49 protein-coding genes and 2 pseudogenes (1 of these 51 running past the window's edge) are annotated in these 57,671 nt (G+C 39.3%); 35 read left to right on the forward strand and 16 right to left on the reverse strand.

Annotated elements, in window-relative coordinates; genetic code table 11:
• Positions 1 to 121 precede the first annotated feature (121 nt).
• Both I6E78_RS10470 and I6E78_RS10475 read right to left on the reverse strand, forming a co-directional pair.
• Positions 122 to 427 (reverse strand): annotated as a pseudogene (locus I6E78_RS10470) (YchJ family protein); the annotation flags it as partial.
• A gap of 40 nt (positions 428 to 467) precedes the next feature.
• The gene (locus I6E78_RS10475) at positions 468 to 902 is read right to left on the reverse strand and encodes a SulA-like leucine-rich domain-containing protein (protein WP_011327844.1); all 435 of its coding nucleotides are present in this window, start codon (positions 900 to 902) and stop codon (positions 468 to 470) included.
• Between the two features lie 436 nt (positions 903 to 1,338).
• On the opposite strand from I6E78_RS10475, the gene I6E78_RS10480 reads away from it, so the two are divergent.
• Positions 1,339 to 2,631, forward strand: coding sequence for an NCS2 family permease (locus tag I6E78_RS10480; protein WP_050754470.1), 1,293 nt, complete (start codon positions 1,339 to 1,341; stop codon positions 2,629 to 2,631).
• Between the two features lie 75 nt (positions 2,632 to 2,706).
• On the opposite strand, the gene I6E78_RS10485 is transcribed toward I6E78_RS10480, so the two are convergent.
• Positions 2,707 to 3,465: a hypothetical protein gene (locus I6E78_RS10485; protein WP_182683239.1), complete on the reverse strand. Its 759-nt coding sequence runs from the start codon at positions 3,463 to 3,465 to the stop codon at positions 2,707 to 2,709.
• Between the two features lie 286 nt (positions 3,466 to 3,751).
• Here I6E78_RS10485 and cysB point away from each other — a divergent pair, with 286 nt between their 5' ends.
• Positions 3,752 to 4,729: an HTH-type transcriptional regulator CysB gene (gene cysB / locus I6E78_RS10490; protein ID WP_011327847.1), complete on the forward strand. Its 978-nt coding sequence runs from the start codon at positions 3,752 to 3,754 to the stop codon at positions 4,727 to 4,729.
• 101 nt (positions 4,730 to 4,830) lie between these two features.
• Here the strand turns inward: cysB and I6E78_RS10495 are convergent, their stop codons facing one another.
• From I6E78_RS10495 to pabB, 3 genes are all read right to left on the reverse strand, one after another.
• A complete protein-coding gene (locus I6E78_RS10495; protein WP_011327848.1) occupies positions 4,831 to 6,207 on the reverse strand; it encodes an L-serine ammonia-lyase in 1,377 nt (458 codons plus the stop codon).
• Positions 6,208 to 6,307: 100 nt separating this feature from the next.
• Positions 6,308 to 6,883, reverse strand: a complete 576-nt coding sequence (locus I6E78_RS10500; protein WP_011327849.1) for an NUDIX hydrolase — start codon at positions 6,881 to 6,883, stop codon at positions 6,308 to 6,310.
• 16 nt (positions 6,884 to 6,899) lie between these two features.
• On the reverse strand, positions 6,900 to 8,240 hold the full coding sequence (gene pabB, locus I6E78_RS10505; protein WP_089368018.1) for an aminodeoxychorismate synthase component I: 1,341 nt from the start codon (positions 8,238 to 8,240) through the stop codon (positions 6,900 to 6,902).
• A gap of 165 nt (positions 8,241 to 8,405) precedes the next feature.
• On the opposite strand from pabB, the gene I6E78_RS10510 reads away from it, so the two are divergent.
• The 6 genes and pseudogenes from I6E78_RS10510 to I6E78_RS10535 all read left to right on the forward strand — a co-directional run bounded on the left by I6E78_RS10510 (position 8,406) and on the right by I6E78_RS10535 (position 19,539).
• On the forward strand, positions 8,406 to 9,932 hold the full coding sequence (locus I6E78_RS10510) for a fumarate hydratase (protein ID WP_011327851.1): 1,527 nt from the start codon (positions 8,406 to 8,408) through the stop codon (positions 9,930 to 9,932).
• A 613-nt stretch (positions 9,933 to 10,545) separates the two neighbouring features.
• Entirely contained in the window at positions 10,546 to 11,586 is a 1,041-nt protein-coding gene (locus tag I6E78_RS10515; RefSeq protein WP_089368020.1) for a Leu/Phe/Val dehydrogenase, read from the forward strand.
• A gap of 123 nt (positions 11,587 to 11,709) precedes the next feature.
• Complete coding sequence (locus I6E78_RS10520; protein ID WP_197182500.1) at positions 11,710 to 12,348, forward strand: chloramphenicol acetyltransferase; 639 nt, start codon at positions 11,710 to 11,712, stop codon at positions 12,346 to 12,348.
• Positions 12,349 to 12,484: 136 nt separating this feature from the next.
• On the forward strand, positions 12,485 to 15,373 hold the full coding sequence (locus tag I6E78_RS10525) for a ligand-binding sensor domain-containing diguanylate cyclase (RefSeq protein ID WP_197182437.1): 2,889 nt from the start codon (positions 12,485 to 12,487) through the stop codon (positions 15,371 to 15,373).
• A 58-nt stretch (positions 15,374 to 15,431) separates the two neighbouring features.
• Positions 15,432 to 16,256 carry a M90 family metallopeptidase gene (locus I6E78_RS10530; protein WP_197182438.1) on the forward strand — a complete coding sequence of 275 codons (825 nt, stop codon included), beginning with the start codon at positions 15,432 to 15,434 and terminating at the stop codon, positions 16,254 to 16,256.
• Between the two features lie 99 nt (positions 16,257 to 16,355).
• Positions 16,356 to 19,539, forward strand: a pseudogene (locus I6E78_RS10535) (amidohydrolase family protein).
• Positions 19,540 to 19,668: 129 nt separating this feature from the next.
• On the opposite strand, the gene I6E78_RS10540 reads toward I6E78_RS10535, so the two are convergent.
• Complete coding sequence (locus I6E78_RS10540; RefSeq protein ID WP_011327857.1) at positions 19,669 to 20,010, reverse strand: hypothetical protein; 342 nt, start codon at positions 20,008 to 20,010, stop codon at positions 19,669 to 19,671.
• 150 nt (positions 20,011 to 20,160) lie between these two features.
• On the opposite strand from I6E78_RS10540, the gene I6E78_RS10545 reads away from it, so the two are divergent.
• The 4 genes from I6E78_RS10545 to I6E78_RS10560 all read left to right on the forward strand — a co-directional run bounded on the left by I6E78_RS10545 (position 20,161) and on the right by I6E78_RS10560 (position 24,268).
• On the forward strand, positions 20,161 to 20,913 hold the full coding sequence (locus tag I6E78_RS10545) for a Nif3-like dinuclear metal center hexameric protein (RefSeq protein WP_197182439.1): 753 nt from the start codon (positions 20,161 to 20,163) through the stop codon (positions 20,911 to 20,913).
• A 362-nt stretch (positions 20,914 to 21,275) separates the two neighbouring features.
• On the forward strand, positions 21,276 to 21,608 hold the full coding sequence (locus tag I6E78_RS10550) for a YnfA family protein (protein ID WP_197182440.1): 333 nt from the start codon (positions 21,276 to 21,278) through the stop codon (positions 21,606 to 21,608).
• 525 nt (positions 21,609 to 22,133) lie between these two features.
• The gene (locus I6E78_RS10555; protein WP_197182441.1) at positions 22,134 to 23,321 is read left to right on the forward strand and encodes an MFS transporter; all 1,188 of its coding nucleotides are present in this window, start codon (positions 22,134 to 22,136) and stop codon (positions 23,319 to 23,321) included.
• A 506-nt stretch (positions 23,322 to 23,827) separates the two neighbouring features.
• Positions 23,828 to 24,268, forward strand: a complete 441-nt coding sequence (locus I6E78_RS10560; protein ID WP_197182442.1) for a hypothetical protein — start codon at positions 23,828 to 23,830, stop codon at positions 24,266 to 24,268.
• 139 nt (positions 24,269 to 24,407) lie between these two features.
• On the opposite strand, the gene I6E78_RS10565 is transcribed toward I6E78_RS10560, so the two are convergent.
• Positions 24,408 to 25,172, reverse strand: coding sequence for a YdcF family protein (locus tag I6E78_RS10565; RefSeq protein ID WP_197182443.1), 765 nt, complete (start codon positions 25,170 to 25,172; stop codon positions 24,408 to 24,410).
• 53 nt (positions 25,173 to 25,225) lie between these two features.
• Positions 25,226 to 26,113: a LysR family transcriptional regulator gene (locus I6E78_RS10570; RefSeq protein ID WP_197182444.1), complete on the reverse strand. Its 888-nt coding sequence runs from the start codon at positions 26,111 to 26,113 to the stop codon at positions 25,226 to 25,228.
• A 402-nt stretch (positions 26,114 to 26,515) separates the two neighbouring features.
• On the opposite strand from I6E78_RS10570, the gene I6E78_RS18670 reads away from it, so the two are divergent.
• The gene (locus I6E78_RS18670) at positions 26,516 to 26,611 is read left to right on the forward strand and encodes a hypothetical protein (protein ID WP_331459144.1); all 96 of its coding nucleotides are present in this window, start codon (positions 26,516 to 26,518) and stop codon (positions 26,609 to 26,611) included.
• Positions 26,612 to 26,763: 152 nt separating this feature from the next.
• Here the strand turns inward: I6E78_RS18670 and I6E78_RS10580 are convergent, their stop codons facing one another.
• On the reverse strand, positions 26,764 to 29,133 hold the full coding sequence (locus tag I6E78_RS10580; RefSeq protein WP_197182445.1) for a GGDEF domain-containing protein: 2,370 nt from the start codon (positions 29,131 to 29,133) through the stop codon (positions 26,764 to 26,766).
• A 206-nt stretch (positions 29,134 to 29,339) separates the two neighbouring features.
• Here I6E78_RS10580 and pyrC point away from each other — a divergent pair, with 206 nt between their 5' ends.
• The 9 genes from pyrC to I6E78_RS10625 all read left to right on the forward strand — a co-directional run bounded on the left by pyrC (position 29,340) and on the right by I6E78_RS10625 (position 38,606).
• Positions 29,340 to 30,392, forward strand: a complete 1,053-nt coding sequence (gene pyrC / locus I6E78_RS10585) for a dihydroorotase (protein ID WP_197182446.1) — start codon at positions 29,340 to 29,342, stop codon at positions 30,390 to 30,392.
• 442 nt (positions 30,393 to 30,834) lie between these two features.
• A complete protein-coding gene (locus I6E78_RS10590) occupies positions 30,835 to 31,038 on the forward strand; it encodes a cold-shock protein (protein ID WP_002961702.1) in 204 nt (67 codons plus the stop codon).
• Positions 31,039 to 32,527: 1,489 nt separating this feature from the next.
• On the forward strand, positions 32,528 to 33,298 hold the full coding sequence (locus I6E78_RS10595; protein ID WP_058373057.1) for a DUF3450 domain-containing protein: 771 nt from the start codon (positions 32,528 to 32,530) through the stop codon (positions 33,296 to 33,298).
• 6 nt (positions 33,299 to 33,304) lie between these two features.
• Positions 33,305 to 34,669: a MotA/TolQ/ExbB proton channel family protein gene (locus tag I6E78_RS10600; protein ID WP_058373058.1), complete on the forward strand. Its 1,365-nt coding sequence runs from the start codon at positions 33,305 to 33,307 to the stop codon at positions 34,667 to 34,669.
• Positions 34,669 to 35,193 carry a MotA/TolQ/ExbB proton channel family protein gene (locus tag I6E78_RS10605; RefSeq protein ID WP_011327873.1) on the forward strand — a complete coding sequence of 175 codons (525 nt, stop codon included), beginning with the start codon at positions 34,669 to 34,671 and terminating at the stop codon, positions 35,191 to 35,193. The genes I6E78_RS10600 and I6E78_RS10605 overlap by 1 nt, the downstream gene beginning before the upstream one ends.
• A 14-nt stretch (positions 35,194 to 35,207) precedes the next feature.
• Positions 35,208 to 35,612, forward strand: coding sequence for an ExbD/TolR family protein (locus I6E78_RS10610; protein ID WP_007583867.1), 405 nt, complete (start codon positions 35,208 to 35,210; stop codon positions 35,610 to 35,612).
• Complete coding sequence (locus tag I6E78_RS10615; RefSeq protein ID WP_011327875.1) at positions 35,612 to 36,229, forward strand: energy transducer TonB; 618 nt, start codon at positions 35,612 to 35,614, stop codon at positions 36,227 to 36,229. The genes I6E78_RS10610 and I6E78_RS10615 overlap by 1 nt, the downstream gene beginning before the upstream one ends.
• A gap of 11 nt (positions 36,230 to 36,240) precedes the next feature.
• Positions 36,241 to 37,500 carry a tetratricopeptide repeat protein gene (locus I6E78_RS10620; protein ID WP_197182447.1) on the forward strand — a complete coding sequence of 420 codons (1,260 nt, stop codon included), beginning with the start codon at positions 36,241 to 36,243 and terminating at the stop codon, positions 37,498 to 37,500.
• Between the two features lie 62 nt (positions 37,501 to 37,562).
• The gene (locus I6E78_RS10625; protein WP_197182448.1) at positions 37,563 to 38,606 is read left to right on the forward strand and encodes a hypothetical protein; all 1,044 of its coding nucleotides are present in this window, start codon (positions 37,563 to 37,565) and stop codon (positions 38,604 to 38,606) included.
• A gap of 34 nt (positions 38,607 to 38,640) precedes the next feature.
• Here the strand turns inward: I6E78_RS10625 and I6E78_RS10630 are convergent, their stop codons facing one another.
• Complete coding sequence (locus I6E78_RS10630; protein ID WP_058373060.1) at positions 38,641 to 38,967, reverse strand: hypothetical protein; 327 nt, start codon at positions 38,965 to 38,967, stop codon at positions 38,641 to 38,643.
• 60 nt (positions 38,968 to 39,027) lie between these two features.
• Positions 39,028 to 40,008 (reverse strand): tRNA-dihydrouridine synthase, encoded by a 981-nt coding sequence (locus tag I6E78_RS10635; RefSeq protein ID WP_058373061.1) that lies wholly within the window; start codon positions 40,006 to 40,008, stop codon positions 39,028 to 39,030.
• A 217-nt stretch (positions 40,009 to 40,225) separates the two neighbouring features.
• On the opposite strand from I6E78_RS10635, the gene I6E78_RS10640 reads away from it, so the two are divergent.
• From I6E78_RS10640 to adk, 11 genes are all read left to right on the forward strand, one after another.
• Complete coding sequence (locus tag I6E78_RS10640) at positions 40,226 to 40,696, forward strand: HvfA family oxazolone/thioamide-modified RiPP metallophore (protein WP_197182449.1); 471 nt, start codon at positions 40,226 to 40,228, stop codon at positions 40,694 to 40,696.
• A 93-nt stretch (positions 40,697 to 40,789) separates the two neighbouring features.
• On the forward strand, positions 40,790 to 41,647 hold the full coding sequence (locus I6E78_RS10645; protein ID WP_442960315.1) for an HvfB family MNIO-type RiPP peptide maturase: 858 nt from the start codon (positions 40,790 to 40,792) through the stop codon (positions 41,645 to 41,647).
• 43 nt (positions 41,648 to 41,690) lie between these two features.
• Positions 41,691 to 42,443: an HvfC family RiPP maturation protein gene (locus tag I6E78_RS10650; protein ID WP_197182450.1), complete on the forward strand. Its 753-nt coding sequence runs from the start codon at positions 41,691 to 41,693 to the stop codon at positions 42,441 to 42,443.
• Positions 42,444 to 42,515: 72 nt separating this feature from the next.
• A complete protein-coding gene (locus I6E78_RS18845; RefSeq protein WP_011327883.1) occupies positions 42,516 to 42,638 on the forward strand; it encodes a hypothetical protein in 123 nt (40 codons plus the stop codon).
• A 163-nt stretch (positions 42,639 to 42,801) separates the two neighbouring features.
• On the forward strand, positions 42,802 to 43,347 hold the full coding sequence (gene apt / locus I6E78_RS10655; protein ID WP_197182451.1) for an adenine phosphoribosyltransferase: 546 nt from the start codon (positions 42,802 to 42,804) through the stop codon (positions 43,345 to 43,347).
• Positions 43,348 to 43,350: 3 nt separating this feature from the next.
• A complete protein-coding gene (dnaX, locus tag I6E78_RS10660; RefSeq protein ID WP_197182452.1) occupies positions 43,351 to 45,873 on the forward strand; it encodes a DNA polymerase III subunit gamma/tau in 2,523 nt (840 codons plus the stop codon).
• 63 nt (positions 45,874 to 45,936) lie between these two features.
• Positions 45,937 to 46,263 (forward strand): YbaB/EbfC family nucleoid-associated protein, encoded by a 327-nt coding sequence (locus I6E78_RS10665; protein WP_011327886.1) that lies wholly within the window; start codon positions 45,937 to 45,939, stop codon positions 46,261 to 46,263.
• Positions 46,264 to 46,269: 6 nt separating this feature from the next.
• Positions 46,270 to 46,878 carry a recombination mediator RecR gene (gene recR / locus I6E78_RS10670; RefSeq protein WP_058373067.1) on the forward strand — a complete coding sequence of 203 codons (609 nt, stop codon included), beginning with the start codon at positions 46,270 to 46,272 and terminating at the stop codon, positions 46,876 to 46,878.
• 350 nt (positions 46,879 to 47,228) lie between these two features.
• Positions 47,229 to 47,948, forward strand: a complete 720-nt coding sequence (locus I6E78_RS10675; RefSeq protein WP_197182453.1) for an RluA family pseudouridine synthase — start codon at positions 47,229 to 47,231, stop codon at positions 47,946 to 47,948.
• Positions 47,949 to 48,052: 104 nt separating this feature from the next.
• A complete protein-coding gene (htpG, locus tag I6E78_RS10680; RefSeq protein ID WP_197182454.1) occupies positions 48,053 to 49,966 on the forward strand; it encodes a molecular chaperone HtpG in 1,914 nt (637 codons plus the stop codon).
• 164 nt (positions 49,967 to 50,130) lie between these two features.
• Positions 50,131 to 50,775, forward strand: a complete 645-nt coding sequence (gene adk, locus I6E78_RS10685; RefSeq protein WP_197182455.1) for an adenylate kinase — start codon at positions 50,131 to 50,133, stop codon at positions 50,773 to 50,775.
• 74 nt (positions 50,776 to 50,849) lie between these two features.
• Here the strand turns inward: adk and tpx are convergent, their stop codons facing one another.
• On the reverse strand, positions 50,850 to 51,431 hold the full coding sequence (gene tpx / locus I6E78_RS10690) for a thiol peroxidase (RefSeq protein WP_197182456.1): 582 nt from the start codon (positions 51,429 to 51,431) through the stop codon (positions 50,850 to 50,852).
• Between the two features lie 225 nt (positions 51,432 to 51,656).
• Between tpx and I6E78_RS10695 the strand changes: the two genes are divergently transcribed.
• Both I6E78_RS10695 and I6E78_RS10700 read left to right on the forward strand, forming a co-directional pair.
• Positions 51,657 to 52,661, forward strand: a complete 1,005-nt coding sequence (locus I6E78_RS10695) for a response regulator (RefSeq protein WP_058373130.1) — start codon at positions 51,657 to 51,659, stop codon at positions 52,659 to 52,661.
• Positions 52,662 to 52,666: 5 nt separating this feature from the next.
• Positions 52,667 to 53,638 (forward strand): sensor domain-containing diguanylate cyclase, encoded by a 972-nt coding sequence (locus tag I6E78_RS10700; RefSeq protein ID WP_058373131.1) that lies wholly within the window; start codon positions 52,667 to 52,669, stop codon positions 53,636 to 53,638.
• Between the two features lie 78 nt (positions 53,639 to 53,716).
• Here the strand turns inward: I6E78_RS10700 and I6E78_RS10705 are convergent, their stop codons facing one another.
• The 3 genes in view from I6E78_RS10705 to I6E78_RS10715 are tightly spaced (at most 30 nt apart) and all read right to left on the reverse strand, a layout consistent with a single transcriptional unit that may run on beyond the window.
• Positions 53,717 to 55,231 (reverse strand): SpoVR family protein, encoded by a 1,515-nt coding sequence (locus I6E78_RS10705; RefSeq protein ID WP_058373132.1) that lies wholly within the window; start codon positions 55,229 to 55,231, stop codon positions 53,717 to 53,719.
• 19 nt (positions 55,232 to 55,250) lie between these two features.
• Entirely contained in the window at positions 55,251 to 56,534 is a 1,284-nt protein-coding gene (locus I6E78_RS10710; protein WP_197182457.1) for a YeaH/YhbH family protein, read from the reverse strand.
• Between the two features lie 30 nt (positions 56,535 to 56,564).
• Positions 56,565 to 57,671 carry the 3' portion of a PrkA family serine protein kinase gene (locus tag I6E78_RS10715; RefSeq protein WP_197182458.1) on the reverse strand. It continues 816 nt past the right edge of the window, so 1,107 of the gene's 1,923 nt are visible here — the last part of the coding sequence; its start codon lies off the right edge, out of view; the stop codon is at positions 56,565 to 56,567.

The following is a 57,671-nucleotide window of genomic DNA, read 5'->3' on the forward strand; positions in this document are numbered from 1 at the left end:
CTGTTTAAATTCATTAAAGCTAGAGCGATAGGGTAATAGCTCTAGCTTGGCATACTGGCAGGATCAGTCAATAGCTAAAAAAGATCCTTAGAAAATAATTTGTCTTGGTGAATAGTTACAAGTAATTTACTTTAAATGTTACAAAGCCTTCGCTTGCATCGTGCTCAGTGTCGATGAGGGTTAGCTTTATAAAGCGGCAGCTATCAGCAAAGTCTTTAATCTCTTTTACAGGGTTTTCTGCCTGTTTTTCACTTGCATAAGTTTGATAAACATAAGTTGCATTTTTAAGTACATATGCACTGTAGCGAGCACGCATAAGTTGCTCAGGTGTTTCAGCTATTTTTGATGCTAAATGAAGTGGTTCACAGCAGTCAGCATAATTTTGCTGGCTGCCACAAAAGCAAGGAGAAGTCGTTAATGAGGTCATAATATTAATATAAAGTGTTTAAAACACGAGTTTAACAAGCTTATTGAGTTAGTGGTATCTCAAGGTTGTGAGTATTTTTAGTAAAACAGTAAAGCTTAGTATTTGTAGTGCTTAAATTTAATGATAGCTGTGTCAGCTGTTGATCATTAATAATATCAGTCCAGGTAATAACCGCAGCAAAGTTTCCGTTGTGCAGCGCCGAGCTAAGTACATACTCTAAGTTTACTAAATGTTTTTGCCTGATCACCAGTAATTTGCTGGTGTCAATGGAGCATGAATCAAGCAAGGCTTTACTCGGTACATGGTCAGGGGCAATCAGCAGTGTCCATGCATTTAAGCTGTTGTATTGGTGTAATACTTTAAGCAATTCAAAGGTTGCTGAAATTTCATCTTCAATTTGAATTAAATTTACACAATCACTTTTATCGTCTTGCTGATAACTTTTAACGGTTCTTACGGTAATAGGCTGTAACATAAATTTCTCACTCACTGGGTTTTTATACAGTACCCATATACAGTAGTTTATACAGTGTTATGGTGCAAGTGTTTTTTTGCTAATTATTTGTACAGTCATTCAGTTTTAAATTTTTACACGGATAAAAAAACAAAAATAACTATTAAAAACAGGGCGTTAATATTTTAGGTATATATTTATATTTTTTATTAAAGTTATGCGGCGAATAGCACCTATACAGTACTTTATGCTCTATTATTTACGTTAAAGTAAAGCTGATTGCTCAGCATATAAGCACGGTAATTATTATTTTTAAAACCTGAAGTACATACGTATTACCGTGTCATATTTATTATTTCAGCTACTTCAATAACTTAATGCATAACAAGGTAAAATGTCCGGTATTTCGCTATTTTTATGCTAAAATCTCGCCACTTTTTACTACCTTAAGTTTGTTATGCTCGAAGCCTTATTTAAAATCCGCGCAAATGATTCCTCAGTACAACGTGAATGTGTTGCCGGTATGACTACTTTTATTACTATGGTTTATATTGTTTTTGTTAATCCAGCAATGCTTGCTCAAGCAGGAATGGATCAAGGCGCTGCGTTTGTAGCTACATGTATTGCAGCTGCAATAGGCTGTTTTATTATGGGCCTATGGGCCAATTATCCGTTAGCGTTAGCGCCGGGTATGGGATTAAATGCTTTTTTTACCTATGGCGTTGTTTTAGGAATGGGTTATACCTGGGAAGCGGCATTAGGTGCTGTGTTTATGTCGGGTTGTATATTTTTATTTTTAAGTTTATTTAAAGTACGAGAGTGGATTATTAATGCCATTCCACTGGTGCTAAAACAAGCAATAGCGACCGGTATTGGTGCTTTTTTGGCGCTAATTGCGCTTAAAAGTGCAGGGATCATAGTATCTAGCCCTGCAACCTTAGTGCAGCTAGGTGATATTACTGCACCTGGGCCATTACTTGCTATTTTAAGTTTTTTTGTGATTGCGGCATTGTTATATCGCGATTTTAAAAGTGGTGTGTTAATTAGTATTTTACTGGTAACAGGTATTGCTTTGGCTTTTGGTTTGGTTGAATATCAGGGGGTTATGTCTATGCCGCCGTCAATTTTACCAACCTTTATGCAACTTGATTTTAGTGCGGCATTTGAGCTTTCAATGTTGAGTGTTATTTTTGCATTTTTATTTGTAGATTTATTTGATACCTCAGGCACCTTGGTTGCAGTCACGCAAAAAGCAGGGCTTGCAGATGAAAAAGGCAATATGCCACGTTTAGGGCGCGCTCTTAGCGCTGATAGCACTGCCACTATTGCTGGTGCAATGCTTGGTACATCTACTACTACATCTTACATAGAGTCGGTGGCTGGCGTTTCTGTAGGCGGACGCACAGGCTTAACAGCCGTTGTTGTGGGTATTTGTTTTTTATTGATGATGTTTTTTGCGCCACTAGCGCAAATGGTGCCAGCGTATGCCACTGCCGGTGCTATTTTATATGTTTCGGTACTTATGCTACAAAACTTAAAGTTTGTAAACTGGGACGACATGACAGATGCCATTCCTGTTAGTGTGGTGTTATTAATGACCCCGCTGACATTTTCTATTGCTCACGGTATAGCGCTTGGGTTTATTTCATACACTGCGGTTAAGGTATTATGCGGTAAAAAGGATCAAGTAAGTATTAGTGTGTGGATTTTAACGGCATTGTTTATTGTTAAGTTTGCATTTTTATCTTAAAAAACTTATTTATCTATCAATAAAAAAAGCCCATACAATTTTGTATGGGCTTTTTTTATAAATTATAGTACTAATTTACCATTTCTTTTTCGGAGCAAACAATATGTCTAGGTCATCTTGCTCTTGTTCAGTTTTCTTTTTAAGTGCATCGGCATTCGATGCTCTTAACTCAACACTAATAGCTTCTAAGTAGCCTTCTACTTCTTGATATTTAGCAGTTACATATGGATCGCTATACGATACCGCACTGAGTGAAGCATGGGCTTTTTCAAAATATTGTCTAGCTGAACCTACCATGCCTGCAGAGCGCGCCGATAAACCACGTTTAATTTGGCTTTCAATATTTATTTGTAACTGCAGTTTTTCCATTCGTTTGTCTTCAATTACAAATAGTTGGCTATCGAGGTTACCTTTATTGTGCTCAGAGCGTAGAATAATACGTAATTTTTTTATGCCCTGTATTAGCGATACCAATTGCTTATCGTTACTTGGCAGTGAAAGCGATTCGCTATTGCTTCCTTGAACTGGGTTATTCAAACGCTCTTTCGCTTCATTTAAACGGTTTTTTAATATTTTAGAACCAGGTGAAAGCGATACCATGGTACTAAGCGCATCATGATTACGACGCTGTAAAACACGAAGTGTGTTATCTGAAAACGGGATATTAGCGTTATTCATTAACGCTTCCTCGGTTTCCTCAATGATAGCTTTTTGTTTGGTTAGTTCTTTACGGCGATCAGCTTCTTGTTTTTCTTTATGCTGTTGCACCGCACTTACCCAAAGCGCAATCACAATAAGAGCAACAATGAGTATAATTATAATAGAGACGATCATGTTACAGTTCTCGGGTTCTAAACCTAATTGCTCAATCTTACATTAAATATATAAGAACAGGAAAACTTTGCGCTAATTAACTATAAAAGCAGGCTAAGAAAGCGTTTAAATCTTAATGCTTTATATGATAATCATTGCTATCTGAAGTATATTTATTGTGCTAGCCTAAGCCTATATTTATTAAATACGATATTATCAATTAAAACCTACCATTTGTCGGGTGGTCAGTTTTTAAAGATAAAGTATTTACCCCCTCAAAAACGAATAATAACGAAAATACATAGCTATGAAATTACAACAACTTAGATATATTGTAGAAGTTCAAAATCATAAATTAAATGTCTCAGCAACAGCTGAAAGTTTATTTACCTCACAACCAGGTATTTCTAAGCAAGTGCGCATGCTTGAAGATGAGTTAGGTATTCAAATTTTTGGTCGCAGTGGTAAACATTTAACGCATGTAACGAGTGCCGGTGAAGAAGTCATTAATATATCGCGCGAAATCCTCTCAAAAGTGGAAGGTATTAAAGCGGTTGCTCATGAGCATACTTTACCTGATCAAGGTAAGCTTAATATTGCCACTACTCATACCCAAGCACGTTACGCATTGCCGAATGTTATTAAAGGGTTTATGAAAAAATATCCCGCAGTGTCACTTCATATGCACCAAGGTACACCGCAGCAAATATCAGATGCAGCTGCACGTGGCGATGCTGACTTTGCTATTGCAACAGAAGCGCTACACTTATATTCAGACCTTGTTATGCTGCCTTGTTATCATTGGAACCGTAGTATTGTGGTGGCAAAAGACCACCCATTAGCTAAAAAAGCCAATAGTATAACCGTGGCTGATATTGCAAAATATCCGCTTATTACTTATGTATTTGGCTTTACTGGCCGCTCAGAACTAGATAAAGCATTTAGTGCTCATGGGCTTGAGCCGCACATAGTATTTACCGCCACCGATGCCGACGTTATTAAAACGTATGTACGCTTAGGGTTAGGTGTTGGAGTGGTTGCGTCAATGGCGATTGACCAGGTCAGTGATACTGATTTAGTGTGTATTGATGCCAGCCATTTATTTGAAGCGAGTACCACTAAAATTGGTTTTAGAAAAGGCAGTTTTTTACGCACTTATATGTATGACTTTATTGAACGCTTTGCACCACACTTAACAAAAGAGCGAGTAGAGCGTGCTAACTTATTACGCAACCAAGAAGATGTTGATAAGTTATTTGCTGATATAGAATTGCCAGTTAAATAATTGTTTCGGTATCTAATACTTAACTGTTAACTGTTAAAAGTAGCTAATAAAAAAGGCGCCTGTTTTTAAACAGGCGCCTTTTTTAATTATAATTAAGTGTGTTAACACTCAATTATATTAACGGCTAAACCACCACGAGCGGTTTCTTTATATTTAGTTTTCATATCGTTACCGGTTTCGAGCATAGTTTTAATCACTTTATCGAGTGATACTTTTTGCTCGCCGCTACCACGAATTGCAAGGCGTGACGCATTAATTGCTTTAATCGCGCCCATGGCGTTGCGTTCAATACACGGTACTTGCACTAAGCCACCAACTGGGTCACACGTAAGCCCTAAGTTATGCTCCATGCCAATTTCGGCGGCATTTTCTACTTGCACTACATTACCACCTACAATTTCGGTAAGTGCGCCTGCAGCCATTGAGCAAGCCACGCCCACTTCACCTTGGCAACCTACTTCGGCACCCGAAATAGAGGCGTTCTTTTTATATAAAATACCGATAGCGGCGGCGGTTAATAAATAACGCGTAACTATGTCGCGATCAACTTCTTTTATAAAAGTATGATAATACATAAGTACTGCTGGTAAAATACCCGCTGCGCCATTGGTAGGCGCGGTTACAACACGCCCGCCTGCGGCGTTTTCTTCATTTACAGCTAAAGCAAATAAGTCGACCCAATCCATAGCACGTAGGGGGTCGTTACTTACTTCAACATTAAGTTTTAAATGTAAATTAGGAGCACGACGTTTTACTTTTAAACCGCCTGGTAAAATCCCTTCGGTACGCATACCACGCTCAATACAGGCTTTCATTACCTGCCAAATATTAAATAACTCGTCTTTAATGTCGTTTTCGCTGCGTAGTGTTTTTTCGTTATGCATCATTAAAGTAGATACACTGAAACCCGACTCTTTACACATTTCCAGTAATTCTTGTGCGCTACCAAACGGAAAAGGTGCAGGGTTTTCTTCACGAATATCAAGCGCTGCTTGTTTTTCGTTTTCAAAATCTTGGTCAGTAACAATAAAGCCACCGCCAATTGAGTAATAAATTTGGCTATAAACCTTCTCGCCATTATTAGAGGCAATAATTTCCATTGCATTAGAGTGCTTAGGTAGCGTTTTACGACGGTGAAAAACAATAGCCCCTTGCTTTGGGAATTTAGCCTTATGCGTTTGATTTAAATAAATAACTTGTTCTTTTTCAATTGTGGCTAAAATAGTATCAACCAAATCGGCGTCGATGGTTTCAGGATCATACCCAGCAAGGCCAAGTATTACAGCTTTACCCGAGCCGTGGCCAATACCAGTTTGACCTAACGAGCCATATAGCTCTACTTTAATGTCGGTAACGTTTGCTAATAATTGTTTTTCTTGTAGGTCATTAACAAATAAACGAGATGCGCGCATTGGGCCAACGGTATGTGACGAAGAAGGGCCAATACCAATACTAAACATATCAAATGCACTTATCATAATGTGTCTCTTCTGTGTTTACTCAGCACTAGGCTGCTTTTTTGAACGGTCGTGTATAGTAACGCTAAATTGTGACTATGTAACCATTAATCAAGAACATTTAAACTGGTAAGGCGAGTTGTTTTGTAAAGTTTTTAATGATGCTTGCAGTTGCACCCCAAAGTAAACCATGTGGGGTATTGTAACCATATAAAATAATGGTTTTACCAAAACGCTGAAAAGGCAGGGGCTGCCAATTAGCCTCGTTAGTTAAATCACGCAGTGGTAATAAAAAACTAGCTTGTACCTCATTATGATCGTTCTCCCAAATAGTGTGTTTATTAAGCATGCCAACAAAAGGGCTAATGTTAAAGCCGGTGAGTGTTGAGTACAAAGGTAATTGGCCAAATACTTTAACATTACTGGGCGTAATATTTAGCTCTTCATGTAGTTCACGCAGGGCAGTAGTGCGAAGCGTAATATCACTTGCTTCAAACTTACCACCGGGCAAGCAAATTTCACCGGGATGATGGTGCAAATAAATAGGGCGCTTACACAGTAAAATATGCGCATGATCGTCTACATCAATAAGCGGCAACATGACTGCGCTGGCACGCTTTTTAGGGGTATCTATTCCTTGATCTGGCGCTGCCGTAGGGCTTAACTGAAACCGCGCTATAATGTGTTCACTATTCAAAGCGACCTACTGTTATTTATAATAATGGAAGTATTTTATTTACTTTATCGTATGTTTCTTGATATTCCAATGCAACTTTAGAATCAGCTACTATGCCACCACCGGCCCAGCAGTGTATTTGTTGAGCGTGGCATACTAAAGTGCGAATAGTAATGCTGGTATCCATGTTACCACAAGCACTTAAATAGCCTATTGAACCACAATAAATACTGCGACGATGCGGTTCAAGTTCTTCAATAATCTCCATTGCTCTCACTTTAGGCGCGCCAGTAATCGAGCCCCCAGGAAATGCTGCAGCGAGTTGATCAACCGCCGTTTTACCCTCTGCCAATGTGGCAGTAACTGTACTAACTAAATGATGCACCGCCGGAAAGCTCTCAATAGCAAATAATGAGGGCACCTGTACCGATCCTGGTTTGGCTACTTTACCTAAATCGTTTCGTAATAAATCAACAATCATTACATTTTCGGCGCGATCTTTGGCAGAGTTTGCCAATAATTGTGCTTGCTGGGCGTCTTGCTGCGGATCCGCTTTTCGCGGTAGCGTGCCTTTAATCGGCTTAGTTTGCACTTGATTATCGCTTACTAATATAAAACGCTCCGGAGAAATAGACAAAATTGCGCCTTGCGGATGGTTTATAAAGCTAGAAAACGGCGCTTTATTCGCTGCTGTTAATTTAACGTAGGCAGCCCAAGGCGAGCCTTCATATTGGGCACTAAAACGCTGTGCTAAATTTATTTGATAGCAATCGCCTGTTTTTAAATAATCTTCAATTACGGCAAATTTTTGCGCATAATCAGCGCGGCTCATATTAGATTGCCACGCAGTTTTAAGTGCAAAGCTAGGCATAATGGCAGGTTGTGCTAAATACTGCTGATAAAGTGCTAAGCGATTAACCTTAGGCTGGGCAATATAAAACCAACTGTTTTGTTGTTTATCGTATATGAGTGCATCTAAGTACAAGCCAACGGCCATTTGTGGCAAGTCTATATCGTTTATAGCGCTACTTGGGAGGTTTTCAAGTGTGCGGCCTAAGTCATAACCCAAATAACCCAGCCAGCCACCACTAAAGGGTAGGTTGTTGGCCGCTTTGTTGTTATTAAGTTTTAGCAGTTCGCTGTTCATTATTTCAAAGCAGCTTCTTGCATCGGGTTGGTTATTTAAAATACTCAGGTTGTTTTGTACTTCCAGTGTGCTTTTGGGCTCGATGGCAATAATATCAAAACGACTGTCTACATGCTCACTATTAGCCGAATCGAGTAAAATAGCGTAAGGCAAGTGGGCAAAATGCGCAAATACATCAATACAGCTTTGTGTTATGGCTAATTTTATACAATTATTTTTATTGTTTAGCATTTACTACCCCTTTAAGAACTGGCTCGAAACGGGCGAGGAGGGTATCATAAGTCAAATTTTTTTGGCAGCGTTTAGTTGCTTCCCAAATTAAAAACAGTGCAAACCACCGTCACCGGTTTGATATAGCTTACGCGACACCGCGTAACGGTAACTTAAGGAACCACTATGAGTACAATCCGTCAGCAAGACTTTATAGATAGCATTGAAGATGCTTTGCAGTATATTTCCTTCTATCATCCCCTTGATTTTGTTCAAGCGCTTGAAAAAGCCTATAACAAAGAACAAAGTAAAGCAGCAAAAGATGCCATCGCACAAATTCTAATTAACTCGCGTATGTCGGCTGAGGGCAAGCGTCCGCTTTGCCAAGACACAGGTATTATTACCTGTTTTGTTAAAGTGGGTATGGATGTTAACTGGGATAAAACCGATTTAACCGTTCAACAAATGGTTGATGAAGGCACACGCCGTGCATACTTAAATCCAGACAACCCGCTGCGCGCCTCTATTGTTGCAGACCCTGCAGGTACTCGTAAAAACACCAAAGACAATACCCCTTCAGTTGTACATATAGATTTAGTAGCGGGCGGTAAGGTTGAAGTAATGGTAGCGGCTAAAGGCGGCGGCTCTGAAAACAAAAGTAAAATGGTTATGTTAAACCCATCTGACGATGTGGCAGAATGGGTAGAAAAAACGCTACCTACAATGGGCGCAGGCTGGTGTCCGCCTGGCATGCTAGGTATAGGTATTGGTGGTACGGCTGAAAAAGCGGCAGTAATGGCTAAAGAGTCGTTAATGGATCCGGTAGATATTCATGAATTAATGGAACGCGGTGCAGAAACCACAGAAGAAAAGCTACGTTTAGAAATATTTGAACGTGCTAATAAATTAGGTATTGGCGCACAAGGCTTAGGCGGTTTAACAACGGTTGTTGATGTTAAAATTAAAACAGCACCAACGCATGCAGCGTCAAAACCGGTCGTGATGATCCCTAACTGTGCGGCTACTCGCCACGTACACTTTACCCTTGATGGTTCAGGCCCAGCAAACCTAAAAGCACCTAAGTTAGAAGATTGGCCACAAGTAACCTTTGAAGTGGGCGAAGGCACACGTCGTGTTGATTTAAATACCTTGACCAAAAAAGATGTGCAAGAATGGAAAATGGGTGAAACTGTTTTACTTTCGGGTACTATTTTAACGGGTCGAGATGCCGCGCATAAGCGTTTGCAAGACATGATCAACTCAGGCGAAGGTTTACCTAAAGGCGTAGATTTTGATAATAAATTTATTTATTACGTAGGCCCAGTAGATGCTGTACGTGACGAAGCAGTTGGCCCAGCGGGTCCGACAACGGCTACGCGTATGGATAAATTTACCGATATGATGCTAGAAAAAACCGGTATTGTAGGCATGATAGGTAAAGCAGAGCGTGGCCCTGCTACGGTTGAGTCTATTAAGCAGCATAAGTCAGTGTACTTAATGGCAGTTGGCGGCGCGGCGTATTTAGTATCTAAAGCAATTAAAAAAGCACGTGTTGTTGCTTTCGAAGATTTAGGTATGGAAGCCATCTACGAGTTTGAAGTAGAAGATATGCCGGTAACAGTCGCTGTTGATAGCGAAGGTGCTAATGCGCATACGCAAGGCCCTGCAATTTGGAAAGCTAAAATTGAAGAGCTAGATAGCAAGCTAAAGTAATCTAACTTACTAATATACAAAGCGAGCCCTGTGCTCGCTTTTTGTTTAACTTAAACTAAGTAACCTGACCTCTGGATAATAAACCTATCTCAAGCAGCTATTTTCAGCGCTAACTGCGTTGAATTCACTGAAAATCTCTGGCTAGAGAAAATAAAGATAAATATAACTATGATTCAATACGTTAGTAAATTTCTTAACCAGAGTTCAGGTTAAATAACCTGTTCTATTGCCCGTAATTTAATTTGCTTAGCAAAAGAGTGAACAGCTCTGACCAGTTCTCTTAAACCACCCCCTTTTTAAGGCAAACCTATGTAGCATAAGCGTTTGCATATTATGCTTGCGTGTAATTTAAACTTTACAGTTATTAGTTGCATTACGTTCACGTAAGCGTAAACCTTGCGGTGTTTGTTATTTTTAGCTTTTAATACTTGATTGCTTTACCTTTGTGGAATTTTTATGTGCACTTACCATTAAAGCTGGCTATTTAATTCAATGCTGTTTTGCGCTTGGGTTTATCCTCTCGTGGTATAGCGAAGCGTTATCCGAAGTGATAAAGTCTCGGCAATTTCATGCATGCATACCCTTTAGGGTTAACTATTTCGGAGTATTTAAAGTGGTTGTGTTTAATCAAGTTGAATTTGATAACCATGAACAAGTGGTTTTTTGTACTGATAAAGAGTCGGGTTTAAAAGCAATAATTGCGGTACATAATACTAACCTAGGTCCGGCAGTGGGCGGATGTAGAATGTGGGATTATGCAAATGATGAAGATGCAGTTTACGACGTGCTGCGTTTATCCAAAGGCATGACCTATAAAAATGCAGTTGCGCGCTTGCCATTTGGTGGCGGTAAATCTGTGATTATTGGTAATGCTAAAGAAATTAAATCTGAGCAATTATTCCGTGCTTTTGGTCGTCAATTAGAGCGATTAAACGGCAGCTACTATTCTGCTGAAGATGTAAATATCAACTGCGACGATGTTGCAATGATGAACAAAGAAACCAGTTATGTACTTGGCCTTGAAGGCAAAAGTGGTAACCCATCACCATTTACAGCATACGGTACGTTTTTAGGTATAAAAGCGGCATTAAACCATCAGCGTGGTCATCAAAACTTTGCTGGTATTAAAGTAGCAGTACAAGGGTTAGGGACTGTTGCTTATACTTTATGTAAGCATTTGTCAGAGGCGGGCGCTGAGCTATATGTTACTGATATTAACCAAGCAGCAATTGACCGTGTTGTTAATGAGTTTGGTGCTACAGCCGTTGGCATTGACGAAATTTACGATTTAGACGTAGACGTGTACGCACCTTGTGCACTAGGTGCAACTATAAACGATGCAACTATACCGCGCCTTAAAGCTACTATAATTGCAGGCTGTGCCAATAACCAGTTGGCACAATCGCGCCATGGTGAAATTATTCGTGAGAAAGGTATTTTATATGCACCAGATTACGTAATTAACGCCGGTGGTATTATTAATGTTTATTATGAAACGCTACCAGAAGGGTACAGTGCTGCTGCGTCAAATAAACATGTTGAAGGTATTTTTGATACCCTAACTGAAATTTTTGCGCGTAGTGAAAAAGAGCAAAAATCTACGCATTTAATTGCTGATGAGCTTGCACAAGAGATCCTTAAAAACGGTCTTTAATCGGCTAAATAAGTTAACCGTAAATATTAGGGCGTGCAATTGCACGCCTTTTTTTTGTTTATACGTTAAACTTAATTTTTTATTTTATGTGTTTATTTATCTATGTCTTCTTCGCCTGTTTCTATGCAGCCTATTGATTTTGATAGCTGGCCCCGTAAACAACATTTTGAGTTGTTTAAACACTTTTCTCAACCTTACTTTAATGTGTGTGTACAGCTAAACGCGAAGGCCTTATATAATTACTGTAAAGCGCATCAGCTGTCTTTTTTTCAGGCCTATACTTATGCCACACTTAAAGCGTGCCATGCGTACCCGCCAATTATGCTGCGTATTATTAATGATAAGCCATGGCTACTAAGTAACACCCGCGCTAGTGTGGTTGAGCTGGCAGCAGATGACTCGTTCAGGTTTAGTTACTTTAGTGATAAGGCCAACTTTACTGAGTTTGCCGTGCATGCCAGCGCAGTTAGTTTTAATGCTAAATCGCAGCCTTTATTTTCTGACGCCTTTGCACAAACCGAAGGGCAGGCCGACTTAATTCATATTTCGGTATTACCTTGGCTAAATTTTAGTGCTTTTTCGCATGCGTTTAGTGAAGGGAAATGTTTAGGGATCCCTAAATTTGTATTTGGTCAGTTTAATAAACAGCTGCAAACTATGCCTTTAGTTATTGATGTACATCACTCTTTAATGGATGGTTTACACGTGGCAAAGTTTATAAACATTTTACAGGATACATTTGATAACTTTTGTAAAGATTAGTTAATGAAATGCTACTGCAGGCTGTGGTAGTATTTTCTTAGTTTAGCTAGTTTTAGTTGGTTTTTAATCACTTAAGATTGCGTTACATTTAGTGAGTAATACTAATTAATCAATAATAATTATAAAGGTCGCAGTGATGAAGCATTTAGGGATTGTATGTGTATTTTTCGTCATGTTCACGTGTCAGGTGCAGTCACAAACTCGCTTACCTTTAAATGATTATTTTTTTGAAACATGGAATACCCGCTCAGGCCTGCCTCACAATAGTATTAATAGCTTAGCGCAAACTCAAGACGGTTACTTATGGATAGCAACATGGGAGGGTTTAGCGCGCTTTAATGGCCAAGAATTTAAGCTATTTACTCGCGCTGAAATCAATAACCTGCCTGACTCAGGGCTTCGTGCACTTACTCCTACCAATGACGGCGGCTTATTAATAGCCGGTTCAAGAGGCGGTATTAGCTTATATCAATATAGGCAATGGAATACTCAGCCGAGTGCCTCAGCTATGGTTAATCATATAATTAAAAGTAACGATGACGGGTTTTGGCTGGCATTAGAAAATGACGGTGTGTTTTACCGTGGGGCTAATAGTAAACACGATCAGGCTATTATTCATAATGTTAGCGCCTACCGTGTACTTGAAGATGCCAACGGTGTTATTTGGGCTGCTACTAGTGATGGTTTATATAAAATTGTTGATCAGCAAGCAAGCTTAATAACAGCCGATGACGGGCTACCCAATGCAGCCGTTTATACTCTACTACTTACCCGCCAAGGGAAATTAATTATTGGCAGCGAGCGCGGTGCTTATATTCTCAAAGACGCAGTATTTACTGCCATTCATCCACAGCTTAGTGCTGAGTCTATTTCTAGTTTATTAGAAGATAACCATGGTGATTTATGGTTTGGCACTATTAATAAAGGTGTTTTTCGACTCAGTGTGGCTGGACTAGAGCAATTAGACGCGAAAGGCGGGCTCCCTGCCAATAGAATATTGTCTTTATTACAAGATAGAGAAAACAGTATTTGGGTGGGCACTAATGCGGGGCTTTTTAGATTAAGAGAAGCGCCATTTACCGCCTGGACTATTAAGCGGGGTTTAGCTGGGGATTATGTGCGAACAGTATTATCGCACTCCGATGGTAGTTTATGGGTAGGGAGTAGTGCTGGCCTTAACAAAATTAAAAATAATAATGTAATTCAAATAGAAGGCACTAAAGAAGGTTCTCCCTATTCGGTATTGAGCTTACTAGAAGACAAGGATGGTGATGTATGGATTGGCACTTATACATCGGGTGTACTAAAGGTCAGTAATAATAAAATAACACCTTATTTAAATCGTAGTAATGGCCTTGGGAGTAACGAAGTAAGAGGGCTATTACTCGACTCTAAACAGCGGTTATGGATTGGCTCTGCTATGGGGTTAACGCGAGTTGAAAAAGATGGCTCATTAGTGCAATTTACCAATAAAAAAGAGCTGCCTAGCGGTTTTATTTTAGCACTCAGTGAAGACAAAAAAGGCAATGTTTGGATTGGCACCGGCAATGGTGTTGTGCTGTTTAATATGCTAACTGAGCAATTTAGTGCCATAAGCTTTCCGGTGCAATTTGCTGCCGAGTATGGGTTTGGTTTTTATTTTGATGACGACTATACATGGATGACTACAGATCGTGGGTTAGTGCGTTATGAGCACAGTACAGGAAAAATGGCTATTTTAGGGCGGGAGCAAGGACTGCCAGTCGATAAGTTATTTCAAATTGTGGCCCACAAAAATTCATTCTGGTTATCGAGTAACCGCGGGGTTATTCAGGTTGATCGCCAGCACGTTAATCATGTTCTAGATGCAAAACAAAAAAATATAAATATTCCACTTGTATTCCAACTTTATGACGAGGGCGATGGCATGCTCAGTGCACAAGTTAATGGCGGCTCGACCCCATCAGCAACAGTGCATAAAGATGGCACAATTTGGTTTGCTACTGCAAAAGGAGTAAGCGCGCTAAAACCTGAGTTATTGCAAGCATCAACTAAAGTAAACTTGCCTACTATGATCGAGAGCTTTAGCGTTAACGGCAGAGCAACAGCGCTCCCATTAGATGGTGAAACAGTATTATTGCCGCCTAATGTTTCTAGGTTATCTTTTCAGTATGCGGGTTTGAGTTTTATTATGCCGCAGCGTTTAAGTTTTCAAACACAGTTAGAAGGTTTTAATAAAGAGTGGGTAAACCGCCAGCACATGACTGGTGCAGAATACACCAACTTACCTGCAGGTAAGTATACGTTTAAGGTGCGCGCCGGGTATCCAAATACGCAATGGCAGCAAAATGAGCAAAAAATTAGCTTTATAATTCAGGCACATTATTGGCAAAAACTGAGCTTTAAATTAACGCTGTTTTTTACTTTTTTGGTCACTATATATGCTATTTATAAATACCGCTTATATCATTATAAAAAAGTAGAGGCAGAGCTAACCAAACGAGTAGAGAAGCAAACACAAGACCTTCAAGATCAAGCCAATGCCTTTGCTTATCAAGCCACTCACGACCAACTTACTGACATGCCTAACCGGCGCGCTTTTGATAGTTGGTTAGCAGCAAACTTTGCCACTTATAAGCAGAAAAATAAAATATTGGCTATTGCTATCATGGATATAGATCACTTTAAGCGAGTGAACGATGGCTGGTCACACATTGTTGGCGATAAAGTTATTTGTGAAATAGCCAAAATGCTTAAATCGCGCTGTGAAGGAGAGCAACAAGTAGCTCGCTGGGGCGGGGAGGAATTTACCTTAGTATTTCCTAACAAAACAGCAGCAGAAGCAAAGCTCATGTGTGAACTATTACGGGAGGATATTGCAAGTAACGACTTTTCAGTAATTGCAGAAGGGCTGCATCAAGTAACCGCAAGTTTTGGTGTTTCTGATTCCAATAATATAGACGATTACGACCGACTGTTATCGGGAGCCGATCAGGCATTATACAAAGCGAAAAACGGTGGCCGTAATCGTACCGAAATCATGTGATTGAAAAGTGCCTCAGTCGCACACATATAGAGAGTATACATTGAGCGAAGGCATCAGCATGATAAATGGATTGTTAATTGTTACCTTAATTATTTTTGTGGTTATTTTTTGGCGTTGGTCTGCTATTCAAAATAGATTATGGCGACGTAAATATAAAACTCTTGAGCTTAATTCACAGCAAAAAGATATTTTACTGCGTTGTATGCCTATTTATAAAAAAATGATCGATGCCGATAGAGCAAAGTTAGAACGCCATATTATGTGGTTTTTAAGCGAAAAACGCTTTGTAGGGTGCGATGGCTTAAAACTAACTGGCGCAATGAAGTTAATAGTTGCTGCCGACGCCTGCCTGCTAGTGCTCAATAAGCCTTGGCCTTTGTATAAAAACGTAAAAGAAATACTCCTATACCCAAGTGCTTATTATGCGCCGCAGTCAACGCGTGATAGTGCTGGCTTAGTTAGCTATCATAATGCTGTTAGGCTAGGAGAGTCGTGGCCAGGCGGTACACTAGTACTTAGTTGGCACGATGTACTAGAGGGGAATAGATTACCCAGTGATGGCCATAATTTAGTGTTTCATGAATTCGCGCATCAGCTAGATCAAGAAACCGGCAAAACAACCGGCACGCCGTTACTTAAAACTGCAGCCGAGTATAAAGAATGGGGGCGCGTATTTAGTCGTGCCTTTAATCAGTTAAAAAGTCATGTTGCTTATAGTATGGAGCATGTTATTCATAGTTATGGTGCGACTAATGAGGCTGAATTTTTTGCGGTGATCACCGAAACCTTTTTAGAAAAACCAGCAGAACTGCGCCGATATGACCCTGAAATTTATCGCTTGCTGGTGGACTATTATCAATTTGACCCTATAGTCTGGCATTAATTTACGGCATTTCATCCTATAACGCTGGCAACTTGTCGGCGTTTTTGTTGCAATCATGTAAGAGAGTTACATAGAGCAACAATAATAAGTGAGAATTGCATGAAAAAAATGCTGCAAACGGTGCTAGCTTTATCTGTGTCATTGGCATTAGGCAACGCACAAGCCCAACAAGACGATGAGCCAAAATGGCAAGTAGATTCACCTAAAGGGCAATTTGTAGATGCCACCATTAGTGTTGATCAAGGCACATGGATGAACTTAGATATTAGCCCTGATGGAAAAACACTGGTGTTTGATTTACTTGGCGATATTTATACTATGCCAATAAGTGGTGGCAGTGCCACACAACTTACCTCAGATATTGCATGGCAAATGCAACCGCGCTTTAGCCCAAATGGTAAACACATTGCTTTTACCTCAGATCAAGGTGGCGGCGATAATATTTGGATTATGGATTTAAACGGCGAAAACCAAAGTGCAGTAACCGACGAAACCTTTCGCTTATTAAACAGCCCTGCATGGAGTCCTGATGGCGACTACCTAGTTGCCCGTAAACACTTTACCGCAAGTCGCTCATTAGGGGCAGGCGAAGTATGGCTTTATCATAAAGCGGGTGGCAAAGGAGTACAGCTTACTAAGCGAGCCGACGATCAAAAAGACTTGGGTGAGCCAATGTTTTCGCCAGATGGTCGTTATGTGTACTTTTCACATGATGCAACGCCAGGTAAAACCTTTCATTATTCAAAAGACTCTGTAGCGGGAATTTATAAAATAAAACGTTACGACCGCGAAACCGGCGAAATTGAAACGGTGATTAGTGGCATGGGTGGCGCAATAAGACCAACACCTTCACCCGATGGTAAAAAGCTTGCTTATATAAAGCGTGACGACTTTCAAACTAGCCTGTATTTATACGACTTAACTAGCGGTGAGCATACTAAACTCTACGATAAGTTAGAACGTGATATGCAAGAAACCTGGGCTATTCATGGTGTTTACCCGACGATTGCTTGGACGCCAGATAACCAACAACTGGTATTTTGGGCTGGTGGCACAATACATAAACTCGATGTTAGCGATAAATCGGTAGAAACCATTGCTTTTAAAGTACAAACCACTAAAAAAATTCAAAAAGCAGTGCGTTTTACACAAAACCTCGATACAGATGAATTTGATGTAAAAATGCTGCGTAACGTACAAATTAGCCCAGATGGTGAAACGGCTATTTTTGAAGCGTTAGGACACATTTATAAACGTGATTTAGAATCAGGTAAAATTAAACGCTTAACCAAACAAACCGATCATTATGAGTTATTTCCGCAGTACTCGCGCGATGGCAAAAAAATAGTTTACACCACATGGGACGATAACGAGCAAGGCCAAGTACGTGTGGTTTCTGCACGAAGTGGCCGTGGCGATACTATAACTGAGCAACCGGGTAAATACGTTGAGCCTACCTTTAGCCCAGACGGTAAAACAGTGGTTTATCGCAAAGCCACCGGTGGCAGTATTTTAAACCCTAAGTGGTCGCTAAACCCAGGCGTTTACAGCGTAAGCACTAAAGATGGCAAAAGTGAGTTAATTTCAAAAAGTGGTTATCAGCCACAGTTTGGTGCAGCTAACGATCGGGTTTACATTATGAGCCCATGGCCAAAACCAACGCTTAGTGTAGTTGAGCTTGATACTAAAAAAGTACGTAAGCTTTACGAATCTGAGCATGCCACCGAATTTAGAGTATCGCCAGATGGCCAATACCTTGCATTTGCGGAGCGTTTTAAAGTATTTGTAACACCGTTTGTAGAAAGTGGTAAAACGCTTAATATTAGCCCCACAGACAACCAATTTCCTATTGAGCAGCTCTCTGTTCGTGCAGGAGAAAGCATTAGTTGGAGCGCTAACAGCAATAAGCTGTATTGGACCTTAGGCCCTGAGCTTTACCATGCCAGCCTTGAGGGTATGTTTGCTATTAACAAAGCTGACGATAAAGACTTTAAAGTAAAAAGTGGCGATAACTATTAGCTTTAGTAAAAAAATGGCTGAGCCAAAGGGCATGATAGCCCTAACTGGCGCTAAGATTATTACTATGGATGGTGAAAAAGTGATTGAGAATGGCGTGATTATCACCGATGGTAAGCATATAAAAGCCATTGGTACAGCCGCTGATATAAGCATTCCTAAAGGTGCTAAAGTAGTTGATGTAACAGGCAAAACGATTATGCCTGGGATAGTCGATGCTCATGCGCATGGCTCGCAAGCAAGTGATGAAATTATTCCACAACAAAACTGGAAAAACTTTGCAGGGCTTGCATTAGGTGTAACCACAATTCACGATCCATCAAACGATACCTCTGAAATATTCACCGCCAGTGAAATGCAAAAAGCAGGCATGATAGTTGGCCCGCGTATATTCTCTACCGGTACGATTTTATATGGCGCCAATATGCCAGGGTATACCTCGCATATTGACTCGTTAGATGATGCTAAATTTCATTTAGAGCGTTTAAAAAAGGTCGGTGCGTTTAGTGTTAAATCGTACAATCAACCGCGTCGCGAGCAACGCCAGCAAGTAATAGAAGCTGGGCGTGAACTGCAAATGATGGTAGTGCCTGAAGGTGGCTCATTACTACAACATAACCTAAGTATGATAGTAGATGGGCATACAGGCATTGAGCATTCAATTCCAGTAGAGCATATTTACGACGATATAAAACAGCTGTGGTCACAAAGTGATGTAGGTTATACGCCAACGCTTGTTGTAGCCTATGGCGGTATTTGGGGCGAAAATTACTGGTACGATAAAACGGATGTGTGGAATCACCCACGGTTAAGTAAATTTGTACCTAAAAACCAATTACTACCACGCTCAATGCGCCGTGTTAAAGCACCTGAGCATCACTATAACCATTTTAACAATGCCCGCGTAGCTGCTGAGCTGCAAGACTTAGGTGTGCTAGTTAACTTAGGTGCGCATGGCCAACGTGAAGGTTTAGGTGCGCACTGGGAAATGTGGATGTTTGCCCAAGGTGGTATGACCCCACTTGAAGCAATTAGGGCCTCAACACTTGATCCTGCTAAGTACTTAGGGCTAGATAAAAACGTCGGATCGCTTGAAGTAGGTAAGCTTGCTGATTTAATGGTAATTGATGGCGACCCGCTAAGTAATATCCGCGACTCAGACAAAATTGACTACACCATGATCAACGGCCGCTTATTTAATGCCGCAACTATGGTTGAGGTGGGTAAAAAGCAGCGTAAACCACTTTATTTTGAAAACAACAAATAGCATTTAAAGTGAGAGTTTAAATAACCCATAACACATTTAAAAGCGGCTAACTTAGTTTTAAGTTAGCCGCTTTTTTATAGGCATAAAAAAACCGCTTAACGCGGTTTATTTTAAAATCACATTAGGGTGTTAAACAACACCGCGCGGTAAACGACAGTCGTGCTCTTTACGCGCTAATTCTACAATCCAAAACTCTTCAGCTGTGTAACCGTCTTCATTTTCGGTAACAACAGTAAATGGTGCTTTTTTCTGTGCTTTAGCAGGCGCAGCCACTTTAGTTTTTTTCGTTTTAGCAGTTTTGCCAGAAGTTAATTTTTTAGTTAACTCTGCTACATCAGCTAGGCGTAAATTTTTGCCACCATCGATGCTGTACCAGCCTGGCTTTGTAGTGATTTCAGGTTTTTTACCGTTGGCAGCTTCATACGCTGATTCAAAGGCAGATAACACTGCTGTTTTGTCTAGTTTGCTCATTAGAGACCCTATACGTTGTTAACACAGATAAAGAAGTCCTATTTATACCTATTTTAAAAGTGTTTTTCAATTTTTTGCGATTTTCCTTCCATTTTAGCCCATAAACAGCCAAAATTTGCACAAAATTCAGTGTTAAGTAAGGTAGCTTGTATGCAACGTCGAGAATTTAACCAGCTGTTAAATGACATTTTAAAACCCCACACAATTAATGATTTTTGCCCAAATGGCCTACAAGTTGAAGGCAAAAATGAAATTAAAACCATAATTACTGGTGTTACTGCAAGCCAAGCACTGATTGATGCTGCAATAGAAAAAAATGCTGATGCAATATTAGTGCACCATGGGTACTTTTGGAAAGGCGAATCGCAACCAATTACAGGTATGAAAAAACGCCGCATTGGTGCGTTGTTAGCAAATGACATTAACTTATTTGCTTATCATTTACCGCTCGATATACATCCGGTGCTTGGTAATAACGCACAATTAGCACTGCTGCTAGATATTGAAATTGGGGCGGGTTTAGAGCCTGTTGCAAACAGCGTGGCAATGAAAGGACGTTTAAAAACACCGTTAACGGGTGAAGAGTTTGCCAATAAGATAGCCCAAGTGTTAAACAGAACACCACTAAGCAGTTTAGTACGAACCGATAAAATAGAGACAATTGGGTTATGCACAGGTGGTGGGCAAGGTTACATTGACCTAGCTGCAGAGCAGGGCCTTGACGCCTATTTAACCGGCGAAGCGTCGGAGCAAACTATTCATAGCTCGCGCGAGCAGAATATTGACTTTTTTGCCGCAGGGCACCACGCCACAGAACGCTACGGCATTAAAGCATTAGGCGAGCTACTTGCCCAAGAGCATGGTTTTGACGTCACATTTATTGACATAGATAACCCAGTATAAATAGTTGAAAATGTAATACATATAGAACCATCATTAGCTACCTAGCTGCTATATAAAGTTAGGTAGCTAGGTGAATAGTTGGCTAATGGCTAATGCATTGAGAAATTATTTATAAAGAGGTGAATGTCATCATTAGCTGTCATGGCTTTGGTAAATAATTCAAAAACCATACTAATACATATGTTAGTGAGCGTTGCGGCTGTGGAGTTTTCACTAAATGCAAAGTAAAAGGTGAAACTTAAATTATTAATCTATAAAGCTATTTAAGCAGCTATCGCGTTTTAGGGCTTAGTGTTTGAAGTCGCTTTTTCTATGACTAGCAGCTTCAGAGCCTCGTATATAAGTAATGAGAGGAGTCACTTTTGGGCGAAATAAAAATATTTGGTCTGTTTTTAATTACTGCTTTGGCAGAAATAATAGGTTGTTACTTACCATACCTTTGGTTGCGCGAGGGGAAATCGGTTTGGTTACTGGTTCCTGCAGCCCTTAGCCTAGCTATATTTGCTTGGTTATTGTCGTTACACCCAGCCGCTGCGGGTAGGGTGTATGCCGCTTATGGTGGCGTGTATATTTTCATGGCTATTTTGTGGTTGTGGATTGTTGATGGTATTCGTCCAACTACATGGGATCTTGTAGGTTCCGGTGTAGCACTTGTGGGTATGGCTATCATTATGTTTGCTCCACGTAGCGTATAACAACAGTACCTGAGGTAATAGGTTGTAATTACAGCGTAGTTAAAAAAACTGCATATATCCGTAAATTATCAGGTCTAAATCAGTTCAACCGCACATTAAAAATGTAGCTCTAATCATTGAAAACTAAGACGGTGCTATCGAGTTTTAGACTAAGAAACTTCAACTTATACTCCTCGAAGTTACTGATTTAGGTGGCAGGAAATGCTGAGCTTAGGTTTGTTTTTTAAATGCTAATGACACGAATTTACTTTTGGATAAAGTATCGAAAACGAGCAGGCACCTGTTGGTTACCAAGTCTGGGTGTGTTTTGCTATTTTACAGACCAACGATTTCTGGCGAGACTATGAGATAATGAAAGCAAATGTGGTTGTTTAATTAACAACCACGAGTTGAAGGGTATGCGGCTGTAGTGTTTATAGAGCAACAAATGGGCTTTACTGCAACTCAATAGCTGTTTTCACCACACACTTAATCTGGCCACATCCAAGCCAATAAATTTAAAAAGTTAAGAACCGATAAAAAACTATGAGCACTGAAAATATTTCTCAAAAAAACGCGAGCTTTTTCCCATGGCTGATTATGATCTTAATGTCGTCAGTGACCTTTGTAGGGATATTGTCGGAGTTGATGCCCTCTGGTGTTATGCCTTTAATGATGGCCGATCTTAATATTAGTGAAATGCAAACAGGTAATTTAGTGGGTTACTACGCCATTGCGTCAGCGATATTTGCAATTCCGCTCATTTCAATGACCATGCAATGTAATCGCAAGCACTTGCTACTGCTTTTGTTGGGTGGTTTTGCCGCTTCAAACATTGTGGTTGGGTTGATTGATAATTATAACGTTATTATTTTTCTTAGGATTATCGGAGGCATTTGTGCAGGTGTGATGTGGCCAATGATTGCAGCCTACGGTATGCGACTGGTAGATGAGGAACATCATGGCAAGGCTATTGCGGTTATTATGGCAGGCACCACGCTGGGAATTAGTATTGGTATGCCCATAATGACCACTATTGGCAATGAATATGGCTGGCGAAGTGAGTTTATTGGCTTTGGGCTGGTTATTATTGCTATTGCAGTTATTAGCTTTTTTTCTTTACCTTCAGCGCCCGGTGAAAAGCTGACCAAAAGCTCCTCACCTTTTGCGGTATTAACAAATCCAGCTGTACTAGTTATTCTTGTGCTTACCTTGCTTGGTGTAACCGCACATTATGGTGCTTATGTGTACATTACAAGTCTGGTTGAGGAAATTACTTTAGCGGGTGGGATTGAAAGTGCTTTATTGTTTTTTGGTGTAGGTTCGATGATTTCTGTTTTTTTAGCTATAAAACTTATCGATAAATACCTGCGGCTATTAACAATCACCATGTTTGCATTACTTATTATTGCTATGCTCACATTACTCATATTTGGCAAAGTTAAGGGCGTAGGGCATTTTGCTTTTTTTATATGGGGTCTTTCGTTTGGTCCATTAGTGACTTTAATGCAAGCCGCTGTTAGCAGGCAGGTAAAAAATGCCAAAGATGTTGCTACTTCAGTTCAGTCATCGGTATTTAATTTATCCGTTATGATTGCATCTTCTGTTGCTGGGCTGCTACTGGGGAATTACTCCCCAATGAGTTTGGTGTACTTTGCCGTTGTTTTGTCTATTCCGGGTATTATCATCGCATTTTTTGCGAAAAAGACTTTAAGTAACCTAGGCTCTGAATAATAAATCTATCTAAAGCAGCTATTTTCTGCGCTAACTGCGTTGAATTTACTTGCAATAGGCCTGCTATTGACGCGTAAATTCGCCTTGTTTTCACTGAAAATATCTGGCTAGAGAAAATAAGTTTAAATATCATTATTATTCAATACGTTAGTGAGTATCTTAACCAGGATTCAGGTAAAGTAGAGCGGTTAAGAAAACTTATATTTGCTGTGAAAATAAAATTTATACAATTAAAGTGAAGTGATAAATTGAAAGGTAGTGTAGCCAATATGACTTCTCCTGGTGGAGCATGGCGGTCGTATAGGTTGTTCGAGCGGTTAATACTAATCTAACGCTTATAATACCTTTCAAAACGCCAATTAAAACAACCCCAATCTCTCTTTTTATATGCTACAAAAAAGCGCAGTAATCAATTGAACCAAAATAGGAACTCGGCTATGGTTTATTAATAAAAATAAAGTGAAAACGAGTTGTTTTACAGGCTTGTTAGGTGTTTAGAGGTTTTTATGAAAGGTTTTTCTATATTATTGTTAAAAATACTGGCTCTATATTTGGCCTTAAATACCTTATATTCTTTTATACCGGTCTTTTTTTCCGGCAACATAAGTAATTTATTAACCCCAGAAATTTTAGTGGTTCTACTGGCTACTATTATTATCCCCATTGTTAGCGGATGTTTACTGTGGAAATATGCGGAACTGATTGCAAATAAAATTCATAAAGCAGAACCTACAACTCCCACTGTTATTGGACATGATGTTGTGAGTGCTGGCTTGTTTTTAATTGGTATTACATTACTTATTAAACACATAGGTATTCTTATTAACTACTATATGAATATGGATAAACTTGATTACGGTTCATTATTTATTATATTTATCAGTTTGTTGCTGGTTTTTAAAAATAGTATATTGATTAACTTATATTCAAAACATAACAACAAATAATAAGGCATTTAAACATAACTAAAAAGTTGGCTAAGTTTGTTTAGCACTACATTATTGCCTACACCACTGCCAGATTTAATTAAATTTTAATAAAATTTGACAGTCAAGTTAAGGCTAATTTGCAGGGTTATAGTTAACTTTAAAGTGCTTCTGGGTCTATCCAGCGGCGCATGCTGATCCACGCTTTACCCACTACTTCATGGCTGTATTGTGTTACTACATGCAAAGCTTGAGAATTTGGTACGAGTTGTTTATGCCAAGGCAATACAGCAAAGTTATGATAGTCAGTTGCCGCTGTTATTACCTCAACCCCTTGGGCATTAAATAAGTCTTTTGCGCGCGGCATATGTAAAACAGAGGTAACCAATGCCACTTTATAGTCAACTAATGCGGGGGCTAATAACTTTGCTTCGGCTGCGGTATCCATAGCAGCTGGATTTTGCACCAAGCGATTTTTATTAATACCTAAATTGATTGCTGTTTTATACATTAAGCTACTATTAGTAACTTTTTGGTATCCGCCGCCCGATACAATAAGTTGCGCATTTGGGTAGAGTTTGGCTAGCTTTATGCCTTCGACTAAACGAGTAAGTGCGCAGTTGCCAAGTTGGTTATTAGCACTTAAAGCCGTGTTGGGGTTAATGTCGCAACCGAGTACGACTATTTTATCAATTTTTGGCTGTTTTAATGAGTTAAATGCCAGTGCGGCTGGCTCGTTATTTTTTATAATTAGGTTAGCAACCAGCGGTGTGCTGAGTAAAAGCAGCGTCGCTAAGCTTATAAAAGATAAAAATAAAGCATGCCTTTTACCTCTAAATGCCAAAAGCAGCATAATAAGTGCAAATAGACCCAATAAAGGCAGTGGCATTAATAAACCACCCAGTAATTTTTTAATGGCAAACATAATGAGTAATATAAAAAGCTAAGTTAGCTTTATATTACTCATGTGTAAGGTGTTTATCGACCGTTATTTAACTTACAGGTATTTAAAAAGTGACGATAAACAGGGTTGTCTTTCATTTCTTTTTTCATCGCTAAATACATAGGGCGAGTTAAGCCTAATGCTCCTAGCGGAATTGACTTAATTAATCCTTGGCTTTCGTAAGGTGTAACCAGCCAGTCGGGTAATGCAGCCACGCCCATGCCCGCACTAACGAGCTGAAAAATTAGTAACCCTTGGTCAACTGTTTTAAGTGTGCCATCAAAACGGGCATTTTGAATAAAGTGTTTAAAAATATCTTGGCGTTCACGCGGAATAGGGTAGGAAATAATAGTTTCGTTTTTTAAATCAAGCGCCGTTACATAGGCTTTTTTAGCAAGATCATGGTCGGGGGCAACAATGAGCTTTAATTTAAAGTCGAATAAATGGGCGTATTCTAGCTGGTCGGGTTCGCGTATATCTGAGGTGAGCACTAGGTCTAGTTCATCACTTAATAAATCAGGAATAGCGTCGTAGCTAAAACCGCGTTCGTAATCAATTTTTATATCGGGCCAAAAATTATTAAATTCTTTAATTGTTGGCAGTAACCAATGAAAGCACGCATGGCATTCAACACTTAAGCGCATTTGTGAAATAGGCTGATTTAAACTTTCTTTTAAGCGGCACTTGGTTGCTTCTACTTTTGGTAATATTTCGTGGGCTAATTCAAGTAATAGGATACCTTGGGGGGTAAATCGTACTGGTTGGGTTTTTCTCTCGAACAATTGGCAGTCTAATTTATTCTCTAAATCTTTGATTTGATGAGATAAAGCCGATTGCGTTAAAAATAACTCACGTGCTGTATTAACCAAAGATCCTGTTTCTTTTAAGGTAGCAATGGTTTTTAAGTGTTTAAGACCAATCATCTTTAAAAATTCTCATGAAAAAGGTGAGTTTAACTCAGAGTAAACACATATTACGCTTTTACAAAAAACGTTTCAACGTCTAGAAGGCTGTTAATTGTATTTTATTAGCAGTTGCTATGCTTAACATTAAGTTTTTTAATCATGAAAGTCATTTTAAAATAGGTTTGATGAATTTTGCATGAGCTTAGCTCATGTTGGGTTTTAAGGTTTATCAATTGTGTAATACCACAACACAAGGTAATTTTTAACCATCTAAACAGCTAGGTTGGGTTTTGGTGTAATTACTAAAAATGTTTTGGGCGAACATGGATTTATTACAAACGTTTGAAAAGTTGATTACTCGAATGACATTGGCTAAGTATATAGAATACTAATACAGCTAATCTGCCAGATATTGCATGGATAAAAGCACTTTTTCACAAAGCAGCAGCTAAAGTACCGGTTGCGCGTTTGTGGGTAAATCCAGATTGTGGTTTAAAAACCAGAGTATGGGAGTAAACCCGCCAAGCACTTAACAACATGGTTAAAACAACCAAAGAGCTGCGTGATGAGTTAAAAGTTAGATCTACACCGTAAAAATGTAGCTTACGTATATAGCTTATATAAAAAAATCGCAAAATTAAGCCAGCAATAAGTCGCTGGCTTTTTTATTATAGTGGGGCGTCGATTAGTAAAATAGCTTCTTGGGCTGTTACTGGTTTTGATTTTAAATAGCCTTGCCCGTAATTGCACTGCGTAGTTTGTAAAATAGCGAGTTGCTCAGCAGTTTCTATCCCCTCAGCAACCACTGCAAGATTAAGTGATATTGCTAGCGACAAAATAGCATCAACGAGTGGATTGGCTGAGTCATGTAAGTGATCGATAAAGCTCTTATCTATTTTTAGAATATGAATAGGTAGCTGATGTAGGTAACCAAGCGCTGAGTAACCTGTGCCGAAGTCATCAAGGCAAAGCTTTACTTTTAATGGCGATAAGCCTTCAATTATTTGGGTCGCTAAGTCTAAATTTTCGATTAATCCCGACTCTGTAATTTCTAAACACAAAGACCCCAGCGGGAGCTGATATTTATTATAAATAGCGTGAATTTGTGCCACAAAATCTAAACTAGCAAAGTGACGAGAGGAGACATTAACGGTGACTTTTAAAAATCTGTGCCCTTGTTGATGCCAAATGCTAATTTGTTGTGCGGCTAAATCTAATAAATGTAAGTCTAAATTAATTATTTGCCCGGTTTTTTCAGCAATTGGGATAAAGTCATTTGGCGGTACAAACCCTTTACTGGGATGATGCCAACGAACAAGTGCTTCAAAACCAATCACTTCACATGTAGCAATGGTAAATATAGGCTGAAAATACAGCTCAAACTCATTGTGCTCTATACCGTGTTGTAAGTCGTTTTCAATATCAGCATGAGTTTTAAGCTTTTTGCGCATAATATTATTAAATAGCTTAACTTGTCCGCGTCCTGTCGATTTAGCTTCGTACATAGCTGCATCAGCTTGTTGTAATAAAATATAGGCTTTGTCGTTTTCGTTATCACTTAATGCTACGCCAATACTTGTAGATGCTTGTAATAGGTGGCCGTCAATATTAATTGGCTTTGAAAGGGCAAGTTGTATACGTTTGAGTGCATCTGTTACCTGATTTCGGTGAGTGATGTTTTCCATAAAAATAGCAAACTCATCCCCACCTAAACGTGAAAATGTGTCGGTATTGCGCACCGTGCCTTTAATTAATTGGCATATTTTTATTAAAAAGTGATCACCAACTTCATGACCAAGTGAATCATTAATACTTTTAAAACGATCAAAATCTAAATAGAGTAACGCGTGGCTAGTGCCTTTTTTTGCTCTTGCAAGGCGTAAAATAGCATGCTTAATTCGCTCAATAAGTAATGAGCGATTAGCTAGGCCAGTAAGATCATCGTGCAGGGCGCGATGCTCTAGTTCTTGGCGAGCTAATTGGCGGTCAATCGCCATACTTATTTGCCGGCTCACATAAGTAAGCAGCGCATTATCGTGTTGGCTGTAATGTAGCGCTTTATCGTAACTTTGCACTACTATAACGCCGCTATGGCGCTCGTTTACCCTAAATGGGACACCCAACCAAGATTCTGCGCGCCTACCCACCATTTTAAAATGCTGTTGTTCTACATGGTGTAAAAACTCATTACTAGTGAGCAGTAAAGATTGCTCCGTAACTAATAAATAATACGAGGCAGTGTCTTTTAATTGCTCTTTTGAAATTTTTTGATGGCTGTTGGTTTTAATGCCTTCTTCAACAATATAAACAATATCTAACACGTCAATTTGTTTATCGTATAGCGCTATAAAAAAATTATCGGCAGGGAGTAAACTATTAATAATTAAATGCAGCGATTCAAAAAAAACGTCTAAATTTTTAGCTTTATAAGTTAAGTTTGCAATTTGCAGCAGGCTATTTTCTAACTTTTGGGCATTATTTAATTGTAAAACAGTTGTTTGTAAGCTGTTTACCGTATTAACTTGATTTATTTTGGCACTTAATAAGTGAGCAACCGTAGTGAGTATTTCGAGGTGCGAGTTAGTAAAGTAATTTTTAATTGGGTGCTCACAATCTATAACCCCTAAAACATGATCTTTGTATATGAGTGGAACACATATCTCAGATTGAGCAGGGTGCTCATCAGCAATATAGCGGCTATCTTTGGTTACATCGCCAATCATGATTGCTTTAGCTGTGGTTGCTACATAGCCGGTGATACCTTCATCAAAGCGGATCACTTTTCTCTGTGCTTGATATTCTTTGCGCTCACTGGCAACGCCCATTGAAGCGGCTTGAATAAGCGTTAAATTAGCAGTATCAGCAAGATAAATTACACAATCAACAAAGCCAAGCCTATTAATCACTTGGGTAGTTACATATTCAAATAGCTCATCAAGCGTATCTAATTGCAGTAAGCTTGAGGAGAACTGATTAATTATACTTAGCTGATCGGTTTTAACTTCGAGCGCTGTAGTGGTATCTACTTTGTTAGGCATAGTAAGTAATGTGGTTCTTAGTTAAGTATGAATACGGGTACTAATTTAACATGGTATTAACTTTCCTACAAAACAAAATGATAATTGCTTTATGCTAACTGTAAAGTTTAATTGCAGCGCTACGCAGGTTGATTATTTATAATAAGATCTTTACTCGAAAACGTCCTATGCCTATGATCGGATAAATTTAGCTTAGGGACCAACTCATGACCGTTAAAAATACAGACTCTGCAGCAACACTCACTATTACCAGACCAGATGATTGGCATGTACATTTACGTGATGGCGATCAATTAAAAGACACGGTTCGTGATATTAGCCGTTATATGGGTCGCGCAATTATTATGCCTAACTTAATGCCGCCAGCAACCTGCACAGGTACGGCATTAGCTTACAGGGAACGTATAATGGCTGCAGGTCCACAAGGCAATTTTGAGCCTTTAATGGTGCTATACCTTACAGATAAAACAACCCCAGATGAAATAATAAAAGCCAAAGCTACCGGCAAAATAGTTGCAGCAAAACTATATCCGGCAGGTGCTACAACAAATTCAGACTCAGGTGTTACCTCAATTAAAAATATTTACCCTGTTTTAGCTGCAATGCAAGACGTAGGCATGCTGCTTTTAATACACGGTGAGGTGACAGATTCGTCTATTGATATTTTTGACCGTGAAAAAATATTTATCGAAACGATTTTAGGTGACGTAGTAACTGACTTTCCTGAGCTTAAAATAGTACTTGAGCATATTACAACAAAAGATGCGGTAGAGTTTGTAACCAATGCGCCGGATAATGTTGCAGCAACAATCACTGCTCATCACTTACTTTATAATCGCAACCATATGCTGGCAGGGGGCATTCGCCCACATTATTACTGTTTACCTATTTTAAAACGTAATATTCACCAACAGGCTTTAATGGCTGCTGCAGTAAGTGGTAATAAAAAATTCTTTTTAGGTACTGACTCAGCGCCTCATTATAAAGATAAAAAAGAAGCTGCGTGTGGTTGTGCAGGAGCTTATACCGCACATGCTGCTATTGAGTTATACGCAGAGGCATTTGAAGGTGCCGGTAAACTAGACAAGCTAGAAGGCTTTGCAAGCTTTTTTGGACCAGACTTTTATTGCCTTGCACGTAATAAAGACACCATTACTTTAGAAAGAAGCCCGTGGCAAGTGCCTGCAAGTTATACGCTTGGCGACTCACAAGTAGTACCTATAAAGGCAGAAGATACAATTGACTGGCAAGTTAAGTAGCCTGGTTGCCTAAAGCACCTAAAATTTTAAAGCTTAGGTAGAATAAGCTAGTAATTTTAGAAAAGCGCTTTAGATTTATTGTTAGATGACTATAGAAAATATGAAAGCGTTTAATAGTATTGCCAGCAAGGTGACAATTACTGGATAAAATTTATATTTATTTGCTTTTAAATTAACCGTTTAAGAAAAAAAATCAGAAACAACGCATTATTGATAAATATTTTCTAATTAATAGAGCGAAATAAAATTTAATGTGCTAATCTTAACTTGCTTTGAGTTTTTGCCTAATGAATTTACGGATGTTGTGCTGCGTTTAAGGTTACCGGTTTGGTTATTACTTCTTCCTGTACTGTACCTCCATATTTTTGAGCATTGATTCAAGGAGGATATTGCCATAATAATATGGCTGAATTTTAATTATTGACTTACAGGAAAATTTAGTATGTCGGTTACTGGTAAAGTAAAGTTTTTCAACGAAGCTAAAGGCTTTGGTTTCATTGAACAAGAAAATGGTCCTGACGTGTTTGTACATTTCAGCGCAATCACTGGTTCTGGTTTTCGCACTCTTAGCGAAGGTCAAGCAGTGACATTCAGCATCAAGCAAGGTCAAAAAGGCCCTGAAGCTGAGAACGTAGAAGCAGCATAATTTATTATGTGAACCTTCGTTCAACGTGGTGAAACAGGCTACTGTTTCACCATAATTTCTTTTTAAATAATCTACACTCCCGCAAATAAAATCAAAATAATTACCTCAAAATAATTACCTCAAAATAATTACCTCAAAATATTAACCTCCAAATATTTTAATTATCACTTACCAATTTAAACACTCTACAGTCATATATTATTTTAATAATTCGTATTTTTAAAAACACCATTACTCAATAAACAAAATCACCCTTTTTGTATTTGCTATTTGTCGTTTAAAAAATCACAAACGTAGCTAAATCATGGGGTATAAAGTTTAATACTAATACTAATACCAATCCAATTAAAAATATGATAATTCTAGCTTATTAAATAGCTTACGCGCTGTGTTGAAAGTAACTTATATAGGGCAGCTTTTAATTTAAATCCCCTCGCTATTTAACTCCCACTGAATTTAAACCAGCTTTAATAAGTTTGCTACAAGATCATTAAGGTTATTAAAAGTAACTTGTGGGCGCATGTAAGTTGCGTATGTAATTGCTGCGAGCGTACAAAAGCTCAGCAATAGGGTATTACAAATTACCAGCCTCACAGTTTAAGGGGGAAGCACTCCTTAGCTTTAATGCCGTGTTAACCAATCCACATCATTTTAAATTAATAAAAAATGATCAGACTATTGAATTAAATTGTCACTAGCTGCGTTAAAAGTAATTTTTAGCCACTACACGAGCGTACTAAGTGAAGGTGATGGCAAAGTAATAATTCAGAACAACGAAATATAAAGCCTTCGTTAAGAACAAGGAGCTTGCTCGTCATTAAAACAACTCTTTTAATTAAGCATATTAATATTATTGCCCTAGGGGCAGTAGTAATTATCAACTACTCTGAAATAAGCCTACAGATACATTTTTAATAGCAAACATTAAAGATAAACATTGTGCTAATAGGGCGGTAATGATTTATATTATTTTTGCATTTTAAAAAATGGATGGAACATATTTATTGTTTTAATTCTACCTTTATGATTAGTTTTTTATTATATAGTACACAATAATTATTATGGAGTGGGTTGCAGATTATTTATGATACAAATGTATTTCGTGTATAAAACGCTCAAAAATTGTTAAAGATAAAATAATAGAAGGTTATTTATATTTTTTTTTTAGTCTCTAAATAGTTAATACTAAATGTTATAATAATGTTTATTTTTAAGTTGTTAATTATGAATGTTGTTATTACAAAAGGGTTTCATGAAAGTATTTGCGGTAAAGTGGTTGCAATAATGTTAATATTGTCGGGTTGGTATATTAAATAACTTGTTCATATGCATATTTATTTATAGGTAATGCTAAACATCAAGTTGACATGACTTACTGCATTTAGCATTATTGAAAGGTTGATATCTATTAAAAGATATCAGGGTTGTCTTCCTCTTGTAGGTTGATAATTAAATTATAAAAGTAACATTACTTAATTGGTTGGGAACTATGTCTGTTAAAATCAGAAAGAGTCTTGTAGCAACTGCGTTGGTTGGCGCATTTGCATTTGCAAGCAGCAATGTGATTGCAGATCCTTTGAATGACGTGCAACAAGCAGGTCAGCAAATTCAAAAGGCTGCAGTTAAGTCTCAAACTAAAATTGACAATGTATATGGTCAAACTCAAGAGCTAATAGCTGAGTACCGTAGCATCGTTGATGAGACTGAACTTATGAAAGTGTACAACGATCACGTAGCACGTTTGGTTGATGACCAAAACGCGTCTATTGAATCGTTTGACCGTCAAATAGCAACTATTGATAACACTAAACAAAACGTTGTGCCTCTGATGTATCGCATGATCGATACGCTTGAGCAATTCATCAAAGCGGACGTTCCATTTAATCTTGAAACGCGCTTAGGTCGTGTTGAAAGATTACGTGAAATCATGTCTTCTTCTTCTGTAACAACGTCTGAGAAATTCCGTCAAGTACTTGAAGCTTACACAGTAGAAACATCATACAGCTCAGCTGTAAATGCTTCACAAGGTACACTTGATGTTGATGGCCGTAGCATTAACGTTGATATCGGTCGTTTAGGTCGTATTACTTATGTTGCACAGTCTTTTGACTTGAAACATGCTTGGGTTTGGGATAACAACACTAAACAGTGGAAAGAATTAGGTGAAGAATACCTAAAATCTGTTAAAGAAGTGATCCGTATGGCACGTAAGCAAGCGACACTAGAACTTGTTAAACTACCAATTTTTGGCGCGGAGTAATCAATAATGAAGAAACTATTTAAAGGTTTTGCTGTTGCAGCAGTACTAACTGTTTCTGCAGGTACCGCGCTTAATGCACACGCAAATACGAATGCATTAGATAAAATTCTTGAGCAAGTAAAACAAGAGCGTATCTCTGAAGGTAAAATCAATAAGCAACGTGAGCAAGAGTTCTTATCAGAACGTGCTGACAAGCAATCATTACTTAATAAAGCGAAAAGCCAATTAGTTGCTGAAAAGTCACGTGGCGATCGTTTAACTAAAGAATATGCACAAAACGAAAACACGCTAGCTGAGAAAGAGCAAGCACTACAAAATGCTCAAGGTACACTTGGTGAAATGTTTGGTGTTGTACGTCGTGCAGCTCAAGATGCTATCGGTTCTATCGAAGCGTCACTAGTAAGTGCTGAAAAGCCAGGTCGTGCTGAAGTATTACGTTCATTAGCAGCGGCTAAAGAGCTTCCTACAGTTCGTGAGTTAGAAGAGCTTTGGATTTCACTTCAAACTGAAATGACTGAGTCTGCTAAAGTTTCTACTTTTGAAACTGAAGTTGCTGGTCTTGACGGTAACCCGTCAATGAAGAAAGTAACACGTATTGGTAACTTTAACTTAGTTACAGACGACGGTTACTTAATTTATTCACCAGAAACAAAGTCGATTCAACCACTTGGTAAGCAGCCTGATAGCTACATTTTAGACGGTATTGCAGACCTTGAAAAAACATCGTCTGACAACTATGCTGGTGTATATGTGGATCCAACACGTGGCGCGATTTTGCGTATTAACACTCAAAAAGCAACACTTATGGAATACTTCCATCAAGGTGGCGTAGTAGGTTACATAATTACTGCGTTGTTAGCTTTAGGTATGTTAATTACTCTAATTCGTTTTGTTGACCTTACGCTTACTACAAGCAAAATTAAGAGCCAACTTAAAAATGTTGCTACACCGAATACAAATAACCCATTGGGTCGTATTCTTAAAGTGTACCATGACAACAAGAATCAAGATGTTGAAAACCTTGAGCTTAAACTTGATGAAGCGATTCTTCGTGAAACGCCACGCATCGAAGCTGGTATCAACATTATTAAGATCCTTGCTGCCATCGCACCATTACTTGGTCTACTAGGTACAGTAATCGGTATGATATTAACGTTCCAAACAATCACATTGTTCGGTACGGGCGATCCGAAGATCATGGCTGGTAATATCTCTCTAGCACTTGTAACTACAGCGCTAGGTCTAATTGCTGCACTACCACTAATTCTACTTCACGCACTTGTAGCTGGTCGTAGTAAGTCGGTATTACACATCCTAGATGAGCAAAGCGCAGGTATCGTTGCGACTCACGCGGAGAAGGAGAAAGCCTAATGCTAGTCCTGATGGAGATATGGGAATCTATCAGGGATTTTGTTGGCACAGGCGGCCAGGTTTTATACGTGGTCGCGATAGCACTCTTTCTGATGTGGGTTTTAATGATTGAGCGCTATTGGTTCTTACTTGCAGAGTTTCCGCGTTTATCGCAAGAAATTATTGCAAAGTGGGATGCCCGCCAAGACACTACGTCTTGGTACGCACACAGAATCCGTGAAGCATGGATTTCTGAAGCGTCTGAAAAATTAGATCAGCGTATGTTGTTGATTAAAACATTAGTAGCTGTTTGTCCTTTAATAGGTTTGTTAGGTACTGTTACTGGTATGATTTCGGTTTTCGAAACCATGGCTAGTCAAGGTACTGGTAATGCACGATTAATGGCATCAGGTATTTCAATGGCAACAATCCCAACAATGGCTGGAATGGTTGCGGCACTATCTGGAGTGTTTTTTAGCTCACGTCTTGAGACAAAAGCTAAAATGGTGAAAGCCAAACTTGTAGATAACATGCCTCATCACTAGAGAGAGAATTAAATATGGCACGTAAACAACGTTTTCGTGAAGAAGAAGAAGCAGCGGTCGATATGACGCCGATGCTTGACATCGTATTTATCATGCTTATTTTCTTTATCGTAACTACATCGTTCGTTAAAGAGGCTGGTATCGAGGTCAATAAACCAAAAGCTGCCCAAGCTACTAAGCAAAAAAATGCTAACATTTTTATTGCTATACGTAGTAACGGCGAAATCTGGGTTGATAAACAACAAATTGATGTTGAACGTATTTCAGCAAAAATTGAAAGTTTATTAGCAGAACAACCTACCGAAGTTGTGATTATACAAGCTGATAAAGAAGCTAAGCACGGCACGGTAGTTAAAGTGATGGACCAGATTAAAGCGACGGGTGATAACCTAAGAATTTCAATCGCTGGAGATCAGTAATGATTCGTTTTCTGTTTTCACTGATTGCAGGTGGGGCAGTTACTTTCGGCTTGTTCTACTTCATGGCATTCCTCATCTCTGGTGGGGCTGACCGTAATACTGAACAAAAAGAGCAGATCATAGTCGAAATAATGACGAATCCGCCTGAATCTAAGGTGCAGGAAAGAAGGCGTGTTCCGCCTCCTCCTCCTCCACCGCCAAAGCAGCCGCCTAAACCGCAGCCGCCACAGCCGGAAAATAACAACCCTAATCCTGGTGGATTGTCATTTAATATGCCAAGCATCGATGTGGGAAGCACGGCAGGTGGACTAAGTGGTCCGGGTGCATTTGGACGAGATGGTGATGCGACACCTATCGTTCGTATTGAACCAAAATATCCAACGCAAGCAGCACGTGATGGTAGAGAAGGTTGGGTTCAACTTTCGTTCACTATCGATGAGTTAGGTGGCGTGGTTGACGTTGATGTAATTGACGCTGACCCAAAACGTGTCTTTGACCGTGAAGCTAAACGTGCATTGCGCAAGTGGAAATACCGTCCTAAAATTATTGACGGTAAACCACAAAGACAAGTTGGTTTACAAGTTCAATTAGACTTTAAACTTAACCAAGGCAACTAAGGAGGCGAGTAATGAGAAATTTATCTAAAGTAACTGCTCTTGCAATTCTTATGTCTGTGTCGGGTGCAGCTTTGACTGCACCTGTTTTAGCGGCGCCAAATTACGCAAAAATTGAAGAGCGTAAAAAAGCAAAAACTAAAATCATGGGCGAGCGTACTGGTAAAAAAGTAATTAAAGCGTTTGACTTGTATAATGAAGATGATGTTGATGGTGCACTTGCTTTGCTTAAAGAGTTAGATCCGTCTAACGATTTTGATAAAGCAACTGTAAATCGTTACTTAGGTAGTATGTATGCTCAAAAAGAGCAATACAAAACAGCCATTAAGTATATGAAAGCAGCTATTGCACCAGATGTATTAAACTTTGCCGATCAAGCACAAGGTTTAAAAACCTTAGGTGACATGTATGCAGGTACTGAGCAATATAGTGCTGCAAAAAAAGCCTACGCTGATTGGATGGACTTTACAGGTGAAGAAGATCCGAAAGTTTATACTCGTATTGCGCAAGCAAGTTACGAACTTAAACAGTTTAAGGATGTTATAGAACCTGCTGATAAAGCGATTAAGCTTGAAAAAGAGCCTACAAAAGCTCCTTATCAACTTAAGTTAGCTTCATATTTTGAACAAAAACAGTATCAAAATATGGTTCAAGTTGCAGAAGAAATCGTTCGTGTATGGCCAGATGATAAAAAATCTTGGGTAGGCTTAGGTAAGTATTACTTACAAACTGAAGACTACAAAAAAGGCCTTGCAACTATGGAAGTTGCATACAAAAACGGTTACTTTGAGAACGAAGTTGAATACAAAGTACTAGCTAACTTTTATTCTTTAAACGAAATACCTTATAAAGCGGCATTAACGCTTGAAAAAGGCATTAAAGAAGAAAAAGTACAACGCACTAAGCAAAATATCAGTGCAATTGCTAGTAACTATCATCGTTCAAAAGATATTGAAAAAGCCGCTAAGTATTACGAAGAAGCTGCAAAATTTGATAACGATGCTGAGCTTTATCGCAAAGCCGGTTCGTTACTTTTACAATCTGAAAACTTTAGCGCAGCAGTTGTTCGTTTGAACAAAGCACTAGAGTTAGGCTCTGATAAAAAGGGCACTATTTATTCAGATTTAGCTGAAGCGTACTACTACCAAGCTAAGTATAAGCAAGCACATGCTGCAATTACGAAAGCTATGGATGACCCTCGCACACGTAAGTTTGCAAAAGGTTGGGCTACATATATTAAAGATAAAGCCGCTCGCAACGGTGTTAAAATTTAATTTTTAATGTATATTAGCAATTTTTAAAAAGCCCCTCTGGGGCTTTTTTTATTGGGATGAACATGAACAAAACGCTTATTTTTTCATTTTTACTGTGTCTATTTTTGACCTCTTGCTCTAAGCAACCACAACCGTACACATCATTCGATGAAGCGCAGCATGCATTAAAATCGCTTAACCTAGCTTTATACCAGCCAGAAAATAGTAAACACACAGAGCTGCGTAGTGAGCAATTGCCTTTTACAGATGCGTATTTACAAAAGCGCCACGTTATTTATCAAAGCTTAATGCAAATGCAACTAACTAAGCCGCAAACTGAGCAGGTTAATTATCTTGTTATTGCAGAGCGTTTTCCTGAGCGTTACTTTGCCTGGCCAGCACATACAAATGTTTTAGTTAATTTGCTTAACTTAGCAAGTTCACAGAGTGACTATCAGAATATAAGTAATTGGCTTGAATTTGTGCAGCTACAACTAGAAAATGCGCAGTTAAGTAATTTAAAGTTAAATAAAATTGAGCACAGCTTAATAAAAAATTATGTGCTTAGTGCACTTAACGATAAAAACATACCAAATAGCTTATTAGCTCAACTTAATATTTTAAAAGATTATTTAGCGCAATATAGTCCAAGAGGAAGTGTAGGGCTATACGGTTTAGCTAATGGCAGTGAGTGGTATCAAAGTAAGTTAAACTATTTTAGTGGTGTAGTGCACTCTCCGCTTGAGTGGCTTACTATTATAAATGAGCAGCTAAAAGAAGAGGAAAAAAAGCCAGTTAATCAGGAGGTGAGCCAAATTTATCCGAACTCATTTTTGGTGCAATTTACTAATGGCAATAAAGAAGTGCCAGGTTTAGATTGGTTGTCGGGGTTTAGAGACTTACCCGCTATAGCTGAAAATCAATCACTTTTAGCGCAGCAAAAAACGCTAATGTTAGCAATGATGGAAACTGATGTAGGGCTGCATATTCATGCGTGGACCTTGCCTCAGGCTAAGGTTAACTTAGTAAAGCGCTTAAATATTAGCGAAATAAATGGAACAAGGTTAGTTAAAGATATAGTGCTTTACCCTGGGCAAGCGTTTAGCTTTGCTCAGCAATTACTTTAACTGCCCCTGTGACTTAACCTTGCCCAATGTGCGCTTATTTAGCGCACTGTTCACAGCGTTGTGTAGCTGGATCTAATTCGAGTAAAGCTGTTGTTATAGGCTCTTCACAATCACAGCAATAACCGTACTGACCTATCTCAATTTGACTCACAGCAGCCTCTAAAGTAGTCATTCGTTGAATATACTCACCGTATTCGGGGCCGAGCTTTTGCGCTGCCAAGTCGAGCCACTCTGCATTGACTGTTCGCGTTAATAAAGATAATAAATGCTGGTGAGATAGATGCGCTGATTGAGAAAGTAAGTTTAATATTGTTAATTTTACTTCCTCTATTTCATTAATTAACCTTTGCTGATGTTGCATCGCGTATAACCCCTTTATAATTAGCATTGAGCAATAGGGGTATTATCTAGGTAGATTTACTTACGCGTTATGATTTGCATCAAACTGTGGCGCTTTGGCATACTTACTTAGTACCTCTGCGACATCTTCTTTGGCCTTTAATCGGCGGATTTCGTCAAATAATGTTATTGCCTGTGGGTACTGACGTTTTAAGTAACCTAGCCACTGCTTAGTGCGCGATGCAAAGTACTTTTCATCTTTAGCGGGGTCGTGATGAATAGCAGAATTTATTAAATGATAAAGAATATGCTCCCACTCGAGCCCTACATAAGGTTCATTATCTATATTCGCTTTAATTTTTTTTGCTAAATCGGGATGAGATAACGCACCACGACCAAGCATTAAGTCGGTACAACCACTGCGTTTTTGGCACAACATAGCATCATCTACTTGCCATATTTCGCCATTAGCTACAACCGCAATATTTTTATTTTTAATTAAAGGTGGGATCTTTTCCCAATAAGCAGGTGGGTTATAGCCATCACGTTTAGTGCGAGCATGAATTGCAATACTGCTTGCACCGGCGCTGACAACAGCATCTACTATTTCTTGGCTGTTACTGTCGTCATCAAAACCAAGACGAATTTTTGCACTCACTTGATGTTTGCTATCAACGGCGTCTCTTACCGCTTTAATTATTTCATACATGTGCTCGGGATCTTTAAGTAGTACAGCTCCGCCTTTACTTTTATTGACAGTTTTTGCTGGGCAGCCAAAATTTAGATCTATGCCGTGAGAGCCCAAACTAATTGCTTTAACTGCATTTTCTGCAAGCGCACCTGCGACTTGACCTAATAACTGAATGCGTACCGGTGTACCAGCACTAGTGAGGCCATTATTGTTAAGTTCAGGACAGTAACGATAAAAAACTTTATCAGGTAAACAAGCATCAACAACACGCACAAACTCAGTCACACATAAGTCAAAACCACCTATATTGGTAAGAAGTTGGCGCATTTTGAAGTCAACAACACCTTCCATCGGTGCTAAAACAAGTTTCATAGAGAGATTAATTATGGCTAAATAAAGGGATGTGTAGTGTAACCGTTAATCATAAATTGATAAATCCGTAATTACCGCGCATAGTTACTTTAGCCAAAAAGTTTACAAATAATTAAAATAAAATGAAATTTTTTATTTTTATACAGGTCTACTTAAATACATACTCGTATTTTCCAATTCTTTGGTTATACAATCTTATTAAAAAGAGAGTCATATAATGAATACAATCAAAAAAAGTTCAATCGCGTTAACACTAGGTGCAGTTGTTGTTGGCTCTGCAAGCTTTGTATCAGTGGATGTGCAAGCAAATCCTTTTGAGTTTCAACAAATGGTTACCGGCTATCAAATAGATGCTACCGAAGGTAAGTGTGGCGAAGGTAAATGTGGCGGCGAAGCAAAAGCTAAAAAAGAAGGCAAATGTGGCGAAGCTAAATGCGGTGCAGATGCAAAAGCTAAAAAAGAAGGCAAATGTGGCGAAGCTAAATGTGGTGCAGATGCCAAAGCTAAAAAAGAAGGCAAATGCGGCGAAGCTAAATGTGGTGCAGATGCCAAAGCTAAAAAAGAAGGCAAATGCGGCGGCGATGCAAAAGCTAAAAAAGAAGGTAAATGTGGCGAAGCTAAAAGTGGCGCAGATGCAAAAGCCAAAAAAGAAGGCAAGTGCGGTGAAGGTAAGTGTGGCGGTCATTAAATTTTATTAAAGTAGAATAACTTTACTTCAGGTTAAATACTTTAATACCATATAGAATAAAGGGCCGGTTGGCCCTTTTTGTTGGGAGTGGTTATGACACAAATTATAAATACTGACTTAGGTATGGTTGGTTTAGGCTTACGTAGAGAAATGCTTGACGAGTTACTAGTGCATGTACCTAAACAAGTCGATTTTATGGAAGTTGCTCCAGAAAATTGGCTAAAATTAGGCGGGCGTTTTAAAAAACAATTTAAAGCATTAATCAGTGCTAATAGTTTTGCTTGTCATGGCTTATCGCTTTCAATTGGCTCAACTGCGCCAATTGATATTGAATTTGTAAAATCACTAAAAATGTTTTTTGATGAACATGATATAAAAATTTACAGCGAGCACTTAAGTTACTGCTCTGGCACAGGGCATATGTACGATTTAATGCCGATTCCGTTTACTTTAGAAGCGATTGCTCATGTAGTGCCGCGTATCAAACAAGTACAAGACATATTAGGGCGCCAAATTGCCATAGAAAATGTGTCTTATTACGCAGCCCCTGGGCAGCAAATGTCAGAGCTGGCGTTTACTAATGCTATTTTAGAGCAAGCTGATTGTAAGCTGTTACTCGATGTGAATAATATTTATGTGAACTCAGTAAACCATGGTTATGACGCAGAAGCCTTTTTAACCGGATTACCGACACAGCGTATTGCTTACGGCCATGTAGCTGGGCATTACAATGAAGCCGATGATCTAATTGTAGATACCCATGGTGCAGATGTAATTGACCCAGTTTGGCAGTTACTCGATAAAGCGTACCAAACTCACGGTGTATTTTCGACGCTGCTCGAGCGAGATTTTAATATACCGACCGTTAATGTATTAACCAAAGAGCTAGATATTATTCATAACCTGCAAGCAAAATACCTTGATAAATCACTAATCAAGCAGCGAGCTTAATAAGCATGTCTGAACCTAGAGTGCCTGCAAAAGGAGTATTTAGATGAGCTTTATTGAAATACAAAACGAATTCATGGCGCATATTCGCAAACCCAGCCAACATAAAAAGCCGCAAGGGATTGAAGATAGACGCATGGCGATTTACCGCGATTTATTTTTTAATAATATTGTTGGATTTATTTCGTCAGGTTTTCCGGTGTTAAAAACCTTATACAGCGATAAACAATGGCAAATGCTTATTCGCCGATTTTTTAGTGAATATGATTGTCACTCGCCGTACTTTTTAGATATAGCAAGGGAGTTTATTAATTACTTATCAAGTAATTATGAAATGCAAAAATATGATCCGCCATTTATGCTCGAACTTGCCCATTATGAATGGATTGAATTAGATGTAGCTATTACACAGCAGGCTGAAGATGAGCAACTCATAGATTCTGAACAGGTTGCCTCTGCGCGCTTATACTTATCAAGTACCGCGCGTAATTTAAGTTACCAATTTGCGGTGCAAACAATAAGTAGGCAGTTTCAGCCGCAACAGCCATCAGCACAGCCTAATTATTTTGTAGTATATCGCGATGGCGATGATGAAGTTCAATTTTTAGCAACGAATGCCATGACAGCCTTGTTATTATCGATTATAAGTGAGCATGATGGTTTAATACTCGATACTATTTGCGAGCAAGTAACCCGCCATGCTGTGCAGTTTAGCGCTGCACAAATTGCCCAAGGCGCACTCGTTACCTTACGTGCTATGGCGCAGCTTGGGATTATAGTGACAAAAAATCAAGCTTAAGCTCTTTATAGATTATTTTACATCGTTTATTATGACGCCCTTATGTGTCGTGCTTAATAAAAGGTTGTAACAATGTCAGATGATAAAGAATTTAAAGATCCGTTCAATGCAGCGTACTTTTTTGGCTTCGTAGCTATATTTGTAGGTATTGGTTGCTTAAATGCAATTGTTGGCTGGTTTGCTGTGTTATCTTAATTATTTATCTCAAGGCTGTTGTTACCAACAGCCTTATTTTTAAAACTTCCCCTCGCCTGAAACGGTTAAAACACCTTTTATAATAACGTCAAACTCGCAATCAAAGGTCACTTAAGGTTATAATCAGCTGCTTTGTAATATAAACCATTGAGCAGTTAAAATTATGACTCAAGTAACACCTGCAATTATCAAAAACAGCATAACTACGATTGCTGATTACCCTAAAGCGGGCATTATGTTTCGCGATGTAACGACACTAATGGCAAACCCAGATGCATTTAAAGCGACTATCGATGCTTTTATTACTGCATATAAAGATCAGGGTTTTACCAAAATTATTGGTACTGAATCACGAGGCTTTATTTTTGGTGCACCCTTGTCTTATGCTTTGGGTATTCCATTTATTCCAGTGCGTAAGCCAGGCAAACTGCCGCGTGAAGTTGTTCGTCAAGACTACCTACTAGAATATGGCGAAGACACGTTAGAACTGCATGTAGATGCTATCGTTCCAGGTGACAAAGTATTGCTTGTTGATGACTTACTAGCAACCGGTGGTACTATTGAGGCAACCATTAAATTAGTGCAAAAATTAGGTGGCGAAGCCACTGATGCAGCATTTGTTGTTTCATTACCAGAACTTGGTGGTGAAAAGCGTATCGCAAAAATGGGTATTAAAATCCTAAAATTGGTTGAATTCGAAGGCGAGTAATCGATGAGTTATCAGGTTCTAGCGAGAAAATGGCGTCCACAAACCTTTCATGAATTGGTTGGACAGTCTCATGTTAAACAAGCGCTGGTTAATGCGTTAACGCAAAATAGACTGCACCACGCTTATTTATTCACTGGAACCCGAGGTGTGGGTAAAACCACAATAGCGCGTATTTTTGCTAAAAGCTTAAATTGTGATGAAGGCATTTCGGCAAATCCGTGTGGTCAATGTAGCAGCTGTAAAGATATAGAAGCAGGACGTTACATTGACCTACTCGAAATAGATGCAGCTTCGCGCACTAAAGTAGAAGACACCCGCGAAATACTCGATAACGTACAATACGCACCCACACGAGGGCGCTATAAAGTATACCTAATCGATGAAGTTCACATGCTTTCTAAGCACAGCTTTAATGCGTTACTAAAAACGTTGGAAGAGCCGCCTGAGCATGTAAAATTTTTACTTGCGACTACCGATCCACAAAAGCTACCAGTCACTATATTATCTCGCTGCTTGCAATTTAACTTAAATGCGTTATCGCAAAATGAAATAAAAACTCAGCTTGAACACGTACTGACGCATGAAAAACTGAACTTTGACAACGATGCTTTGCGCATTATTGCCAAAGCCGCAGACGGTAGTATGCGAGATGCGCTTAGCTTAACCGACCAAGCTATAGCACAAACTAATGGTGATATTAACAACCAAGCGGTACAAACTATGCTTGGTTTAATGGACACGCATTATAGCCAAAGTTTACTAGCCGCGTTACTTGCCCAAGATGGCGCAGCGCTAATGAAAGAAGTAGCAAATGTTGCTAGCAGAAACCCTAACTTTGTGGCCTTACTAGATGATTTAATTGCATTAACGCATTTGACACAGTTAAGCCAATTAGTACCTGAAGCTGCCGCTCTTGATGAAACAAATGCCGATTACATCACGCATGTTGCTCAAAATACAAATCCACAGCAAATTCAAATTTACTATCAGCTACTGTTAAACGGTAAAAAAGATCTACAATGGGCGCCAGAGCCTCGTTTAGGCTTTGAAATGATTATGCTAAGGCTGTTAGCGTTTCAACCAATTGATACACAAAACCAGCAACCAGTAGCTGTAAATACACAGCCGGTGCAAAGTAATACGACAAAGGCCAGTGCCTTACGTGATATTTTAAATAAAAGTAAACCGCTGCCAAGCACAGCTCAAAATAATGATACAACGCAACCACAAATTATTGAGCCAAAACCAGCTGAGGTCGCTAAGCTATCAGAGCCGCAAAACGTAGCGCCCGACACTCTTAATAATAACTCTAATACAACGCAGCAGGTTTCTACAACTGTATCAGCAGTAGAGCAAGCAGTTGTGTCGGCTGTGCAAAATGAAGCGGTGAGTGAGCAATTAGTTACTCAGCAACATCAGCATACAAATGACGTAACTGACGAGCAAGCGCAGCGTCAAAGCGAAGATGAGGCCTACTTACAGCAAAGTAATTTAGAGCACTCATTAGCGGCACAGTTTGATGATGTTATTAGTAGTGCGGTTGATCAAGGGTTTAACCCTGCAACAAATACGGCAGCGCAAGCTCAGCAAAGCCAAGCGACAGACACCTCAATTAGCGAACAAGAAGCGCGAGCACAATCTGCTATTGCACGTATTTTAAGAGATAGAAATATATCGGGTGCGGGTAAGCTCTCAAATGCAAAAGAGACTAAGCAGCAAAATACAGCAAATTTAAGCTCTGCTAACAGTCGGCCGAGTCGCTTTACTGCTAATAGCAGTAACAGCAATGAGCAAAATGTTACAGCAAATAGCGATGCAATTAATCACAGTAGAGCTAACAATAATGCGCAGAAAACACACACAGACAATCCGCCGCCGTGGCCTAATGATTTCGCAGGTGAGAGCGAAAAAAAGCCACAGCTCCCACTAGCGGGGAGCCAAAACAAGGCAGCAAGCCAAGTTCAGTTTGAGTCAAAACCTGAGCGAAAAATAGACTTTAAAGCAAAGCACCAAACAATTACCGAAAATTTAGCCCCTGAGCTACTTGAGCAAATTAACCCGCAAAAAGTACCCGAGGTTGCTGTAGCGCAGCCTAGCATTCCAGCGCCTGATGATTTTCAGAGCCCAATAAGCGAAATTCGCTTTGCGCATCAGCAAGACGAGTGGGCATATTTAATTAAACGCATGGGATTAGGCGGGCGTATGCGCCAGTTTGCGTTGCACTCTATTTTTACTAAGCAAGGCAATAATTTGCATATAGATGTTGATGAATCACAAAAACATTTAGATACGCCCATGCTACGCCAAAGACTTGATGCGGCGTTATCCAGTATTTATGAGCACAATGTAACACTGAGTATTAATTTTGCTAAAGGGGTGATTGATTCGCCTTATTTAATTCAACAAAAAATTGATGCAGGTCGTCATCAGCAAGCAATAGATGTGATCACCTCAGACGATAATATAGTACAATTTCAGCAGCTATTTAGTGCCGAAATTGACGAAAACAGCATTCAGGCATTGTAATTTATTACAACTGCCCTTATTTAGTAACCTAGTTAATGTATTAAAAAAGAAAGAGAGAAAGTTATGTTTAAAGGTGGAATGGGTAACATGATGAAGCAGGCGCAGCAAATGCAAGATCGCATGCAAAAAGCCCAAGACGAAATTGCAACATTAGAAGTTGTAGGCGAAGCCGGTGCCGGTTTAGTTAAAGTAACTATGCTAGGTAACCACAACGTTCGTCGCGTAGAGCTTGATGAGAGCTTAATGCAAGACGACAAAGACATGATTGAAGACTTACTTGCAGCAGCATGTAACGATGCTGTTCGCCGTGTAGCAGACGAAACACAAGAGCGTATGGGCAAAGTAACTGGCGGTATGCAATTACCACCAGGTATGAAAATGCCGTTTTAAGCCTATATGCAACTTTCAGCTAGTTTAACTCAGCTTATAGAGGCATTGCGCTGTCAGCCGGGCATTGGCCCTAAGTCAGCGCAACGTATTGCTTTTCATTTACTGGAGCGCGACCGTAAAGGCGGCACTCAGCTTGGCAATGCACTGACAAAAGCTATGACGGCGGTTGGTCATTGTGAGTCATGTCGCACTTTTTGCGAGCAGTCGCAGTGCGATATTTGTTTAAGTACTAAACGCCAAGATAGCGGCATATTATGTGTTGTTGAATCGCCAAGCGACGTACTTGCTATAGAGCAAACGGGTCAATATTTAGGGTTGTACTTTGTATTAATGGGGCATTTATCGCCTATTGATGGTATTGGCCCTAAAGAAATTGGCCTAGATGTTTTAGAGGCAAAGCTGGCACAAAGCGGTATAAACGAGGTGATTTTAGCAACCAACCCTACGGTTGAAGGCGAAACCACGGCACATTATATTGCTCAGCTTTGTCATAAGTACAAAGTAGGTGCCTCACGTATTGCTCATGGTATACCGGTAGGTGGTGAGCTTGACTTAGTCGACGGTACAACGTTAATGCATGCCTTTAGTGGCAGGCGAACGGTAACACAAGACTAACTGATAACTGCTGTTAGAAATTGTAAAAAAGCCTGCATAATTAAGTTATGTGGGCTTTTTTGTTGTACGTAAGCCAACTAGATTAAAGACGTGCATTGCCAGCATAGTCATGTTTTTAATTGGATTGGTATAAATATTAAGCCTACTAATTCAGGCATAGTAAGTAACCTAAACTCCGGATAATAAACCTATCTCAAGCAGCTATTGACGCGTAAATACGCCTTGTTTTCACTGAAAACCTCTGGCTAGAGAAATTAATTTAAATATAATTATGATTCAATACGTTAGTAAATCTCTTAACCAGAGTTTAGGTTAAGCAGTATAACCAGTCCTAATTTTAAGGAATAATTATGCCGACTCCTGACTCCGATACCATGATTATAGTTGATGATTTTGTAGCACCACAGTGTGATGGCTTGGTTGAAATCCTCTTTGCAGATGAAGACATTTTACTGATCAACAAACCCAGTGGTTTGTTGAGCTTGTCGGGGAAAAACCCGCTCAATTGGGATTCAGTGCATTATCGTTTAGTGAATGGGCAAGCAGGTATTACGGCTGCGTACCCCGAGGCTAAGTTACCGCACAGGTTAGACTTAGGTACATCGGGCATTATGGTTGTGGGATTAAACGCAGCGGCTTCTAAGCATCTAAATAAACAGTTTCAGGCGCGTACAATTAAAAAGCGCTATGTAGCCATGTTACACGGGTGGTTAATTGACGACGAAGGGCAAATTAGTGCGTCGATAGCAAAAGATAAACTGCTTTTTCCGCGGGTTAAAATCTGCGAAGCCACAGGCAAGACTGCCGTAAGTGAATATAAAGTGCTGCAACGCCTAACGCAACCACAGCGAACCTTAGTGCAATTTACACCCATTACAGGGCGTACGCACCAATTGCGTATTCACAGCCAGTTTATAGGGCATCCTATTTTAGGGTGCGATTTATATAACAATGCACAAAGCGAGCATATGGCAGCGCGCTTACAGCTTCATGCAAGTGATTTGTATTTTCAGCACCCGGTAAACAATGAGCAAATTCATATGCAATGCGCTAGTACGTTTTATTTTTAAGACAATATTGGTTGGGACTTTTTTTATTTTTTCCCTTGAAGTTCTAGCAGCTCCCCCCATATTAAGTGCATAACGCAGACACTTTGCAAATTGGAGATATATTAATGACTGCAGCACAAAAAGAAACATTAGGCTTTCAAACAGAAGTAAAACAACTATTAAACCTGATGATCCATTCTCTTTATTCTAATAAAGAAATATTTTTACGTGAACTTGTGTCAAATGCCTCAGATGCAGCAGACAAGTTACGCTTTTTAGCATTATCACAAGGTGATCTGTACCAAGGCGACGCTGACTTACGTGTACGTATTAGCGCTGACAAAGAAGCTAACACCATTACTATTTCTGATAATGGTATTGGTATGACACGCGATGAAGTAATAAGCTCATTGGGTACTATTGCAAAATCGGGTACTGCTGAATTTTTCAAAAACTTAACTGGCGATCAAAGTAAAGACTCGCAGTTAATTGGTCAGTTTGGTGTTGGTTTTTACTCAGCATTTATTGTGGCAGATTTAGTAACGGTACGTACCCGTAAAGCCGGCGAAACAACGGCTTACGAGTGGGAGTCTCAAGGTGAAGGCGAGTACACGCTGCAAGAAATTGAAAAAGAGGGCCGTGGTACCGACATTATTTTACATCTTCGCGAAGAAGAAAAAGAGTTTGCTGATGAGTGGCGCCTGCGCAGCATAGTGACTAAATACTCGGATCATATTTCGACCCCAGTACAAATGTACAAAGCAGAAGTACCAGAGTCTGAAGGTGAAGATGGCGAAAAAATCCCAGCAGTACCAGGTGAGTGGGAAAGTATTAACCGCGCTACTGCACTGTGGACTCGTGATAAGTCAGAGCTTTCAGATGACGAATACAAAGAGTTTTACAAACACGTAAGCCACGATTGGGAAGATCCACTAAGCTGGGCGCATAACAAGGTAGAAGGTAAAACTGAATACACTAGTTTGTTATACATTCCTAAAAAAGCGCCATTCGACTTATGGAATCGTGATCGCCAAAGTGGTTTAAAACTGTACGTACAGCGCGTATTTATCATGGATGACGCTGAACAGTTCATGCCAAGTTATTTACGTTTTGTAAAAGGTTTATTGGATTCAAACGATTTACCACTAAACGTATCTCGCGAAATTTTACAAGACAACAAAGTAACGCAAGCTATTCGTAAAGGGTGTACATCGCGTATTATTAAAATGCTTGAGCGTATGGCTAAAAACAAAGCTGACGATTACCAAGTATTTTGGAATGAATTTGGTCAAGTGATCAAAGAAGGCCCTGCAGAGGATGCAGCTAATAAAGAAGCAATTTGTAAACTATTACGTTTTTCTTCTACGCATACCGATTCAGCAACGCAAGATGTATCGCTTGAGCAATATGTTGAGCGCATGGATGAAGGCCAAGACAAAATATACTACGTAGTGGCTGACACGTTTACTGCTGCGAAAAACTCTCCGCATTTAGAGATTTTCCGTAAAAAAGGCATTGAAGTATTACTGCTAAGCGACCGTGTAGATGAGTGGATGATGAGCCACTTAACTGAATTTGCTGATAAGCAACTACAATCAATCACCCGTGGTGATTTAGACTTAGGTAAGCTTGACGACGAAGAGACTAAAAAAGCGCAAGAAGAGTCTGAAAAAGAAGTTGCCGGTTTAGTAGAGCGTATTAAAACTGCGTTAGGTGATGAAGTTAAAGAAGTACGCTTTACGCATCGTTTAACCGACTCTCCAGCATGTGTTGTTAGCGATGACAACGACATGAGCTCACAAATGCAAAAGCTAATGGAGTCGGTTGGTCAAGCTGCTCCTGAAGCAAAACCTGTGTTTGAGCTAAACCCAGAGCATCAACTTGTTAAGCATTTAAATGATGAGCAAGACGAAGATAAGTTTGCACAGTGGTCGCATGTACTACTTGACCAAGCACTCCTTGCAGAGCGTGGCACACTTAAAGACCCTACAGGGTTTGTAACTCGCTTAAATAAACTAATGCTTGAATTAAGCAAATAAGTTTAAAAAATGAAAGATTAAGTTAAAAGGGAACGTAAGTTCCCTTTTTTATACGCTATAAGCCCGCGAATGACTTATCAATTAGTATAAGTTGCTTGAGTATCGGCGGCGCTTATGGAAGAATTCAGGCTTCAAAAAACAAACTATTACTAAGGGACAATGATATGCGCATTATTCTTTTGGGCGCGCCGGGTGCAGGTAAAGGCACTCAAGCTCAGTACTTGATGGATAAATACGGTATTCCACAAATTTCGACTGGTGATATGTTACGTGCAGCAATTAAAGAAGGCACTCCACTGGGTCTTGAAGCAAAAAAAGTAATGGATTCAGGCCAGTTAATTTCTGACGATATTATCATTGGTTTAGTAAAAGAGCGTATTACTAAAGCTGATTGCGAAAATGGCTTTTTATTAGACGGTTTCCCGCGCACTATCCCACAAGCTGATGCAATGAAAGAAAATGGCGTAGTGGTTGATCACGTTATTGAATTTGATGTTGCAGATGAAGTGATTGTTGAGCGTATGGGTGGACGTCGTGTTCATCCAGGTTCTGGTCGTGTTTATCACGTTGTTTATAACCCACCGAAAGTGGCAGATAAAGACAACGAAACAGGTGAAGAGCTTATTATTCGTGCAGACGATACTGAAGAAACAGTACGTAAACGCTTAGGTATTTACCATGAGCAAACTATGCCATTGGTTGATTACTACCAAGCAGAAGCTGCTGCGGGTAACACCCAGTATCATAAGCTAGATGGTACACAAGCTGTTGATGCTATTAGCAAACAGTTAGGTGAGCTGTTAGGCTAATTTACAGCCCTATATTAAATAAAAAACCGCTAATGTAAAATTTAGCGGTTTTTTTGTGCAGAGTTTACGTTAATTTAGAGTGCCTTTAGTTTTTCAATCACGCTGGCGTATTCTGGTTCAGTTGCAAGGCTACTCACTAATTGCTTATAAACCACGTTATGGTTTTTATCTAAAATAAGTACAGCGCGTGTTAACAGCCCCATATCTTTAATTATAAATCCATACTTCTGACCAAAGTCGTGCCATACCGAATCAGAAAGCACAATTACCTTATCTATGTTCTCAGCTTTGCAAAAACGTTTTTGCGCAAAAGGTAAATCGCTACTAATGGTCAACATGGTTATGTTTGGAAATTGTTGTGCTACTTTTTCGTTAAAGTGTTTAGTTTGTAGGCTGCAAATACCGGTATCTAAACTAGGTACTACGCTAATCAAAACGGCTTGGCCTTTATACGCACTCAATGTAACAGGGGTAAAGTTAGCGTCGACCACTTTAAACTCTGGTGCGCTATCACCTATAGCAACTCCCTCACCTAATAAAGTAACAGGTTTGCCTTGTGCAGAGACTTTGCCTGCATCAAGCGTGTTTTCGGTATAATCGGCAGCAAAAGCCACAGAACTAAATGCACTTAATGCAAAAATTAACGAGCGAAACATAGGGTATTTCCTTTTAGGTTCAGGCTGTAATAGCGTTAAGTGTATTATACTGCGAAGTGCTCACCAAGCAGAATAAGCATGTGCTTTTATTTATTAATCAAAAATTGTAAACAAGGTATACTTTGATATAACATACATATGTAAAAAATATGTATATAAAAATAATAATTAAACCTTTATTAATGCAGTTTGATACCTAGAATAGGGTCAAAATAGAGAGAGAATATGTCAACATCGGTACTAATATGTGATGATTCAAAATTAGCTAGACGCCAGTTAGCTCGATCTTTGCCAGAGGATTGGGATATTAAAATTGAATTTGCGCATGACGGTGTAGATTGTATAAACCAAATAAAAAAATTACAGCCCGAAATTCTTTTTCTTGATTTAAATATGCCGGAAATGGATGGCTATGAAGTACTCATAGCAATACGAGAGCTGGGTCTTAATGTGCTCACTGTGGTGGTTTCTGGCGATATTCAGCCGGCGGCACATGAGCGTGTATTAGAACTAGGTGCAATTGATTTTATTCAAAAACCTTGCTCCGCAGAAAAGCTAGCCACTATTATTGAACATCACGGCATTAAAGACAAAGCAATACGAGAACGCCTTGCGCATTCGTTAGGGGAGCAGGTAGACCCAGATGTGCGAGATATATACCAAGAGCTTACTAACGTAGCCATGGGGCAAGCAGGGGATCTGCTGGCAAGGCTACTGAATGTATTTGTTAAGCTGCCCATACCGAATGTTAATATTTTAGAGGTGAATGAGCTTGATATGGCGCTGCGCTCAATTGATAACAGCACCTCAACCTCGGGTATTTGCCAAGGTTTTATAGGCGGCGGTGTATCAGGAGAAGCGTTATTACTTTTAAATGACTCGAGCTTTAAAGAAATAGCATCGCTAATGAACTACGACGGTGAACTTAACGAAAAAGTAGAGCTAGAGCTGTTAATGGATATTAGCAATATACTTATTGGCGCTATTTTAACAGGACTCTCTAAGCAGCTCGATATGACATTTAGCCAAGGGCATCCCATAGTGCTGGGCCAGCACCGAGATGTATCAGAGCTGGTTAAATCTAACAAACCACGCTGGCAACGTACCTTAGCAATTGAAATAAGTTACGGTATTGAAAACCACGATATAAATTGCGATTTGATGTTGTTATTTACCGAAGACTCACTAAAAACTTTGAAGTACAAAGTTGCCTACCTATTAGAAGATTAACGATTATGTCAGCTGATTTAAATATGAATGAAATCCATTGGTTAATGGATATGTTTAATACTGTTGATGTGGGCCTAGTGGTGCTCGACAGAGAATATAAAGTGTGTGTGTGGAATGGTTTTATGGAAAATCATTCAGGATTACTGCCAAGCGCAGTTAAGCACAAAGACTTGTTTGATTTATTTCCCGCAATAGATGAAAAATGGTTTAGAAGTAAATCTGAATCCGTATTTGTATTAAAAAACCGCTCGTTTACAATTTGGGAACAGCAGCCTTATATTTTTCGCTTTAAAAACTATCGACCAATTACTGGTAAAGCAGATTATATGTACCAAAACGCCACTTTTATTCCATTAACAAATACCCGTGGTGACGTTGAGCATATATGTATTATTATTTACGATGTAACCGATGTAGCCGTTAATAAAAAAGAACTCGAACAGTTAAATAAAAAACTTGAGCAAGTGAGTCAAACCGACAGCTTAACGCAGCTCGCTAACCGAGGGCATTGGGAGCATACGTTACGCCAAGAGTTTTTGCGTACTAAACGCAGTGGTGGTTGCAGTACTTTATTAATGTTTGATATTGACCACTTTAAAAAAGTGAACGATGAGTATGGCCACAGTTGTGGTGATGAGGCATTGCGTCATATTGCAAAACTACTAAAAGACACTTTGCGCGAAACCGATATAGCAGGGCGCTACGGTGGTGAAGAATTTGCTATCACCTTACTCGATACCGATAAACAAGGAGCACTGATAATAGCTGAGCGTTTACGCGAGCTAATAGCGGCAACTCCGGTGGTTTACAAAGATCAGCTAGTGAGTATGACGGTCAGTATTGGCATTGCCTCTTATAGTAATGAATTTAAAAACCATGAACGCTGGATTGAGGCGGCCGATAAAGCACTTTATAATTCAAAACATAATGGTAGAAATAGTATTACTATGTTTGACAATGTAAAAAATGACGGCTAAGCGTCATTTTTTACATTGGTTAGTTAACGCGAGTATGCAGCGTTGCTTAATAAATCTATTATCCATAACTCAGATTATTTACTCTGTAGTGTGACGATAATCATCTATTGGACATTGACTAAGAATAGAAACCTCACCGCTACTCGACTCTTGCTCTAGCTTTACTTTAAACCCCCATAAACGGTACAGATGTTTAAGCACTTCATCGTGTGAGTTAGCGAGCGGAATATTATTGTGCGGCACATAACGTAATGTAAGTGATCTGTCGCCTCTAATATCAACATTATAGATTTGAATATTAGGCTCGTGATTGCTTAAATTATATTGCGCAGACAACGCCTCTCTCACTGCTTGATAACCATTATCATCATGAATAGCACCTATTTCTAAGTGAGAGTTATTTGTATGATCAACAATAGTAAATAATTTAAAGTCACGGATCAGTTTAGGCGATAAAAACTGGCTTATAAAACTCTCATCTTTAAAGTTTTGCATTGCAAAGTGCAGCGTGTCGAGCCAATTACTGCCAGCATACTGCGGGAACCAGCGTTTATCTTCCTCTGTTGGCTGCTCACAAATACGGCGAATGTCTACCATCATATTAAAGCCCAGAGCATAAGGGTTTATACCCGAGTAATATTGGCTATTATAAGGCGGTTGATAGATCACATTAGTGTGGCTTTGTAAAAACTCCATCATAAATGAATCAGTCAATTTTCCTTCGTCATATAAGTGATTCAAAATAGTATAATGCCAAAATGTAGCCCAACCTTCATTCATCACCTGGGTTTGTTTTTGCGGATAAAAATATTGCGATATTTTACGTACAATCCGAATGATTTCACGCTGCCATGACTCTAGCAGCGGCGCATTTTTTTCAATAAAGTATAAAATATTTTCTTGTGGCTCTTGTGGAAAATGACGCTCATGCTTTTTAGCTTCTTGTTGTTGCGCTGGAATAGTGCGCCACAACTCGTTTACTTGTGATTGTAGATAGTCTTTTCGTTCTTGCTGGCGCTTTTGTTCTTCAAATAATGAAATACGTTGCGGGCGCTTGTATCTGTCTACGCCGTAATTCATTAGCGCATGGCAAGAGTCGAGCAGGGTTTCTACCTCAGTAATACCGTATTTTTCTTCGCAGCGGCTAATGTACTTTTTAGCAAACAGTAGGTAATCGATAATTGAGCCGGCGTCGGTCCAGGTTTTAAATAAGTAATTCCCTTTAAAAAAAGAATTATGCCCATAACAAGCATGCGCCATAACCAGTGCTTGCATGGGCAGGGTGTTTTCTTCCATTAAATAGGCAATACACGGATCGGAGTTAATGACGATTTCGTAGGCTAATCCCATTTGACCGCGTTTATAATTTTGCTCAGTTTGAATAAACTTTTTACCGTATGACCAATGGCTATAGCCTATAGGCATACCAACGCTAGAATAGGCATCCATCATCTGCTCAGCGGTGATCACTTCAATTTGATTAGGGTACGTGTCTAAGCGGTAGTGCTGTGCAACACGGGCTATTTCATCACGGTACTGGGCCAATAACTCAAAAGTCCAATCTGGGCCATCACTTATATGTTTATCCTTCATATTTACTACCTCGCTTAGGCTATGCAGCCCCTTGCTGTTGACGACCTTTTTTAAATAGCTCTCTAAAAATAGGGTAAATATCCTCAACGCTTTGAATATGTTGTATGGCAAAATTAGCATGGCTTTGGGTTATGTCTTGATACTCGCGCCATAAACTTTGATGCGCCCGTGTGGTTATTTCTATATAGGCAAAATAGCGCACTGCATTTAATAATTTATTACGCAAAATTTGTCCACATTGCGGTGTGTCGTCTGCCCAGTTATCACCATCAGACGCTTGCGCGGCATACACATTCCATTGTTCAGAGTTGTAGCGCTCTTTAATTATTTCGTCCATGAGTTTAAGGGCACTCGAAACAATCGTGCCGCCGGTCTCTTGGGAGTAAAAAAACTCTTGTTCGTCAACTTCTTTAGCTTGCGTGTGATGGCGAATATATACCACTTCAATGTCTTTATAGCTGCGTGTTAAAAACTGATATAGCAAAATATAAAAGCGCTTAGCCATGTCTTTTGTGGCCTGATCCATAGAGCCAGACACATCCATAATACAAAACATCACGGCTTTGCTGGTAGGATGAGGGCGTTTTTCGTAATTACGAAAACGTAAGTCGTAATTATCAATAAAAGGCACTGCCTTAATTTGCTTTTTAATCAGTTCAATTTCACTACTTAACAGCACAATAGCAGCTTTATCAGGATGTGCTTGTGCAAGTAAAATAACTAACTGAGCTTCAAGCTCTGCTAATAAACGCTTTTTACCTGAGCTCATGGCCACGCGACGTGCTAACGAGCCTTTGAGTGAGCGCACAATATCAATATTACTTGGCATACCATCGCTGCAAAAACCAGCGCGATGAGTTTTCATTTGTACTAGTTTATCGAGCTGATTTTCTTGCAGGTTTGGCAGCTCTAAATCCTCAAACAATAAATCTAAATATTCATCTTTTGAAATCGAAAATACAAATTCGTCTTGACCTTCTCCCGAGTCGCTCGCCTCACCGCCTCCTGCGCCACCACCTTGCCCACCTTTAGGGCGCTCTACTTTATCGCCAGTAGAGAACTGATCGTTCCCTGGGTGTATTTGTTCCCTATTGCCGCCTTTGCCTTGATGAAATGTAGGTTCGCTAATATCGCGCTGCGGAATAGAAATACTCTCCCCCGAGCTTGCGTCGGTGACACTGCGTTTATTAATCGCATCAGAAACCGCTTCTTTAATTTGTTTTTTATAGCGCCTAATAAAGCGCTGGCGATTAAGCGTGCTTTTATTCTTTGCGTTTAATCGCCTATCGATAAAATGCGCCATTAATTACCTCCTAAACTACCAACATGAAGGTTATTGCGATTTTCTAACCCGTAAATACCATTCAGATAACAACCGCACTTGTTTTTGTGTGTAGCCTTTTTCGACCATACGATTAACAAAGTCTTCGTGTTTTTGCTGATCCTCGGCAGAGGTTTTGGTATTAAACGAAATAACGGGTAGTAAATCTTCGGTGTTAGAGAACATTTTTTTCTCGATCACAGTGCGCAATTTTTCGTAGCTGGTCCACAGTGGATTTTTACCGTTATGGTGCGCTCGAGCCCTAAGCACAAAATTTACTATTTCGTTACGAAAATCTTTTGGATTAGAAATACCCGCTGGCTTTTCTATTTTTTCAAGTTCTGCATTAAGGGCATCACGGTCAAATAGTTGGCCAGTATCGGGGTCGCGATATTCTTGATCTTGAATCCAAAAATCGGCGTAAATAACATAACGGTCAAAAATATTTTGTCCGTATTCAGAATACGACTCTAAGTATGCGGTTTGCAGCTCCTTACCAATAAACTCAACATATTGTGGAATTAAATAGCCTTTTAAAAAACTCAGATAACGCTCTTCAGTATCAGATGAAAATTGCTCACGCTCAATTTGTTGTTCTAACACATAAAATAAATGTACTGGGTTCGCAGCAACCTCTAGGGTGTCAAAATTAAATACTCGCGATAAAATTTTAAAAGCAAAACGGGTAGAAAGTCCTGTCATACCTTCATCAACCCCAGCATAGTCTCGATACTCTTGATACGATTTAGCTTTTGGGTCGGTGTCTTTTAGGGTTTCGCCGTCATATACTCGCATTTTTGAAAAAAGACTCGAGTTTTCAGGCTCTTTCAATCGTGATAGCGTTGAAAACTGCGCTAAAATTTTAAGTGTTCCCGGGGCGCACGGCGCGTTGTACAACTCACTGTGCTGAAGTAGCTTATCGTAAATTTTAATTTCTTCGGTAACACGTAAGCAATAAGGAACCTTAACAATATATACCCGGTCTAGGAATGCCTCATTGTTTTTATTGTTTTTAAAAGTTTGCCACTCAGATTCGTTAGAGTGGGCTAGTATCATGCCGTTAAAGGGCAGAGCACTAATACCTTCAGTACCGTTATAGTTACCCTCTTGGGTGGCTGT

The sequence above is a fragment of the Pseudoalteromonas sp. NZS127 genome, from assembly GCF_015864805.1.
Classification (GTDB): Bacteria; Pseudomonadota; Gammaproteobacteria; order Enterobacterales; family Alteromonadaceae; genus Pseudoalteromonas; species Pseudoalteromonas nigrifaciens.

Excerpts from the sequence above, each read along its gene's own strand:
- I6E78_RS10530 (WP_197182438.1), top strand. The coding sequence starts at position 15,432 with ATGATAAATGGATTGTTAATTGTTACCTTAATTATTTTTGTGGTTATT.
- I6E78_RS10705 (WP_058373132.1), bottom strand. The coding sequence starts at position 55,231 with ATGAAGGATAAACATATAAGTGATGGCCCAGATTGGACTTTTGAGTTA.
- I6E78_RS10510 (WP_011327851.1), top strand. The coding sequence starts at position 8,406 with ATGAGTACAATCCGTCAGCAAGACTTTATAGATAGCATTGAAGATGCT.
- I6E78_RS10635 (WP_058373061.1), bottom strand. The coding sequence starts at position 40,008 with ATGAAACTTGTTTTAGCACCGATGGAAGGTGTTGTTGACTTCAAAATG.
- I6E78_RS10695 (WP_058373130.1), top strand. The coding sequence starts at position 51,657 with ATGTCAACATCGGTACTAATATGTGATGATTCAAAATTAGCTAGACGC.
- I6E78_RS10475 (WP_011327844.1), bottom strand. The coding sequence starts at position 902 with ATGTTACAGCCTATTACCGTAAGAACCGTTAAAAGTTATCAGCAAGAC.
- I6E78_RS10560 (WP_197182442.1), top strand. The coding sequence starts at position 23,828 with ATGAAAGGTTTTTCTATATTATTGTTAAAAATACTGGCTCTATATTTG.
- I6E78_RS18845 (WP_011327883.1), top strand. The coding sequence starts at position 42,516 with ATGTCAGATGATAAAGAATTTAAAGATCCGTTCAATGCAGCGTACTTT.
- I6E78_RS10555 (WP_197182441.1), top strand. The coding sequence starts at position 22,134 with ATGAGCACTGAAAATATTTCTCAAAAAAACGCGAGCTTTTTCCCATGG.
- I6E78_RS10570 (WP_197182444.1), bottom strand. The coding sequence starts at position 26,113 with ATGATTGGTCTTAAACACTTAAAAACCATTGCTACCTTAAAAGAAACA.
- I6E78_RS10665 (WP_011327886.1), top strand. The coding sequence starts at position 45,937 with ATGTTTAAAGGTGGAATGGGTAACATGATGAAGCAGGCGCAGCAAATG.
- recR (WP_058373067.1), top strand. The coding sequence starts at position 46,270 with ATGCAACTTTCAGCTAGTTTAACTCAGCTTATAGAGGCATTGCGCTGT.
- I6E78_RS10630 (WP_058373060.1), bottom strand. The coding sequence starts at position 38,967 with ATGCAACATCAGCAAAGGTTAATTAATGAAATAGAGGAAGTAAAATTA.
- I6E78_RS10610 (WP_007583867.1), top strand. The coding sequence starts at position 35,208 with ATGGCACGTAAACAACGTTTTCGTGAAGAAGAAGAAGCAGCGGTCGAT.
- I6E78_RS10710 (WP_197182457.1), bottom strand. The coding sequence starts at position 56,534 with ATGGCGCATTTTATCGATAGGCGATTAAACGCAAAGAATAAAAGCACG.
- apt (WP_197182451.1), top strand. The coding sequence starts at position 42,802 with ATGACTCAAGTAACACCTGCAATTATCAAAAACAGCATAACTACGATT.
- I6E78_RS10650 (WP_197182450.1), top strand. The coding sequence starts at position 41,691 with ATGAGCTTTATTGAAATACAAAACGAATTCATGGCGCATATTCGCAAA.
- htpG (WP_197182454.1), top strand. The coding sequence starts at position 48,053 with ATGACTGCAGCACAAAAAGAAACATTAGGCTTTCAAACAGAAGTAAAA.
- I6E78_RS10700 (WP_058373131.1), top strand. The coding sequence starts at position 52,667 with ATGTCAGCTGATTTAAATATGAATGAAATCCATTGGTTAATGGATATG.
- I6E78_RS10620 (WP_197182447.1), top strand. The coding sequence starts at position 36,241 with ATGAGAAATTTATCTAAAGTAACTGCTCTTGCAATTCTTATGTCTGTG.
- I6E78_RS10625 (WP_197182448.1), top strand. The coding sequence starts at position 37,563 with ATGAACAAAACGCTTATTTTTTCATTTTTACTGTGTCTATTTTTGACC.
- I6E78_RS10485 (WP_182683239.1), bottom strand. The coding sequence starts at position 3,465 with ATGATCGTCTCTATTATAATTATACTCATTGTTGCTCTTATTGTGATT.
- I6E78_RS10480 (WP_050754470.1), top strand. The coding sequence starts at position 1,339 with ATGCTCGAAGCCTTATTTAAAATCCGCGCAAATGATTCCTCAGTACAA.
- I6E78_RS10545 (WP_197182439.1), top strand. The coding sequence starts at position 20,161 with ATGCAACGTCGAGAATTTAACCAGCTGTTAAATGACATTTTAAAACCC.
- I6E78_RS10640 (WP_197182449.1), top strand. The coding sequence starts at position 40,226 with ATGAATACAATCAAAAAAAGTTCAATCGCGTTAACACTAGGTGCAGTT.
- I6E78_RS10495 (WP_011327848.1), bottom strand. The coding sequence starts at position 6,207 with ATGATAAGTGCATTTGATATGTTTAGTATTGGTATTGGCCCTTCTTCG.
- I6E78_RS10615 (WP_011327875.1), top strand. The coding sequence starts at position 35,612 with ATGATTCGTTTTCTGTTTTCACTGATTGCAGGTGGGGCAGTTACTTTC.
- I6E78_RS10595 (WP_058373057.1), top strand. The coding sequence starts at position 32,528 with ATGTCTGTTAAAATCAGAAAGAGTCTTGTAGCAACTGCGTTGGTTGGC.
- I6E78_RS10580 (WP_197182445.1), bottom strand. The coding sequence starts at position 29,133 with ATGCCTAACAAAGTAGATACCACTACAGCGCTCGAAGTTAAAACCGAT.
- I6E78_RS10520 (WP_197182500.1), top strand. The coding sequence starts at position 11,710 with ATGCAGCCTATTGATTTTGATAGCTGGCCCCGTAAACAACATTTTGAG.
- dnaX (WP_197182452.1), top strand. The coding sequence starts at position 43,351 with ATGAGTTATCAGGTTCTAGCGAGAAAATGGCGTCCACAAACCTTTCAT.
- I6E78_RS10525 (WP_197182437.1), top strand. The coding sequence starts at position 12,485 with ATGAAGCATTTAGGGATTGTATGTGTATTTTTCGTCATGTTCACGTGT.
- I6E78_RS10645 (WP_442960315.1), top strand. The coding sequence starts at position 40,790 with ATGACACAAATTATAAATACTGACTTAGGTATGGTTGGTTTAGGCTTA.
- cysB (WP_011327847.1), top strand. The coding sequence starts at position 3,752 with ATGAAATTACAACAACTTAGATATATTGTAGAAGTTCAAAATCATAAA.
- I6E78_RS10605 (WP_011327873.1), top strand. The coding sequence starts at position 34,669 with ATGCTAGTCCTGATGGAGATATGGGAATCTATCAGGGATTTTGTTGGC.
- pabB (WP_089368018.1), bottom strand. The coding sequence starts at position 8,240 with ATGCTAAACAATAAAAATAATTGTATAAAATTAGCCATAACACAAAGC.
- I6E78_RS10590 (WP_002961702.1), top strand. The coding sequence starts at position 30,835 with ATGTCGGTTACTGGTAAAGTAAAGTTTTTCAACGAAGCTAAAGGCTTT.
- I6E78_RS10540 (WP_011327857.1), bottom strand. The coding sequence starts at position 20,010 with ATGAGCAAACTAGACAAAACAGCAGTGTTATCTGCCTTTGAATCAGCG.
- pyrC (WP_197182446.1), top strand. The coding sequence starts at position 29,340 with ATGACCGTTAAAAATACAGACTCTGCAGCAACACTCACTATTACCAGA.
- I6E78_RS10565 (WP_197182443.1), bottom strand. The coding sequence starts at position 25,172 with ATGTTTGCCATTAAAAAATTACTGGGTGGTTTATTAATGCCACTGCCT.
- I6E78_RS10675 (WP_197182453.1), top strand. The coding sequence starts at position 47,229 with ATGCCGACTCCTGACTCCGATACCATGATTATAGTTGATGATTTTGTA.
- I6E78_RS10600 (WP_058373058.1), top strand. The coding sequence starts at position 33,305 with ATGAAGAAACTATTTAAAGGTTTTGCTGTTGCAGCAGTACTAACTGTT.
- adk (WP_197182455.1), top strand. The coding sequence starts at position 50,131 with ATGCGCATTATTCTTTTGGGCGCGCCGGGTGCAGGTAAAGGCACTCAA.
- tpx (WP_197182456.1), bottom strand. The coding sequence starts at position 51,431 with ATGTTTCGCTCGTTAATTTTTGCATTAAGTGCATTTAGTTCTGTGGCT.